The 53,507-nt window shown below is 71.5% G+C and carries 66 protein-coding genes (2 of these 66 running past the window's edge); 17 read left to right on the top strand and 49 right to left on the bottom strand.

The genetic code is table 11. The features are described from left to right. The 6 genes in view from HBO46_RS03350 to HBO46_RS03325 are tightly spaced (at most 41 nt apart) and all read left to right on the top strand, a layout consistent with a single transcriptional unit that may run on beyond the window. Positions 1-789, top strand: partial view of an ABC transporter ATP-binding protein gene (locus HBO46_RS03350; protein WP_191480197.1) — the 3' portion only. It extends 18 nt beyond the left edge of the window; the window shows 789 of its 807 coding nt (coding positions 19-807); its start codon lies off the left edge, out of view; the stop codon is at positions 787-789. Beyond that, complete coding sequence (locus HBO46_RS03345; RefSeq protein ID WP_166136831.1) at positions 786-1,565, top strand: ABC transporter ATP-binding protein; 780 nt, start codon at positions 786-788, stop codon at positions 1,563-1,565. The genes HBO46_RS03350 and HBO46_RS03345 overlap by 4 nt, the downstream gene beginning before the upstream one ends. A 28-nt stretch (positions 1,566-1,593) precedes the next feature. Continuing rightward, on the top strand, positions 1,594-2,472 hold the full coding sequence (locus HBO46_RS03340) for a branched-chain amino acid ABC transporter permease (protein ID WP_166136834.1): 879 nt from the start codon (positions 1,594-1,596) through the stop codon (positions 2,470-2,472). Continuing rightward, positions 2,472-3,548: a branched-chain amino acid ABC transporter permease gene (locus HBO46_RS03335; protein ID WP_166136837.1), complete on the top strand. Its 1,077-nt coding sequence runs from the start codon at positions 2,472-2,474 to the stop codon at positions 3,546-3,548. The genes HBO46_RS03340 and HBO46_RS03335 overlap by 1 nt, the downstream gene beginning before the upstream one ends. Continuing rightward, positions 3,545-4,891: an ABC transporter substrate-binding protein gene (locus tag HBO46_RS03330; RefSeq protein ID WP_166136840.1), complete on the top strand. Its 1,347-nt coding sequence runs from the start codon at positions 3,545-3,547 to the stop codon at positions 4,889-4,891. Before HBO46_RS03335 ends, HBO46_RS03330 begins: the two co-directional genes overlap by 4 nt. A 41-nt stretch (positions 4,892-4,932) precedes the next feature. Then, positions 4,933-5,877, top strand: a complete 945-nt coding sequence (locus HBO46_RS03325; RefSeq protein WP_166136843.1) for a phosphotransferase family protein — start codon at positions 4,933-4,935, stop codon at positions 5,875-5,877. Positions 5,878-5,881: 4 nt separating this feature from the next. Here HBO46_RS03325 and HBO46_RS03320 read toward each other — a convergent pair whose 3' ends face one another. The 3 genes from HBO46_RS03320 to HBO46_RS03310 all read right to left on the bottom strand — a co-directional run bounded on the left by HBO46_RS03320 (position 5,882) and on the right by HBO46_RS03310 (position 8,328). Beyond that, on the bottom strand, positions 5,882-6,487 hold the full coding sequence (locus tag HBO46_RS03320) for a class I SAM-dependent methyltransferase (RefSeq protein WP_166136845.1): 606 nt from the start codon (positions 6,485-6,487) through the stop codon (positions 5,882-5,884). Continuing rightward, a complete protein-coding gene (gene truA / locus HBO46_RS03315; protein ID WP_166136848.1) occupies positions 6,484-7,329 on the bottom strand; it encodes a tRNA pseudouridine(38-40) synthase TruA in 846 nt (281 codons plus the stop codon). The genes HBO46_RS03320 and truA overlap by 4 nt, the downstream gene beginning before the upstream one ends. A 66-nt stretch (positions 7,330-7,395) precedes the next feature. Continuing rightward, on the bottom strand, positions 7,396-8,328 hold the full coding sequence (locus HBO46_RS03310; RefSeq protein ID WP_224769356.1) for a PfkB family carbohydrate kinase: 933 nt from the start codon (positions 8,326-8,328) through the stop codon (positions 7,396-7,398). A gap of 80 nt (positions 8,329-8,408) precedes the next feature. Between HBO46_RS03310 and HBO46_RS03305 the strand changes: the two genes are divergently transcribed. Together HBO46_RS03305 and HBO46_RS03300 are read left to right on the top strand one after the other, a co-directional pair. Further along, positions 8,409-8,792, top strand: coding sequence for a GntR family transcriptional regulator (locus HBO46_RS03305; protein ID WP_166136851.1), 384 nt, complete (start codon positions 8,409-8,411; stop codon positions 8,790-8,792). Beyond that, positions 8,789-9,529: a DUF2786 domain-containing protein gene (locus HBO46_RS03300; protein WP_207949886.1), complete on the top strand. Its 741-nt coding sequence runs from the start codon at positions 8,789-8,791 to the stop codon at positions 9,527-9,529. The genes HBO46_RS03305 and HBO46_RS03300 overlap by 4 nt, the downstream gene beginning before the upstream one ends. 97 nt (positions 9,530-9,626) lie before the next feature. On the opposite strand, the gene rplQ is transcribed toward HBO46_RS03300, so the two are convergent. From rplQ to rpsJ, 32 genes are all read right to left on the bottom strand, one after another. Further along, complete coding sequence (gene rplQ, locus HBO46_RS03295) at positions 9,627-10,148, bottom strand: 50S ribosomal protein L17 (protein ID WP_166136854.1); 522 nt, start codon at positions 10,146-10,148, stop codon at positions 9,627-9,629. Between the two features lie 74 nt (positions 10,149-10,222). Beyond that, positions 10,223-11,239, bottom strand: coding sequence for a DNA-directed RNA polymerase subunit alpha (locus HBO46_RS03290; RefSeq protein ID WP_153322114.1), 1,017 nt, complete (start codon positions 11,237-11,239; stop codon positions 10,223-10,225). 73 nt (positions 11,240-11,312) lie between these two features. Beyond that, positions 11,313-11,921, bottom strand: coding sequence for a 30S ribosomal protein S4 (rpsD, locus tag HBO46_RS03285; protein WP_166136857.1), 609 nt, complete (start codon positions 11,919-11,921; stop codon positions 11,313-11,315). A 46-nt stretch (positions 11,922-11,967) separates the two neighbouring features. Continuing rightward, positions 11,968-12,375, bottom strand: a complete 408-nt coding sequence (gene rpsK, locus HBO46_RS03280) for a 30S ribosomal protein S11 (protein ID WP_166136860.1) — start codon at positions 12,373-12,375, stop codon at positions 11,968-11,970. Between the two features lie 67 nt (positions 12,376-12,442). Then, positions 12,443-12,817: a 30S ribosomal protein S13 gene (gene rpsM, locus HBO46_RS03275; protein WP_153322112.1), complete on the bottom strand. Its 375-nt coding sequence runs from the start codon at positions 12,815-12,817 to the stop codon at positions 12,443-12,445. Between the two features lie 183 nt (positions 12,818-13,000). After that, positions 13,001-13,114, bottom strand: a complete 114-nt coding sequence (rpmJ, locus tag HBO46_RS03270) for a 50S ribosomal protein L36 (protein ID WP_028644817.1) — start codon at positions 13,112-13,114, stop codon at positions 13,001-13,003. 68 nt (positions 13,115-13,182) lie between these two features. Further along, complete coding sequence (gene infA, locus HBO46_RS03265; protein ID WP_011757309.1) at positions 13,183-13,404, bottom strand: translation initiation factor IF-1; 222 nt, start codon at positions 13,402-13,404, stop codon at positions 13,183-13,185. A gap of 288 nt (positions 13,405-13,692) precedes the next feature. Continuing rightward, positions 13,693-14,739: an LLM class flavin-dependent oxidoreductase gene (locus HBO46_RS03260; protein WP_224769355.1), complete on the bottom strand. Its 1,047-nt coding sequence runs from the start codon at positions 14,737-14,739 to the stop codon at positions 13,693-13,695. Positions 14,740-14,784: 45 nt separating this feature from the next. Further along, positions 14,785-15,606 (bottom strand): type I methionyl aminopeptidase, encoded by an 822-nt coding sequence (map, locus tag HBO46_RS03255; protein WP_166136863.1) that lies wholly within the window; start codon positions 15,604-15,606, stop codon positions 14,785-14,787. A gap of 16 nt (positions 15,607-15,622) precedes the next feature. Beyond that, on the bottom strand, positions 15,623-16,198 hold the full coding sequence (locus tag HBO46_RS03250; protein WP_166136866.1) for an adenylate kinase: 576 nt from the start codon (positions 16,196-16,198) through the stop codon (positions 15,623-15,625). A 1-nt stretch (position 16,199) separates the two neighbouring features. Further along, positions 16,200-17,495, bottom strand: a complete 1,296-nt coding sequence (secY, locus tag HBO46_RS03245) for a preprotein translocase subunit SecY (RefSeq protein ID WP_166136869.1) — start codon at positions 17,493-17,495, stop codon at positions 16,200-16,202. A 289-nt stretch (positions 17,496-17,784) separates the two neighbouring features. Then, a complete protein-coding gene (gene rplO / locus HBO46_RS03240; RefSeq protein WP_166136872.1) occupies positions 17,785-18,225 on the bottom strand; it encodes a 50S ribosomal protein L15 in 441 nt (146 codons plus the stop codon). 1 nt (position 18,226) lies between these two features. Then, a complete protein-coding gene (gene rpmD, locus HBO46_RS03235) occupies positions 18,227-18,409 on the bottom strand; it encodes a 50S ribosomal protein L30 (protein ID WP_122818641.1) in 183 nt (60 codons plus the stop codon). Further along, complete coding sequence (rpsE, locus tag HBO46_RS03230) at positions 18,409-19,023, bottom strand: 30S ribosomal protein S5 (RefSeq protein WP_166136874.1); 615 nt, start codon at positions 19,021-19,023, stop codon at positions 18,409-18,411. The genes rpmD and rpsE overlap by 1 nt, the downstream gene beginning before the upstream one ends. A gap of 37 nt (positions 19,024-19,060) precedes the next feature. Then, positions 19,061-19,444: a 50S ribosomal protein L18 gene (gene rplR / locus HBO46_RS03225; RefSeq protein ID WP_166136877.1), complete on the bottom strand. Its 384-nt coding sequence runs from the start codon at positions 19,442-19,444 to the stop codon at positions 19,061-19,063. Further along, positions 19,444-19,983, bottom strand: coding sequence for a 50S ribosomal protein L6 (gene rplF / locus HBO46_RS03220; RefSeq protein ID WP_166136880.1), 540 nt, complete (start codon positions 19,981-19,983; stop codon positions 19,444-19,446). The genes rplR and rplF overlap by 1 nt, the downstream gene beginning before the upstream one ends. Before the next feature lie 28 nt (positions 19,984-20,011). After that, complete coding sequence (rpsH, locus tag HBO46_RS03215; RefSeq protein ID WP_153322104.1) at positions 20,012-20,419, bottom strand: 30S ribosomal protein S8; 408 nt, start codon at positions 20,417-20,419, stop codon at positions 20,012-20,014. An 85-nt stretch (positions 20,420-20,504) separates the two neighbouring features. Continuing rightward, the gene (locus HBO46_RS03210) at positions 20,505-20,690 is read right to left on the bottom strand and encodes a type Z 30S ribosomal protein S14 (protein WP_011757321.1); all 186 of its coding nucleotides are present in this window, start codon (positions 20,688-20,690) and stop codon (positions 20,505-20,507) included. Position 20,691: 1 nt separating this feature from the next. Next, positions 20,692-21,258 (bottom strand): 50S ribosomal protein L5, encoded by a 567-nt coding sequence (gene rplE, locus HBO46_RS03205; RefSeq protein ID WP_166136882.1) that lies wholly within the window; start codon positions 21,256-21,258, stop codon positions 20,692-20,694. Continuing rightward, complete coding sequence (rplX, locus tag HBO46_RS03200) at positions 21,258-21,623, bottom strand: 50S ribosomal protein L24 (RefSeq protein ID WP_166136884.1); 366 nt, start codon at positions 21,621-21,623, stop codon at positions 21,258-21,260. The genes rplE and rplX overlap by 1 nt, the downstream gene beginning before the upstream one ends. Next, a complete protein-coding gene (rplN, locus tag HBO46_RS03195) occupies positions 21,623-21,991 on the bottom strand; it encodes a 50S ribosomal protein L14 (protein WP_090849740.1) in 369 nt (122 codons plus the stop codon). The genes rplX and rplN overlap by 1 nt, the downstream gene beginning before the upstream one ends. A gap of 97 nt (positions 21,992-22,088) precedes the next feature. Next, positions 22,089-22,364: a 30S ribosomal protein S17 gene (gene rpsQ / locus HBO46_RS03190; RefSeq protein WP_153322101.1), complete on the bottom strand. Its 276-nt coding sequence runs from the start codon at positions 22,362-22,364 to the stop codon at positions 22,089-22,091. Beyond that, positions 22,361-22,603 (bottom strand): 50S ribosomal protein L29, encoded by a 243-nt coding sequence (gene rpmC, locus HBO46_RS03185; protein ID WP_153322100.1) that lies wholly within the window; start codon positions 22,601-22,603, stop codon positions 22,361-22,363. Before rpmC ends, rpsQ begins: the two co-directional genes overlap by 4 nt. Further along, positions 22,603-23,022: a 50S ribosomal protein L16 gene (gene rplP, locus HBO46_RS03180; RefSeq protein WP_153322099.1), complete on the bottom strand. Its 420-nt coding sequence runs from the start codon at positions 23,020-23,022 to the stop codon at positions 22,603-22,605. Before rplP ends, rpmC begins: the two co-directional genes overlap by 1 nt. A gap of 3 nt (positions 23,023-23,025) precedes the next feature. Continuing rightward, a complete protein-coding gene (rpsC, locus tag HBO46_RS03175; RefSeq protein WP_166136886.1) occupies positions 23,026-23,871 on the bottom strand; it encodes a 30S ribosomal protein S3 in 846 nt (281 codons plus the stop codon). Then, a complete protein-coding gene (gene rplV, locus HBO46_RS03170; RefSeq protein WP_166136888.1) occupies positions 23,871-24,296 on the bottom strand; it encodes a 50S ribosomal protein L22 in 426 nt (141 codons plus the stop codon). The genes rpsC and rplV overlap by 1 nt, the downstream gene beginning before the upstream one ends. Then, positions 24,293-24,574 (bottom strand): 30S ribosomal protein S19, encoded by a 282-nt coding sequence (rpsS, locus tag HBO46_RS03165; RefSeq protein ID WP_153322097.1) that lies wholly within the window; start codon positions 24,572-24,574, stop codon positions 24,293-24,295. The genes rplV and rpsS overlap by 4 nt, the downstream gene beginning before the upstream one ends. Positions 24,575-24,589: 15 nt before the next feature. Further along, complete coding sequence (gene rplB, locus HBO46_RS03160) at positions 24,590-25,426, bottom strand: 50S ribosomal protein L2 (protein ID WP_166136890.1); 837 nt, start codon at positions 25,424-25,426, stop codon at positions 24,590-24,592. A 29-nt stretch (positions 25,427-25,455) separates the two neighbouring features. Next, positions 25,456-25,752 (bottom strand): 50S ribosomal protein L23, encoded by a 297-nt coding sequence (rplW, locus tag HBO46_RS03155; protein WP_153322095.1) that lies wholly within the window; start codon positions 25,750-25,752, stop codon positions 25,456-25,458. Then, positions 25,749-26,363, bottom strand: coding sequence for a 50S ribosomal protein L4 (gene rplD / locus HBO46_RS03150; RefSeq protein ID WP_166136892.1), 615 nt, complete (start codon positions 26,361-26,363; stop codon positions 25,749-25,751). Before rplD ends, rplW begins: the two co-directional genes overlap by 4 nt. 2 nt (positions 26,364-26,365) lie before the next feature. Next, on the bottom strand, positions 26,366-27,025 hold the full coding sequence (rplC, locus tag HBO46_RS03145) for a 50S ribosomal protein L3 (protein ID WP_153322093.1): 660 nt from the start codon (positions 27,023-27,025) through the stop codon (positions 26,366-26,368). 10 nt (positions 27,026-27,035) lie between these two features. After that, positions 27,036-27,344, bottom strand: coding sequence for a 30S ribosomal protein S10 (gene rpsJ, locus HBO46_RS03140; RefSeq protein ID WP_008360994.1), 309 nt, complete (start codon positions 27,342-27,344; stop codon positions 27,036-27,038). A 490-nt stretch (positions 27,345-27,834) separates the two neighbouring features. Between rpsJ and HBO46_RS03135 the strand changes: the two genes are divergently transcribed. Then, positions 27,835-27,975 (top strand): hypothetical protein, encoded by a 141-nt coding sequence (locus HBO46_RS03135; protein WP_166136894.1) that lies wholly within the window; start codon positions 27,835-27,837, stop codon positions 27,973-27,975. Positions 27,976-27,985: 10 nt separating this feature from the next. Here HBO46_RS03135 and trmB read toward each other — a convergent pair whose 3' ends face one another. The 8 genes from trmB to HBO46_RS03095 form a co-directional block, all read right to left on the bottom strand. Further along, positions 27,986-28,723, bottom strand: coding sequence for a tRNA (guanosine(46)-N7)-methyltransferase TrmB (trmB, locus tag HBO46_RS03130; RefSeq protein WP_224769354.1), 738 nt, complete (start codon positions 28,721-28,723; stop codon positions 27,986-27,988). Positions 28,724-29,084: 361 nt separating this feature from the next. After that, positions 29,085-30,278, bottom strand: a complete 1,194-nt coding sequence (gene tuf, locus HBO46_RS03125; RefSeq protein ID WP_153322086.1) for an elongation factor Tu — start codon at positions 30,276-30,278, stop codon at positions 29,085-29,087. Between the two features lie 83 nt (positions 30,279-30,361). Continuing rightward, a complete protein-coding gene (gene fusA / locus HBO46_RS03120; protein ID WP_166136898.1) occupies positions 30,362-32,473 on the bottom strand; it encodes an elongation factor G in 2,112 nt (703 codons plus the stop codon). A 69-nt stretch (positions 32,474-32,542) separates the two neighbouring features. After that, positions 32,543-33,013 (bottom strand): 30S ribosomal protein S7, encoded by a 471-nt coding sequence (rpsG, locus tag HBO46_RS03115; RefSeq protein ID WP_153322084.1) that lies wholly within the window; start codon positions 33,011-33,013, stop codon positions 32,543-32,545. A 1-nt stretch (position 33,014) separates the two neighbouring features. Then, a complete protein-coding gene (gene rpsL, locus HBO46_RS03110; RefSeq protein WP_101526259.1) occupies positions 33,015-33,389 on the bottom strand; it encodes a 30S ribosomal protein S12 in 375 nt (124 codons plus the stop codon). A 195-nt stretch (positions 33,390-33,584) separates the two neighbouring features. Then, positions 33,585-35,006: an MFS transporter gene (locus tag HBO46_RS03105; protein WP_166136900.1), complete on the bottom strand. Its 1,422-nt coding sequence runs from the start codon at positions 35,004-35,006 to the stop codon at positions 33,585-33,587. A 7-nt stretch (positions 35,007-35,013) separates the two neighbouring features. Continuing rightward, a complete protein-coding gene (locus HBO46_RS03100) occupies positions 35,014-35,466 on the bottom strand; it encodes a MarR family transcriptional regulator (protein WP_224769353.1) in 453 nt (150 codons plus the stop codon). A gap of 102 nt (positions 35,467-35,568) precedes the next feature. After that, positions 35,569-36,996, bottom strand: a complete 1,428-nt coding sequence (locus tag HBO46_RS03095) for an NCS2 family permease (protein WP_153322081.1) — start codon at positions 36,994-36,996, stop codon at positions 35,569-35,571. Between the two features lie 46 nt (positions 36,997-37,042). Between HBO46_RS03095 and HBO46_RS03090 the strand changes: the two genes are divergently transcribed. Next, on the top strand, positions 37,043-37,339 hold the full coding sequence (locus HBO46_RS03090; protein WP_224769352.1) for a DUF2530 domain-containing protein: 297 nt from the start codon (positions 37,043-37,045) through the stop codon (positions 37,337-37,339). A 27-nt stretch (positions 37,340-37,366) separates the two neighbouring features. Here HBO46_RS03090 and HBO46_RS03085 read toward each other — a convergent pair whose 3' ends face one another. Then, entirely contained in the window at positions 37,367-38,149 is a 783-nt protein-coding gene (locus HBO46_RS03085; protein WP_166136904.1) for a DUF3027 domain-containing protein, read from the bottom strand. Between the two features lie 127 nt (positions 38,150-38,276). On the opposite strand from HBO46_RS03085, the gene HBO46_RS03080 reads away from it, so the two are divergent. Then, positions 38,277-39,719 (top strand): MFS transporter, encoded by a 1,443-nt coding sequence (locus tag HBO46_RS03080; RefSeq protein ID WP_166136906.1) that lies wholly within the window; start codon positions 38,277-38,279, stop codon positions 39,717-39,719. A 9-nt stretch (positions 39,720-39,728) separates the two neighbouring features. Here HBO46_RS03080 and HBO46_RS03075 read toward each other — a convergent pair whose 3' ends face one another. Both HBO46_RS03075 and HBO46_RS03070 read right to left on the bottom strand, forming a co-directional pair. Then, a complete protein-coding gene (locus HBO46_RS03075; protein ID WP_191480231.1) occupies positions 39,729-40,124 on the bottom strand; it encodes a cold-shock protein in 396 nt (131 codons plus the stop codon). 65 nt (positions 40,125-40,189) lie between these two features. Next, positions 40,190-40,870, bottom strand: a complete 681-nt coding sequence (locus tag HBO46_RS03070; protein ID WP_166136910.1) for an HAD family hydrolase — start codon at positions 40,868-40,870, stop codon at positions 40,190-40,192. Between the two features lie 208 nt (positions 40,871-41,078). On the opposite strand from HBO46_RS03070, the gene HBO46_RS03065 reads away from it, so the two are divergent. Further along, positions 41,079-43,250: a S8 family serine peptidase gene (locus HBO46_RS03065; RefSeq protein WP_166136913.1), complete on the top strand. Its 2,172-nt coding sequence runs from the start codon at positions 41,079-41,081 to the stop codon at positions 43,248-43,250. A gap of 52 nt (positions 43,251-43,302) precedes the next feature. Here HBO46_RS03065 and HBO46_RS03060 read toward each other — a convergent pair whose 3' ends face one another. Continuing rightward, positions 43,303-44,250 carry an RDD family protein gene (locus tag HBO46_RS03060; protein ID WP_166136916.1) on the bottom strand — a complete coding sequence of 316 codons (948 nt, stop codon included), beginning with the start codon at positions 44,248-44,250 and terminating at the stop codon, positions 43,303-43,305. A gap of 10 nt (positions 44,251-44,260) precedes the next feature. After that, complete coding sequence (locus tag HBO46_RS03055) at positions 44,261-45,526, bottom strand: FHA domain-containing protein (RefSeq protein ID WP_191480196.1); 1,266 nt, start codon at positions 45,524-45,526, stop codon at positions 44,261-44,263. A 192-nt stretch (positions 45,527-45,718) separates the two neighbouring features. Here HBO46_RS03055 and HBO46_RS20730 point away from each other — a divergent pair, with 192 nt between their 5' ends. Both HBO46_RS20730 and HBO46_RS03045 read left to right on the top strand, forming a co-directional pair. Beyond that, a complete protein-coding gene (locus HBO46_RS20730; protein ID WP_166136919.1) occupies positions 45,719-47,995 on the top strand; it encodes a helicase-associated domain-containing protein in 2,277 nt (758 codons plus the stop codon). 43 nt (positions 47,996-48,038) lie between these two features. After that, positions 48,039-49,679, top strand: a complete 1,641-nt coding sequence (locus tag HBO46_RS03045; RefSeq protein ID WP_166136922.1) for a DNA repair helicase XPB — start codon at positions 48,039-48,041, stop codon at positions 49,677-49,679. A gap of 94 nt (positions 49,680-49,773) precedes the next feature. Here HBO46_RS03045 and HBO46_RS03040 read toward each other — a convergent pair whose 3' ends face one another. Further along, the gene (locus tag HBO46_RS03040) at positions 49,774-50,535 is read right to left on the bottom strand and encodes a hypothetical protein (protein WP_166136925.1); all 762 of its coding nucleotides are present in this window, start codon (positions 50,533-50,535) and stop codon (positions 49,774-49,776) included. Positions 50,536-50,767: 232 nt separating this feature from the next. Here HBO46_RS03040 and serA point away from each other — a divergent pair, with 232 nt between their 5' ends. The 3 genes in view from serA to HBO46_RS03025 are tightly spaced (at most 37 nt apart) and all read left to right on the top strand, a layout consistent with a single transcriptional unit that may run on beyond the window. Then, positions 50,768-51,970: a phosphoglycerate dehydrogenase gene (gene serA / locus HBO46_RS03035; protein WP_166136928.1), complete on the top strand. Its 1,203-nt coding sequence runs from the start codon at positions 50,768-50,770 to the stop codon at positions 51,968-51,970. 37 nt (positions 51,971-52,007) lie between these two features. Then, positions 52,008-52,889: an oxygenase MpaB family protein gene (locus HBO46_RS03030; protein ID WP_166136931.1), complete on the top strand. Its 882-nt coding sequence runs from the start codon at positions 52,008-52,010 to the stop codon at positions 52,887-52,889. 35 nt (positions 52,890-52,924) lie between these two features. Beyond that, on the top strand, positions 52,925-53,507 hold the beginning of the coding sequence (locus HBO46_RS03025) for an MSCRAMM family protein (RefSeq protein ID WP_191480195.1). It continues 812 nt past the right edge of the window; the window shows 583 of its 1,395 coding nt (coding positions 1-583); it begins with the start codon at positions 52,925-52,927; its stop codon lies off the right edge, out of view.

Here is a 53,507-nt window from a genome sequence, read left to right as displayed (position 1 = left end):
GCTCCCGCGTCCACGTCCACCCCGACGCCCGTGAGCGTGCTGGAGCTCAGCGACGTGACGGTGACCTTCGGCGGTCTCACGGCGCTCGAGGGGGTCGGGCTGGTGGTGGCCCCGCACCAGGTGCACGGGGTGATCGGCCCGAACGGCGCCGGCAAGACGACGCTGTTCAACGTCGCCTGCGGCTTCGTGCGCCCCGACAGCGGCGCGATCCACCACCACGGTGCGCCGCTCGGGCGGCTGCGGCCCACCGACCTGGCCGGTCTCGGCGTGGCCCGGACCCTCCAGGGGCTCGGTCTCTTCGACCGGGTCACCGTGCTCGAGAACGTCATGGTCGGCGCCGACCGGCACGCCCGCACCGGCTTCCTCGGTGCCCTGCTGGCCCTGCCCCGCGCGCACCGCGAGGAGCGGGCGCTGCGCGAGCGGGCGATGGCCACCCTCGACGCGCTGGGCATCGCCCACGTGGCCTCCCTCTACCCGCCCAGCCTCCCCTACCCGGTCCGCAAACGGGTGTCCCTGGCCCGCGCCCTGGTGGCCGAGCCCGAGCTGCTGCTCCTCGACGAGCCGGCCAGCGGGCTCTCGACGGACGAGATGGACGAGCTGGGCACGCTGGTGCGCGGGCTGACCGACCGGATGTCGGTGCTGCTGGTCGAGCACCACATGGACCTGGTGATGCGCGTCTGCGACCAGATCACCGTGCTCGACTTCGGCCGGGTGATCGCGCACGGGCCGCCCGAGGTGGTCCGCGCGGACCCCGCGGTGCTCGCGGCATACCTCGGGGAGACGGTGTGAGCGCGCCGGCGGCCGCCGCGCCCGCCGACACGATCCCGGCCCTCGCGGTGCACGGGCTGAGCGCCGGCTACGGCCCGATCACCGCGCTGCACGAGGTCTCCTTCACGGCCGCGCGCGGACGCATCACCGCGGTCCTCGGCGCCAACGGCGCCGGCAAGACCACGCTGCTGCGCACGCTCTCGGGCCTGCACCGCGCCCGGGCCGGCCGCGTCGAGCTGCACGGGCGGGAGGTGACCGGCGTACCCGCCGAGTCCATGACCGGGCTCGGGATGGCCCACGTGCCCGAGGGCCGCGGCGTGATCACCGAGCTCAGCGTCGAGGAGAACCTGCGTCTCGGCGCCCTGGGTCGCGGTGGTGGCGGCAGTGATGGCCGCAGGGTCCGGGGCGGCCGGGGCAGGCCCGGCGACCTGGACCGGGCCTACGGGCTGTTCCCGGTGCTCGCCGAGCGCCGCGGTGCCCCCGCGGGCACGCTGTCCGGCGGCGAGCGCCAGATGCTCGTCCTGGGTCGCGCGCTGATGGCGGACCCGGACCTGCTGCTGCTCGACGAGCCCTCGCTCGGGCTGGCCCCGCGGGTCGTCGCCCAGATCTTCGCGCTGGTGCGCGACCTGGTCCGCGACGAGGGGCTGAGCGTGCTGCTCGTGGAGCAGAACGCCCGCAGCGCGCTGTCGGTCGCCGACCGCGGCGTCGTGCTCGACCTCGGCCGCGTCGTGGCCGACGAGGACGCCGACACGCTGGCCGGCGACGACCAGCTGCGCCACGCCTACCTGGGGTTCTAAAGACCACCACCCACGACCGGGAGACCACGTGCAACAGTTCCTCAACACGGCCCTCGTGGGCCTGACGCTCGGGATGGTCTACGCCGCCTTCGCGCTCGCGCTGGTCCTGGTCTGGCGCTCCACCCGGGTGGTCAACTTCGCCCAGGCCCCGATGGCGATGGTGACCACGTTCGTGGCCCTCGTGGTCATCGAGTCGGGCGCCTCCTGGTGGCTCGGCCTCGCCGCCGCCCTGCTCTCCGGGCTGGTCCTCGGCGCGGTCCTCGAGCGCACCGTCGTACGGCCGGTGCAGGGCGGGACCCAGATCAACGCGGTGATCCTGACCCTGGGCCTGTTCATCGTGCTGCACGCGCTCGCCGCGCTGGTCTTCGGCAACCGCTACCGCTCCTTCCCCGCGCCGTTCGGGATCCGCGGGCTGGAGATCGGCGACCGCACCGTGGCGCTGACGCCCACCGGGGTCTTCACGATCCTCGCGGTGCTGGTGACCATGGCCCTGCTGGTGGCCCTGTTCCGGTTCACCGACCTGGGCCTGCGGATGCGCGCGGCGGCGTTCAACAACGAGGTCGCCCGGCTGCTGGGCGTGAAGGTCGGGCGGATGCTCACCCTGGGCTGGGCGCTCGCCTCGCTCGTGGGCTCCCTGGCCGGCGTCCTGATCGCCAGCGGCAGCCTGGTGCACCCCGGGTTCATGGACTCGGTGGTGGTCTTCGGCTTCGTCGCCGCCGTGCTCGGCGGCCTCGACAGCCCCGCCGGCTCCGTGGTCGGCGGCCTGGTGCTCGGCCTCTCGCTCAGCTTCGTGAGCGGGTACGTCGGCTCCCAGCTGGTGCCGCTGGCGGCGCTGCTGATCCTGGTGCTGGTGCTGCTGGTGCGCCCCGGCGGGCTCTTCTCCACGACGACGGCGAGGCAGGTCTGATGCGCGCACCCACCCGGGCCCTTCCGGAGGCCACCCTCGCCCGGCACCTGCTGCTGGCCGTCCTCGGCCTGGTCGTGGTCGTGCTGGTGCTGCAGGGGGCGAGCGACTTCCGTCGCTTCCAGCTCGCCGAGATGGCCTACCTCGGCATCGCCGCGGGCGGGCTGACCGTGCTGACCGGCCTCAACGGCCAGGTCTCGCTGGGCCACGGCGCCCTGATGGCGGTCGGCGCCTACACCGCCGCCCTGCTGCTGCCCGACCGCGACGCCTCGGTGCCGCTCCCGCTGGTGCTGCTCGCGGCCGCTGCCGTCGCGCTGGCGGTCGGCGCGGTCGTCGGGGTCGCCGCGGCGCGGCTGCACGGGCCCTACCTCGCCGGCGCGACGCTGGCGCTCGCGGTGGCGGTCCCGGGCATCGCGCTGTACTTCAAGGACACCCTGGGCGGTGAGCAGGGACTGCCGGTCGTGCTGCCGGAGATCCCCGGATGGGTGCTCGACGCGGCGTACTTCGTGACCGGGCAGGACCTCACCACCAGCGGGTACGTCGCGCTCGTCGGCTGGCTGGTGCTCGTGGTCACCTACGTGCTGCTCGCCAACCTCTCGCGCAGCCGGGTCGGGCGGCGCTGGCGGGCGGTGCGCGACGACGAGGTCTCGGCCCAGCTGGCCGGGATCGACCTCGGCCGCGCCCGGGTCTCGGCGTTCGTGGTGAGCGCCGCCGCGGCCGGGGCCGCGGGGGCGGTGCTCGCGATGAGCGTGCGGCTGGCCGCCCCGAGCAGCTTCACGCTGACGCTGAGCCTCACCCTGCTCGCTGCCGTGGTGCTCGGCGGGCTCGGCAGCCTGAGCGGGGCGCTGCTCGGCGCCGCCCTGCTCACCTTCCTGCCGCAGGTCGCCACCGACCTCGGCACCGACGCCGGCCTGAGCGACATCCAGGCCGCTGAGCTGGCCCCGCTGGTCTACGGGCTGGTGATGGTCGCGGTGGTGCTCGTGGCACCCGCCGGCCTCGCCGGCAGCCTGCGCCTGCTCGCCGTACGCCGCCGCACGCGCGGGGCGCTCTCCACCACCTCGAAGGGAACAGCCAGATGACACGCAGGACAGGGATCCCGATCCCCCGCAGCGCGCCGGCGGCCGTCGCCGGCCTCCTCTCCGCAGCGCTCCTCCTCGCCGGGTGCGGCGCGGGCGGGCGCGACGACGACGGTGAGGACGGCGCCAGCGCCTCCGACACCGGCGTCACCGCCGACACCATCACGATCGGCGCGCACTTCCCGCTCACCGGCGTCGCCGCCCCGGGCTACAGCGAGATCCCGACCGGCGTGCAGGCCTACTTCGACTACGTCAACGCCAACGGCGGCGTCCACGGCCGCCAGATCGAGTACCTCGTCAAGGACGACGGCTACAACCCCACCAACACCAGCAAGGTCACCAACGAGCTGGTGCTCCAGGACGAGATCTTCGCGATGGTCGGCGGGCTCGGCACCCCCACCCACAGCGCGGTGGTCGACTTCCTCAACGGCGAGGGCGTGCCCGACCTGTTCGTCTCCTCGGGCTCGCTGATGTGGGGCGACGACGTCGAGGCCCGGCCGATGACGTTCGGCTGGCAGCCCGACTACGAGATCGAGGGCAAGATCATCGGCCAGTACGTCGCGGAGAACATGCCCGACGCCCGGGTCGGGCTGTTCCTCCAGGACGACGACTTCGGCGAGGACGCCGAGCAGGGCGTGCGCCGCTACCTCGACGACCAGATCGTCGAGGTGCAGCGCTACACCTCCGGCAGCACCGACGTGGGCCCGCAGATCGCCGGTCTCCAGGCGGCGAAGGCCGACCTGGTGCTGTCGTTCAACACCCCGTCGTACACCGCGCTGAGCCAGCTGGTCGCGCTGAAGCTCGGCTACGACCCGAAGTGGTTCTACTCCAACGTCGGCTCCGACCCGGGCCTGGTCGGGGCGCTGCTCTCGCAGATCTCCGAGGGCGCGGTCAAGGGCGGCGCGGCGGCGCTGGACGGAGTGCTCACCACCGAGTACATCCCCGGCGTGGACGCCCCCGACAACCCGTGGGTGCAGCTGTGGCAGAAGGTGTGGGACGAGCACGGCGACAAGGGCGAGCTCACCAACTACCGCGTCTACGGCATGTCCCACGCCTACGCGTTCGTCCAGGCACTGCAGGAGGCGGGCGTGGACCTGACCCGCGAGGGGCTGGTCGAGGCCCTGGAGAGCGGCTCCCAGGAGCTCGAGGGCCCGCAGCTGGCGCCGTTCCGCTTCACCGAGGACAGCCACATGGGCATCTCCGGCATGCAGGTCGTCGAGCTCAAGGGCGGCGTGGGCGATCCCCTCACCCCCGTCCTGGTCAGCGACATCGGCGACGCGGAGATCACCGAGGACACCTCCGGCCAGGCCGACGACGCTCCCCCGGAGAGCGGCATCCCCGAGTAGTCCCCCGACTCGGCGAGGGTCGGGCGGGGCAGGATGGCCCGATGAGCGAGGGCGCGGTCGAGAGGTGGCGCGACGCCGGGTGGCTGGCGGGGGTGCGGGCCTGGGTGGAGGAGCGCCTCGGGGAGCTCGGGCTCGCGCCCACTGGACCCGCCGAGCAGCCGCACGTCGTCCCGTGGTCGACGGTGCTGCGCTTCCCCACCGACGCGGGCCCGGTCTGGTTCAAGGCCAACGACGGCACGCTGCGCCACGAGGCCGGCCTGGTCGCGCTGCTGGCCGCCCGCTTCCCCGGGCGGGTGCCGCCGCTGCTGGCGGCCGACCCGGCCCGCGGCTGGATGCTGATGGCCGATGCCGGCCCTCGGCTGCGCGAGGTGATCGCCGCCGAACGCAGCCTCACCCGCTGGTACGACGTGCTGGACGCCGTCGCCCGGATCCAGGTCGGCACCCTCGACGCGGTCGAGGAGATGCTCGCCCTCGGCGTACCGGACCTGCGCCTGTCCCGCCTCGTGGAGCGGTACGACGACCTGGTGCACCGCCTCGACGTACCCGCCCGCTTCCGCTCCGCCACACCGTACGTCGCGGAGCTGGTCGCCACCCTGGAACGCCACGGGGTGCCCGCGGGGCTCGACCACGACGACCTCCACGACGGCCAGGTCTTCCTCGGCGACGGCCGCCGGCACCTGGTGCTGGACTGGGGTGACGCGTGCATCACCCACCCGTTCTTCGTGCTCTCGGTGGTCCTGGAGGGCCAGATCGCCTGGGGCGTGGACGCCGTCGAGGGCTCCGTGGACCTCACGCCGTTCCGCGACGCCTACCTCGCCCCCTGGGCCGAGGCGCTGCCGGGGACCGACCTGGTCGCGGCGAGCGACGCGGCGCTGCGCCTGGGCTGGGCGGCCCGTGCGGTCAACGGCCTGGCCGGCGATCCCGGCGGCACCGCGCAGACCCTCGCCCGCCTGCAGATGTTCCTCGACGGCCGGGTGGCCGACTGAGGCGTCAGGCGCGCCGCGACTCCAGCACCCGGAACCCCTTGGCGCTGGCCAGCCGGGTCGTCGGGTAGCCCTGCTCCCCCAGCCAGCGCTGCAACGAGTCGCCGCCGAGGTTCTTGCCGACCACCATCACCGCGCGCCCGCCCGGCGCGAGCCGCGGGAACCAGGTCAGCAGCAGCGCGTGCAGCGCCTCCTTGCCGATCCGGATGGGCGGGTTGGACCAGATCTCGTCGTAGGTCTCGTCGGGGTCGACCGCGTCCGGGGTCAGCGCCCGGTAGCGGTCGGCGACCTCGAGGGCGGCGGCGTTCTCGTTGGCCAGCAGCACCGCGCGCTCGTTGACGTCGACGGCCGTGACCACCGCGTCCGGGACCACCGCGGCGACGGCGAGGCCGATCACGCCGTAGCCGCAGCCGAGGTCGAGGACCCGGCCGGGCGCGGGCGGCTCGGTCTCGCGGAACAGCACCGCGGTGCCGACGTCGAGACGGCCCTGGGCGAAGACGCCGCTGCCGCTGGTCAGCCGCAGCTCGCGGCCCCACACCTCGGCCACCACCGGCTTGCGGGTGAAGGCGACCGTCGGGTCGGCGCTGAAGTAGTGCTCGTCGTCGGTGCTCATGCGTCGACCGCCTCCCGTCGGGCGCGGGTCATCTCGGCGCGCGCCGCCAGCTCGTCGTCGACCGGGTAGCCGACCTCCTCCAGGGTCAGGCCGTGGGCGTGCGCGACCGTCACCGCCGGATGGCGCCGGCGCGCGGCCAGCACCTCCGTGGCCCACGCCGCCGGGCGCCGGCCCTCGCCGACGGCCAGCACGCAGCCCACCATCGCGCGCACCTGGCTGTGGCAGAACGCGTCGGCGCGCACCGTCGCCTCCAGCACGCCGTCGTCGCGGCGCTCCCAGTCGAAGTGCTCGAGCACCCGCACGGTCGTCGCGCCCTCGCGCTGGCGGCAGAATGATGCGAAGTCGTGGTGGCCGACCAGCAACGCGGAGGCCTCGCGCATCACCTCGACGTCGAGGGGCCGCGACCAGGCGACGACGTGGTGGCGCGTGAGCGGGTCGAGCGACTCGACCCGGTCGGCGACGCGGTAGACGTAGCGGCGCCACAGCGCCGAGAACCGCGCGTCGAACGCCGCGGAGACCTCGCGCACGCGTCGGACCCGGATGTCGGGCGGCAGGATGCCGTTGAGGCGGCGCACCAGCGCCAGCGGCGCGGGGTCCTTCGAGCGCCCGACCGAGGCGGCCAGCACGTCGTCGGGCACGTCGAGGTGGGCGACCTGGCCACGGGCGTGCACACCGGTGTCGGTGCGCCCGGCGCACACCACGCGGACCTGGTCCAGGCGCAGCGACGTCTCCAGGGCCGTGGTCAGCTCACCCTGCACCGTGCGCAGCCCCGGCTGGGTCGCCCAGCCGTGGAAGTCGGTGCCGTCGTAGGCGAGGTCGATCCGGATCCGCACGACGCTCATCCTCTCAGGCTGCACCGAGCACCCGCACGCTCAGGTCGCCCCCTCCCGGAGCCGCACCGCCGCGCGTCAGCCGGCGCTGCCCACCTCGGCGCGGTACGGCGGGTCCGCACCCGGCCGCGTGGTCGCGAGCGCCCCGGCGCGCACGGCGTGGGTGAGCAGCTTGGCGCGGGTGCGCCGCGGCAGCGCGGCGATCCGCTCGGCGGCGCCGGGACCCACCAGCCCGCGCGCCCACAGCGCGTCGAGCAGCGCCGCGGAGAAGGTGTCGCCCGCCGCGATCGTGTCGGCCACCTGCACGCTCGGCGCCGCGACCGAGGCCGGGCGCCCGCGCCCCGCGGCGTACCACGTCGCGCCGTCGGCGCCCCGGGTCACCACGAGCGCCACCGGGCCGAGACCGAGCAGCCGCTCGACCGCCTGCTCCTCGTCGAGGTCCGGGTAGACGGCGGCCAGGTCCTCGTCGCTGGCCTTGACCAGGTCGGCCTCGGCGGCCACCCGCTCCACCGCGGCGGCCAGGTCCGGGCCGGTCCCGGTGAACGCGGGGCGCGCGTTGACGTCATAGCTGGTCAGCGCCGCGCCGCGGAACCGGCGCAGTGTCGCGAGGACCTCCTCGGCCCCCGGCGCGACCACGGCGCCCAGCGAGCAGGCGTGCACCGCCAGCGGGACCGGCGCGGCCGGCACCGGGGACAGCACCCACTCGAGGTCGAACTCGTAGCGCGCGGCCCCGTCCGCGCCGAGCACCGCCCGTGCGCTCGCGGTGCGCTCGATGGTCTCGGGATCGGCCGCGAGCGACACCCGGTCGCGGCCGAGGTACGTCGCCACGATCGCGCCGTTGCGGTCATCGGCCAACGCCGTCGCCAAGCGCACCGGGCGGTCCAGGCGCGCCAGGGCCACCGCGACGTTGGCCGCGCTCCCCCCGGCGTGCTCGCGGCGGGCGCCGTCGGCACCCTCCACCACGTCGACCAGGGACTCACCCACGACCAGCAGGTCACCGTCCGGTTCCATGACTCCTGCCTACCATGCCGTCTCCACAGGCCCGCCGCCCTCCTCACCTCACCGGGGGCGCGGCCGACTAGCGTGCCCCCATGTCGCCCAGCCAGCCGACCAACGCCGTGGTCCACCCGCTCGACCCCGACTCCCCCGACGCTCCGTACGAGCAGCTGCGCGCCCAGCTGGCCACCCGCGCCGCGTCCGGCGACCTGCCCGCCGGCACCCGGCTCCCGACCGTCCGTGCGCTGGCCACCGAGCTCGGGATCGCCGCGAACACCGTCGCGCGGGCCTACCGCGAGCTCGAGACCGACGGCGTCGTGGTCACCGAGGGCCGCCGCGGCACCTTCGTGGCGTCCGGTGCCGCCGCCGGGTCGGGCGCCGCGCACCGGGCCGCCGCCGACTACGTCGCGCAGGCCCGCCGGCTCGGCCTGACCCGCGCCGAGGCCGTGCGCCTGGTCGAGGACGGCTGGGGCGCGTGAGCGAGGAGCACCCGATCCTCGCCAAGGTCCGCAAGCTGCTGGCCAAGGCCGAGGACCCGGCCGCCACCGAGCACGAGGCCGAGATCTACACCGCGAAGGCCGCTGCGCTGGTCGCGGCGTACGGCGTGGACGCCGCGCTGCTCGCGCGCGGCGAGCCCGGCTCCGACCCGGTCGGGGACCTGGTCGTCGGCGTCGAGGCGCCGTACGCCGCCGACAAGGCCGACCTGCTGGCCACGGTGGCGACCGCGCTGCGCTGCCGGGTGGTGATGCGCACCCGCCGCACCGCCGGGGGCAAGGACATCTCCCTGCACGTCTTCGGCCACCGCAGCGACCTCGAGCGCGCCGAGATCATCTGGACCAGCCTGCTGCTGCAGTCCGCGACCGGGCTGCTGCGCACCCCGGTGCCGCCCGGCGAGCACGCCGCGGCGTTCCGGCGCTCGTGGCTGGCCGGCTTCCGTCTCGCCGTCGGCCGACGCCTGGAGGAGGCCGAGGACCGCGCGCGCCAGGAGGCCGACGCCCACGACCACCGCGCGGCGGGAGGCGGCGGGGCGACCCTGGTGCTCGCCGACCGCAGCGAGCTGGTCCGCGGTGCGGTGGAGACGGCCTATCCGCAGGCCAGGCCGGCCCGGGCCCGCTCGCTCTCCGGCTCGGGCGAGGCCGACGGCTGGGCGGCCGGTCAGCGCGCCGACCTGGGCGCCCGGCGGATGCCCCGCGCGCCGCGCCCCCTCCCCCGCTAGTCCCCGGCCGACGCCGGCCCCGGGAACTGGCCCCGGGAACTGACACCGGCCCGCCACCCCCGAAGGGGCAGCGGGCCGGTGCGGCGTGAGCGGGTGCTCAGGCCTTGTTCTCGTCCTCGGCAGCCGGAGCGTCCTCGGTGACCTCGGCGGGGGTCTCCTCCGCAGCAGCGGGGGTCTCCTCGACGGTGGTCTCCTCGACCGGCGTCTCCTCGGCGACCGGGGCGGCCGGAGCAGCCTTGGTCCGGGGAGCGGCCGGGGCGTACGCCTCGGTCACGAGCTCGATGACCGCCATGGGGGCGTTGTCGCCCTTGCGGGGGTTGAGCTTCGTGATCCGGGTGTAGCCACCCGGACGCTCGGCGAAGGTCGGCGCGATCTCGGTGAAGAGGTGGTGCACGACACCCTTGTCGCGGATGGTCTTGAGGACCTCGCGACGGTTGTGGATGTCACCCTTCTTCGCCTTGGTGATCAGCTTCTCCGCGTGCGGACGCAGCGCACGCGCCCGCGACTCGGTCGTGGTGATCCGGCCGTGCTCGAAGAGCTGGGTGGCCAGGTTCGCCAGGATCAGGCGCTGGTGCGCCGGGCTGCCGCCGAGGCGGGCGCCCTTGGTGGGCTTCGGCATGTCTCTCTCGTTCCTCCCCGGCCGTACGAGGTACCGGGGTAGTAGGCCGGCGGCAGGCGCCGCCGGTCAGTGGGTCAGTACTGCTCGTCCTCGACGAAGGTGTCGTCGTCGTCGTCGCCGTACGCCGCCAGGGCGGCGTGCGGGTCGAAGCCGGGCGCGCTGTCCTTGAGGGACAGGCCCATCTCGACCAGCTTGGCCTTGACCTCGTCGATCGACTTCGCACCGAAGTTGCGGATGTCGAGCAGGTCCTGCTCCGAGCGGCTGATGAGCTCACCCACGGTGTGGATGCCCTCGCGCTTGAGGCAGTTGTAGGAGCGGACGGTCAGCTGGAGGTCCTCGACCGGGAGGGCGAGGTCCGCGGCCAGCTGCTCGTCGACCGGCGAGGGGCCGATGTCGATGCCCTCGGCCTCGACGTTCAGCTCACGCGCCAGGCCGAAGAGCTCGACCAGGGTCTTGCCCGCCGAGGCGATCGCGTCGCGGGGACGGATCGACGGCTTGGTCTCCACGTCGATGACGAGCTTGTCGAAGTCGGTGCGCTGCTCGACACGCGTGGCCTCGACCTTGTAGGTCACCTTCAGCACGGGGCTGTAGATCGAGTCGACCGGGATCCGGCCGATCTCGTTGTCGGCACCCTTGTTCTGGACGGCGGAGACGTAGCCGCGACCACGCTCGACGACCAGCTCCATCTCCAGCTTGCCCTTGTCGGACAGCGTGGCGATCTTGAGGTCGGGGTTGTGGACCTCGACACCGGCCGGCGGGGTGATGTCCGCCGCGGTGACGTCGCCGGAGCCCGACTTGCGCAGGTACATGGTGACCGGCTCGTCGTGCTCGGAGGAGACGACCAGGGCCTTGAGGTTGAGGATGATCTCGGTGAGATCCTCCTTGACGCCCTCGACGGTGGAGAACTCGTGCAGCACCCCGTCGACCTTGATGCTCGTGACCGAGGCACCAGGGATCGACGACAGCAGGGTACGGCGCAGCGAGTTGCCGAGGGTGTAGCCGAAGCCAGGCTCCAGCGGCTCGATCACGAACCGCGAACGGAACTCGTCGACGGTCTCTTCCGACAGGGTGGGGCGCTGTGCGATAAGCACTGGTGGTGTCCTTTCCGGGCCCACCCGCTATTTGACGGGCCCGAACGTGCTGAGTGACGGAAGGGTGGAGGAGTTACTTCTTCGAGTAGAACTCGACGATGAGCTGCTCCTGCACCGGGAGGTCGATCTGCGCCCGGACGGGGAGCTGGTGGACCAGCACCCGCATGCGAGACGGAATCGCCTCGAGCCACGCGGGAACCACGCGCTCGCCGTGGGTCTCACGAGCCACGATGAACGGGGTCATCTCGAGGGACTTCTCGCGCACGTCGATCACGTCGTACTGCGACACCTGGTACGACGGGATGTCGACCTTCTTGCCGTTGACCAGGAAGTGGCCGTGCACGACGAGCTGACGGGCGTGGCGACGCGTGCGGGCGAACCCGGCACGGTAGACCACGTTGTCGAGGCGGCACTCCAGCAGCTGGAGCAGGTTGTCGCCGGTCTTGCCCGAACGACGCGATGCCTCGACGTAGTAGTTGTGGAACTGCTTCTCAAGGACGCCGTAGGTGAAGCGGGCCTTCTGCTTCTCCTGCAGCTGCGAGCGGTACTCGCTCTCCTTGACGCGGGCACGGCCGTGCTGGCCGGGCGCGTAGGGACGACGCTCGAACGCCTGGTCGCCACCAACGAGGTCGACACCGAGACGGCGCGACTTCTTGGTCATGGGGCCGGTGTAACGGGCCATAACTCAATGACTCCTTAAGTCTCTGCTGGTCGTGTGGTGTCGGGGCTCAGACGCGACGGCGCTTGGGCGGCCGGCATCCGTTGTGGGGCGTGGGGGTGACGTCCTGGATGGTGCCGACCTCGAGGCCGATGGCACCCAGCGAACGGATCGCCGTCTCGCGACCCGAGCCCGGGCCCTTCACGAAGACGTCGATCTTCTTCATCCCGTGCTCCATCGCCCGGCGACCAGCAGCCTCGGCTGCCATCTGCGCGGCGAACGGGGTGGACTTGCGCGAGCCCTTGAAGCCGACGGTGCCGGCAGAGGCCCACGAGATGACCGCACCGGTGGGGTCGGTGATGGTCACGATGGTGTTGTTGAACGTGCTCTTGATGTGGGCTTCGCCCTGAGCGACGTTCTTCTTCTCCTTGCGGCGCACCTTCTTGGCGCCAGCCGCGTTGCGGCTCTTGGGAGGCATTCAGAATCTCCTGGAAGTAGCTGGTCTGGGTGTGCTGAAGATCAGTGGTTCGCCGTGAGGCGGAACGTCACTTGGCCTTCTTCTTGCCGGCAACCGTGCGCTTCGGGCCCTTGCGGGTACGAGCGTTGGTCTTGGTGCGCTGGCCACGGACGGGAAGACCCATGCGGTGGCGGCGGCCCTGGTAGCTGCCGATCTCGATCTTGCGACGGATGTCGGCCTGGACCTCGCGACGGAGGTCACCCTCGATCTTGTGGTTGGCTTCGATGGCGTCGCGGAGCTTGACCAGCTCTTCGTCGCCCAGCTCGTGGACGCGGAGGTTCGGGTTGACACCCGTCTCGGCCAGGAGGTTCTGAGCAGAGGTACGGCCGATGCCGTAGATGTAGGTGAGTGCGATCTCGATGCGCTTGTCACGCGGGAGGTCCACACCAACGAGGCGTGCCATGTCTGGCGTTGTCCCTTCGGTTGTTCGCAGAGGTTTCTGGTCGTGCCGCGCCCCCGCCCTCGTCGACGGGGCTCCGGCCCACTGCTCCGGAGGTGGCTGACGGCTGACCTGAGGATCCGGTCGGGCCGCGTAGCGGTCACGTAGTGATGTTCAGTTGTGAGGTGGTGCGAGAGGGACGAACCCTCAGCCCTGCCGCTGCTTGTGACGCGGGTTCTCGCAGATCACCATGACTCGGCCGTGGCGACGGATCACCTTGCACTTGTCACAGATGGCCTTGACGCTGGGCTTGACCTTCATGTGAGGTCCTTTCCGGTATCGGCTGCGCTGGTTCGCACAGCGAGCCCGCCACGATCAGTGGACGAGGCTCACTTGTACCGGTAGACGATGCGACCTCGAGTGAGGTCGTACGGGGAGAGCTCCACCACCACGCGGTCCTCGGGGAGGATCCGGATGTAGTGCTGACGCATCTTCCCGCTGATGTGGGCGAGAACCTTGTGGCCATTGCTCAGCTCGACGCGGAACATGGCATTCGGCAGGGCCTCCACGACGGTGCCCTCGATCTCGATCACGCCTTCTTTCTTCGGCATGTCCTCCACAATCTGTAGTGCTGGTGTCTACCGCTCTGTGCACCGGTGACGGTCATGGGACCGCCTCCGGGTGGCCCGGGAACCTCCCACGACGGGTGTCGCGGGTGGACCTCGTGTGGCCGCTCCCTGGTCCTCTAGCCGGACAGGCCGCACCGTTCACGAGGAACGATGTGACACCGCACGGGCAGCCACGAGGCACCAGACAGCAGACCCACGTTGGGCCGACACGCCAGTCTAGTCAAAGCGCCGGACGAAAGACGAATCCGTGCCGACGACGCTCACCGAGGCTCAGCCGGCGAGCAGACGCAGCGTGGTCTCGCGGGCCGGGGCGGCGGCCGGGTCCGTGCCCTCGTGGGCGGCCGCGACCGGGTTCACCATCACCTCGTCGACGCCGTGCTCCTCGGCGAGCTCGGCCAGGCGGCGCCGGGCCGTCTCGGGCTCGCCGATCACCCAGCGCGCGGCCATCGCGTCGAGCAGCTGCTGGTGGGACTCCGGCAGCACGACCTTCTCGGCCTCCTCCACGCTCACCTGGGCCGAGAGCGGCTGGCCGGTGCGCAGCGCGAGCATCATCTGCAGCTGCGGCAGCGCGAGCCGGTGGGCCTCCTCCGCGTTCTCGGCGACCGAGGCGTTCACGGTGAGGAACGTGCGCGGCGCGTCGAGCTCGGGCGAGGGACGGAAGCCGGTGCGGTACAGCTCGAGGGCCTGCGCGGTACCCGTGCCGGCGAAGTGGTGGGCGAAGACGTAGGGCAGGCCCTTCTCGGCCGCCAGCCGGGCGGAGTAGTCCGAGGACCCGAGCAGCCAGATCGTCGGCACCGAGGTGGCCGCTGGCGTCGCGTGCAGCACGTGGGTCCGGCCCTGCACCGAGAGCCCGACGCCGGAGGTGTCCATCATCGCGAGCACGTTGTCGACGTACTCGGGGAAGCGGGAGACCGCCTCGTCGCTCACTCCCCCGGCGCCGTGGCGCAGCGCCCACGAGGTGACCGGGTCGGTGCCCGGGGCCCGGCCGATTCCCAGGTCGATGCGCCCGGGGTACGCCGCCTCGAGCAGCGCGAACTGCTCGGCGATGACCAGCGGGGCGTGGTTGGGGAGCATCACGCCGCCGGAGCCGACGCGGATGCGCCGGGTCGCACCGGCGATCACGCCGATGAGCACCGGCGGGTTGGTCGCGGCGACTGCCGGCATGTTGTGGTGCTCGGCGACCCAGTACCTCTCGTAGCCGAGGTCGTCGGCGGTGCGCGCGAGCGCGATGCTCGCGGCCACCGCGTCGGCGGAGGACTGGTCTCCACGGACGGGCACCAGGTCGAGCACGGACAGGGTCAGACGGGGAGCACTCACCCCCGGACAACCCGCCGCAGCAGCGCGCTATTCCGCGAGCTGGCTCTAGTCGCGTCCGCCGTACGGCACGCCGAGCTCGGCGAGCGCGGCGCGGCCGCCGTCGAGGGCGGTGAGCACCCACGCCCCCTCCGAGGTCAGGGTGAAGGTGTGCTCGAAGTGCGCCGCCCAGGCGCCGTCGGTGGTGACGACCGTCCACTCGTCCTCGAGCACGTCGGTGTCCTTGGTGCCGAGGGTGATCATCGGCTCGACCGCCAGCGCGAGCCCGCGCACGAGCTTGGGCCCGCGGCCGGCGCGGCCGAAGTTGGGCACGTTCGGCGGCAGGTGCATCTGCGAGCCGATGCCGTGGCCCACGTAGTCCTCGAGGATGCCGTAGCTGCCCTGGCTGCGCACATGGGTCTCGATGGCGTGGGAGATGTCGGTGACCCGACCCCCGAGGCGGGCGGCGCCGATGCCGCGCCACATGGCCTCCTCGGTCACCCGCATCAGCTCGGTGACCTCGGCGGGCACCTCCCCCACCGCGACGGTGATCGCGGCGTCGCCGTGCCAGCCGTCCACGATCGCGCCGCAGTCGATGGAGATGACGTCGCCCTCGGCGAGCACTCGGGACCCGGGGATCCCGTGCACGACCTCGTCGTTGACGGAGGCGCAGATCGAGGCCGGGAACCCGTGGTAGCCCAGGAACGACGGCGTCGCACCGGCGCTGCGGATCGAGTCCTCCGCGACGGCGTCGAGCTCGGCGGTGGTCACGCCGGCCCGGACCGAGGAGCGGAGGAGCTCCAGGGTCCGGCCGACGACCAGGCCGGCTCGACGCATCACGTCGATCTGCTCAGGGGTCTTGATCTCCAGACCACGGTCGAGGAAGCCCATCAGCAGCCGGTTCCGCTCAGCTCTGCTGGATCTCGTCGAGCGCGGCGAACAGACGACGGGTCACCTCGGCGACCTCGCCCATGCCGTCGACCTCACGCAGGATGCCGCGGGCGCGGTAGACCTCGATCAGCGGCTCGGTCTGCTCGGCGTACACCTCCTGGCGACGCCGGATGACGTCTTCGGTGTCGTCGGCGCGACCCTCGACCTGCGCGCGCTGCAGCAGGCGGCTGACGATCTCGTCCTGGTCGACGGTGAGTACGGCGACCGCGTCGAGCTGGTGCCCGGTGTGCAGGATCATCCCGTCGAGCTCCTCGACCTGGGCGAGCGTGCGCGGGTAGCCGTCGAGCAGGAAGCCCGGCTGGGCGTCGTCCTCGTCGATGCGGTTGCGGACCATGAGGTTGGTGACCTCGTCCGGAACGTACTCGCCGGCGTCCATGTAGCGCTTGGCCTCGATGCCGAGGGGGGTGCCCGCCGAGACGTTGCGCCGGAAGATGTCCCCGGTCGAGATCGCGGGGATGCCGAAGTGCTCGGCGATGTAGGTGGCCTGAGTGCCCTTACCGGCTCCGGGCGGGCCCATGATGATCAGTCGCATTTCAGCGCAGGAATCCTTCGTAGTTGCGCTGCTGGAGCTGGCTCTCGATCTGCTTCACCGTGTCGAGGGCGACGCCGACCATGATGAGGATGGACGTGCCTCCGAAGGGGAAGTTCTGGTTCGCGTCGATGAGAACCAGCGCGATCAACGGGATCAGGGAGATGATTCCGAGATAGAGCGCGCCCGGCAGGGTGATGCGGGACAGGACGTAGGACAGGTAGTCCTCGGTCGGCTTCCCCGCCCGGATCCCGGGGATGAAGCCGCCGTACTTCTTCATGTTGTCGGCCACCTCGTGCGGGTTGAAGGTGATCGACACGTAGAAGTAGGTGAAGAAGACGATGAGGAGGAAGAAGGTCGCCATGTAGAGCGGGTGGCCGCCGTCGACGAAGTAGTCGCCGAGGAAGCTGACCCAGCCCGCGCTGCTGTTCTGGTTGAACTGCACCGCCATCGCCGGCAGGTACAGCAGCGAGGAGGCGAAGATGACCGGGATGATGCCGGCCTGGTTGACCTTCAGCGGGATGTAGGTGGAGCTGCCGCCGAACATCTTGCGGCCCACCATCCGCCGGGCGTACTGCACCGGGATGCGGCGCTGCGCCTGTTCGATGAAGATGACCGCGGCCACGATCACGAGTCCGACCGCGAGCACGACGCCGAAGACCCACCAGCCCTGCGCCTTGCCGACCTGCCAGAGCGCGGCCGGGAAGGTCGCGACGACCTGGCAGAAGATCAGGATCGACATGCCGTTGCCGATGCCGCGGTCGGTGATCAGCTCGCCGAGCCACATGATCACGGCGGTGCCGGCGGTCATGGTGATGACCAGGACCAGGAACGCGGTGGTGGAGTCGCTGTGCAGCAGCGGCAGCGTGCAGCCCTGCAACAGGTTCTTGGACCGGGCGAGCGCCACGATTCCGGTCGCCTGGAGGACCGCGAGGCCGAGGGTGAGGTAGCGGGTGTACTGCGTGATCTTCGTCTGGCCCGCCTGGCCCTCCTTCTTCAGCGCCTCGAGCCGCGGGATGACCACGACGAGCAGCTGCAGGATGATGCTGGCGGTGATGTAGGGCATGATGCCCAGCGCGAAGATGGTCAGCTGGAGCAGTGCTCCGCCGGAGAAGAGGTTGATCAGGCTGTAGAGGCTGCTGTCCTCGACCTGGCTGATGCACGTCTGCACATTGGCGACGTGGACACCCGGTGCGGGGATCTGGGAGCCGGCCCGGAAGATCACGACGACTCCCAGGACGAACAGCAGCTTGCGCCGCAGGTCCGGTGTCCGGAAAGCGTTGGCGAACGCGCCTAGCACGAGACGATCCTCTTTCCTCTGCAAAAGATCAGGGCCCCTGCACTACCGGCGGGAAGCCCCGCGAAGCCTAACAGGGGACGTACATGGAGATGCGGTCGGCGGCGCTCTTCTCGGAGGTTCTCCGCGATGTGGACGCTCTGACGGTGGTGCGGGTGGATCTGGTCTACCTGTGCTCCGCCTCGCCTAGGCCCCCACCAGGCGCGGGGCCCGGGGCGAGGCAGGAGGAACGCACAGGGCGCGGCCCGGCTGCTGAGAGCAGCCCGACCGCGCCCTGGTGTGCGACAACGTGTCAGACGAGCGAGGTGGTTCCGCCGGCCGACTCGATCTTGGTCTTGGCCGAAGCCGAGAACGCCTGGGCGCTCACGTCGACCTTCACCGAGATCTCGCCCTGGCCGAGCACCTTGACAGGCTGGCCCTTGCGGACCGCGCCACGCGCGACGAGGTCCTCGACGGTGACGGTGCCACCCTCGGGGAAGAGCTCGTTGAGCTTGTCGAGGTTGACGACCTGGAACTCCACCTTGAAGGGGTTCTTGAACCCCTTCAGCTTGGGGAGCCGCATGTGGATCGGCATCTGGCCACCCTCGAAGGCGACCGGAACCTGGTAGCGAGCCTTGGTGCCCTTGGTACCGCGGCCCGAGGTCTTGCCCTTGGAGGCCTCACCACGACCCACGCGGGTCTTGGCGGTCTTGGCTCCGGGGGCCGGACGCAGGTGGTGCAGCTTGAGCGTCATGTCAGTCGACCTCCTCGACCGTCACCAGGTGACGGACCGTGTTGACCATGCCGCGGATCTCCGGCCGGTCTTCCTTGACGACCACGTCGCCGATGCGCTTGAGACCGAGCGTGCGCAGGGTCTCCCGCTGGTTCTTCTTCAGACCGACGAGGCCACGGTTCTGCTGGACCTTCAGCTGGGCCATCAGGAGACACCCCCAGCCGCCGCGATGCCCTCGGCGCGAGCCTTGAGCAGTGCGGCCGGGGCGACGGACTCGACCGGAAGACCACGACGGGCCGCAACGGCCTCGGGCTCCTCCAGCATCCGCAGCGCCTCGACGGTCGCGTGGACGATGTTGATCTGGTTAGACGACCCGAGCGACTTGCTCAGGATGTCGTGGATGCCGGCGCACTCCAGCACCGCACGCACCGGGCCACCGGCGATGACACCGGTACCAGGGGCGGCAGGACGCAGCATGACGACGCCAGCCGCCTTCTCGCCCTGCACCGGGTGCGGGATGGTGCCCTGGACGCGAGGGACGCGGAAGAAGTTCTTCTTCGCCTCCTCGACGCCCTTGGCGATCGCTGCCGGGACTTCCTTGGCCTTGCCGTAGCCGACGCCGACCAGACCGTCGCCGTCACCGACGACCACGAGGGCGGTGAAGCTGAAGCGACGACCACCCTTCACGACCTTGGCGACACGGTTGATCGCAACGACGCGCTCGATGTAGGCGGTCTTGTCAGCAGCCTGGCCGCCGCGACGGTCGTCGCGATTGCCTCGGCGCTCGCCACCGCGCTGTCCGCGCTGGGCTCCGCTCATGAGACTGTTCCTCTTCTCTCTCTTGCAGCTCTTGCGATCAGAAGGTCAGGCCGCCCTCGCGGGCGCCGTCGGCCAGGGCCGCGATGCGGCCGTGGTACTTGTTGCCGGCGCGGTCGAAGACCACGCCGTCGACTCCGGCCGCCTTGGCGCGCTCAGCAACGAGCTCGCCGACCTTCTTCGCCTTCGCGGTCTTGTCGCCGTCGAAGGCCCGCAGGTCCGCCTCGAGCGTGGACGCCGAGACGAGGGTCTTGCCGACGAGGTCGTCGACAACCTGAGCGGACATGTGCTTGGCCGAGCGGGTGACGACCAGGCGGGGACGCTCGGCAGTGCCCTGGATCTTCTTGCGACCCCGGACCTGCCGACGCAGACGCGACTTGACGCGCGACGCCGTGTGCTTGTTGTTCGAAAGCGAGATCGCCATCACTTACCAGCCTTTCCGACCTTGCGGCGGACGTTCTCGCCGGCGTACCGGACACCCTTGCCCTTGTACGGCTCGGGCTTGCGGAGCTTGCGGATGTTGGCGGCGACCTCACCGACGAGCTGCTTGTCGATGCCCTGGACGCCGAACTTCGTGGGGCCGTCGACGGCGAAGGTGATGCCCTCCGGCGCGTCGAAGATGATCGGGTGGGAGTACCCGAGCTGGAACTCGACCTGGGTCGGCGTCTTGGGGAGGACGCGGTAACCCACGCCCACGATCTCGAGACGCTTCTCGTAGCCGTCGGTGACACCGACGACCATGTTGTTGACGAGCGTGCGGGTCAGGCCGTGGAGGGCCTTGCTCGTCCGCTCGTCGTCGGGGCGCTTGACGTCCAGGACGCCATCACCCTTCTCGACGGTGATCGGGGCTGCCACCGTGTGGGTCAGGGTCCCCTTGGGGCCCTTGACCGTCACGAGCGCACCCTCGACCGAAACATCCACACCGGACGGGACCGGGACGGGGAGCTTGCCAATGCGCGACATGCTGTCTTCTCTCCTTACGGTCTCGTCGTCACCAGACGTAGGCGAGGACTTCCCCACCCACGCCCTTCTGGTTGGCCTGTCGGTCAGTCAGCAGGCCCTGGCTGGTCGAGATGATCGCGACCCCCAGGCCGCCGAGCACCTTCGGGAGACCCGTGTGCTTGGCGTAGACCCGCAGACCGGGCTTGCTGATGCGGCGCACACCGGCGATCGAACGCTCGCGGCTGCGGCCGTACTTCAGGGTGATGGTCAGCGTCTTGCCGACCTCGCCCTCGGGAGCGTCCACGACGTCGTAGGAGGTGATGTAGCCCTCCTGCTTGAGGATGTCCGCAACGCCCTGCTTGAGCTTGCTGTAGGGCATGGACACCGAGTCGTGGTACGCCTGGTTGGCATTGCGCAGACGCGTAAGCATGTCTGCGATCGGGTCAGTCATCGTCATGGCCGTGAGGCCCTTTCTCCACCGTGGTTTCGCACCTGCACCTCAGATGCGACCTGCAGCGACTTGTGTGTTGAGTGAGGAATGGTCACCAGGAGGACTTGGTCACGCCGGGCAGCTCGCCCCGGTGCGCCATTTCCCGCAGGCAGATGCGGCAGAGCCCGAACTTGCGGTAGACGGCCTTGGGCCGGCCGCAACGCTGGCAGCGGGTGTAGCCACGCACCGCGAACTTGGGCTTGCGGGCGGCCTTGACCTTGAGAGCGGTCTTCGCCATGTCAGTTCTCCTTGAACGGGAAGCCGAGCTTCTTCAGCAGGGCGCGACCCTCGTCGTCGTTGGTGGCCGTGGTGACGATGGTGATGTCCATGCCACGCGAGCGGTCGATCTTGTCCTGGTTGATCTCGTGGAACATGACCTGCTCGGTGAGACCGAAGGTGTAGTTGCCGCGACCGTCGAACTGCTTCGGGGAAAGACCGCGGAAGTCGCGGATCCGGGGCAGCGCGAGGGACAGCAGGCGGTCCAGGAACTCCCACATGCGGTCGCCACGCAGCGTGGTGTGGGCGCCGATCGGCATCCCCTCACGCAGCTTGAACTGGGCGATCGACTTGCGGGCCTTGGTCACCAGCGGCTTCTGGCCGGTGATCGCGGTGAGGTCCTTGACCGCACCCTCGATCAGCTTCGAGTCGCGAGCAGCCTCGCCGACACCCATGTTGACCACGATCTTGACGAGGCCGGGCACCTGCATGACGTTCTTGATCTCGAACTCCGACTGAAGGGCCGGGAGGATCTCCTCGCGGTACTTCGTCTTCAGACGCGGCATCGCGTTCGTCTGGATCTCGGTCATCAGATTTCCTTGCCGGTCTTGCGCGAGATGCGGACGCTGCGCTGAGCGGTGTACGTCGAGCCGTCCGGGCGGCGCTTGGTGACCTCGTCGCGGCGGAAGCCGATGCGGGTCACGCCGTCGCCCTCGACGAGCATGACGTTCGAGACGTGGATCGGGGCCTCGGCGGTGATGATGCCACCGGTGTTGCCGGCGCGACCGCCCTGGTTCACGACCTTGGTGTGCTTCTTGACGCGGTTGACGCCCTCGACGATCACCCGCTGCTCCTCACGGAGCACCTGGATGACCTTGCCCTCGGCACCCTTGTCCTTGCCGGCGATCACCTTGACGGTGTCGCCCTTCTTGATGTTGACCGACGCCTTGGCCATCACAGCACCTCCGGGGCGAGCGAGATGATCTTCATGAACTTCTTCTCGCGCAGCTCACGGCCCACGGGGCCGAAGATGCGGGTGCCGCGGGGCTCGCCGTCGTTCTTCAGAATGACGGCCGCGTTCTCGTCGAAGCGGATGTACGAACCGTCGGCACGGCGGCGCTCCTTGACGGTGCGCACGATGACGGCCTTGACGACGTCACCCTTCTTCACATTGCCACCGGGGATCGCGTCCTTGACGGTCGCGACGATGACGTCGCCGATGCCGGCGTAGCGCCGACCCGAGCCACCGAGAACACGGATGCAGAGGATTTCCTTTGCACCGGTGTTGTCGGCGACCTTGAGTCGCGACTCCTGCTGGATCATTGTTTCTCCTGGTTGTCGAGCTGGTTCTCGCGGTCTCGACGGACCGCGAGCCTGGCCGAACTAGTGGGTGGGTCCTCGCCTGCGAAGGCGAAGTGACTTACTTGGCCTTCTCGAGGATCTCGATGACGCGCCAGCGCTTCGTGGCCGACAGCGGACGCGTCTCCATCAGGAGGACCCGGTCGCCGATGCCGCACGCGTTGGCCTCGTCGTGCGCCTTCAGCTTGCTGGTCTTGCGGAGCACCTTGCCGTACAGCGCGTGCTTGACGCGGTCCTCGACGGACACGACCACGGTCTTGTCCATCTTGTCGCTGACGACCAGGCCCTCGCGGACCTTGCGGGCCTTGCGGTCCGCGGTCGGGGTCTGCTCGCTCATGCGGCACCATCCTCGTTCGACTCGTTGCTGCCCGCGGCGGAGCGGATGCCGAGCTCGCGCTCGCGCACCACGGTGTAGATCCGGGCAATGTCCTTCTTGACCGCACGCAGGCGGCCGTGGCTCTCCAGCTGACCGGTCGCGGCCTGGAAGCGGAGGTTGAACAGCTCCTCCTTGGCCTCGCGGAGCTTGGCCTCCAGGTCGACGTCGTTCAGCTCGTCGAGCTCGTGAGCGTTAGCCATCAGAAGTCGCCCGCCTCTCGGGAGATGAACCGGCACTTCATCGGGAGCTTGTGCATCGCACGGCGCATGGCCTCGCGGGCGACGTCCTCGGTGACACCGGAGAGTTCGAACATGACGCGACCGGGCTTGACGTTCGCGACCCACCACTCGGGCGAACCCTTACCGGAACCCATGCGGGTCTCGGCAGGCTTCTTGGTCAGCGGGCGGTCCGGGTAGATGTTGATCCACACCTTGCCACCACGCTTGATGTGGCGGGTCATCGCGATACGCGCCGACTCGATCTGGCGGTTGGTCACGTAGTGGCCCTCGACCGCCTGGATGCCGAAGTCGCCGAAGGCGAGCTTCGTGCCACCCTTCGCCGCACCGGTCCGCTTCGGGTGGTGCTGCTTGCGGTGCTTGACACGACGGGGCATCAGCATGGGTCAGCCCTCCTTGGGGGTCTCGGCCGAGGTGGTCGCCTGGGCGGTGTCGCCACCGGCCGGCGCCTCGGTCACAGCAGGGGCACCCTCGCCACCGCGGTCCGCACGCGTCGGACGCTCGCCGCGCGAGCCACGGCTCGGGCGCTCGCCGCCGCGCTGCGGACGGCCACCGCGACCGGGGACACCGGCGCGGGCGGCTGCCTGGGCCTGGCGCTCGGCACGGGTGCCGGCGACCTCGCCCTTGTAGATCCAGACCTTCACGCCGATGCGGCCGAAGGTCGTCTTGGCCTCGTAGAAGCCGTAGTCGATGTCCGCACGCAGGGTGTGCAGCGGCACGCGACCCTCGCGGTAGAACTCGGTACGCGACATCTCGGCGCCGTTGAGTCGACCGGAGCACTGGATCCGGATGCCCTTGGCACCCGAGCGCATCGTGGTCTGCATGGCCTTGCGCATGGCGCGGCGGAACTGCACGCGACCGGCGAGCTGCTCGGCCACACCCTGGGCGACCAGCTGGGCGTCCATCTCGGGGCTCTTGACCTCGAGGATGTTCAGCTGGACCTGCTTGCCCGTGAGCTTCTCGAGCTCACCGCGGATGCGGTCGGCCTCGGCGCCGCGGCGACCGATGACGATGCCCGGGCGCGCCGTGTGGATGTCCACGCGGACGCGGTCACGGGTGCGCTCGATCTCGACCTTGGCGATACCGGCCCGCTCCATGCCCTTGGACAGGAGCTTGCGGATGGCGACGTCCTCGCCGACGTACGACTTGTACAGCTTGTCGGCGTACCAGCGGGACTTGTGGTCCGTGGAGATGCCGAGGCGGAAGCCGTTCGGGTTGATCTTCTGGCCCATCAGGCCTTCCGTCCCTTCTTCTCAGCGACCACGGCGGCCGGCTGGACCGCCAGCGTGATGTGGCTGGTGCGCTTGTTGATACGCGTCGCGCGCCCCTGGGCACGCGGACGCCAGCGCTTCATGGTCGGGCCCTCGTCGACCCGGGCGACCGAGATGACCAGGTCGCCACGGTCGAGACCCTCAGTGGTCTCGGCGTTGGCGATGGCGCTCTCGAGCACCTTGTACACGGTCTCCGAGGCGGACTGCGGCGCGAACTGCAGCAGCGCCAGGGCCTCGTCGACGGGAAGGCCACGGACCATGTCGACGACGCGGCGGGCCTTCATCGGGGTGATCCGCACGAAGCGGGCACTCGCGAAGGCACCCTGCTCGTCACCGAGCAGCGAGTCGCGACGGGCGCTCGTGCGCTGACGCTCAGTGGTGCTCATCGACGACGTCCCTTCCGGTCTTCCTTGACGTGTCCGCGGTACGTGCGGGTCGGGGCGAACTCGCCCAGCTTGTGGCCGACCATCGAGTCGGTCACGAAGACCGGGACGTGCTTGCGGCCGTCGTGGACCGCGATGGTGTGGCCGATCATCGAGGGGATGATCATCGACCGGCGCGACCACGTCTTGATGACGTTGTGGCTCCCCTTGTCGTTCTCGGCGTCCACCTTCTTGAGGAGGTGGCCGTCGACAAAGGGGCCCTTCTTCAGGCTGCGAGGCATCTGTCTACTTCCCTATCAGCGCTTGTTCTTGCCGGTCTTGCGACGGCGGATGATCTGGGAGTCGCTGGCCTTGCGCTTGCGCGTGCGGCCCTCGGGCTTGCCCCAGGGGGAGACGGGGTGGCGACCACCGGACGTCTTGCCCTCACCACCACCGTGCGGGTGGTCGACCGGGTTCATCACGACACCGCGGACCGTCGGGCGCTTGCCCTTCCAGCGCATACGGCCGGCCTTGCCCCAGTTGATGTTCGACTGCTCGGCATTGCCGACCTCGCCGATGGTGGCGCGGCAGCGGACGTCCACGAAGCGCATCTCGCCCGAGGGCATGCGCAGCGTGGCGCGGGAGCCCTCACGGGCGACCAGCTGGGCGCTGTTGCCCGCGGAGCGGGCGATCTTCGCGCCGCCGCCGGGACGAAGCTCCACGTTGTGGATCGTCGTACCGACCGGGATGTTGCGCAGCGGGAGGTTGTTGCCGGGCTTGATGTCGGCAGTGGGGCCCGACTCGACCGCGGTGCCCTGGGTGAGGCCCTTCGGCGCGATGATGTAGCGCTTCTCGCCGTCCGCGTAGTGCAGCAGCGCGATGCGGGCGGTGCGGTTCGGGTCGTACTCGATGTGAGCGACCTTGGCCGGCACGCCGTCCTTGTCGTAGCGGCGGAAGTCGATGATGCGGTAGGCGCGCTTGTGACCGCCACCCTGGTGCCGGGTGGTGATCCGGCCCTGGTTGTTGCGGCCGCCCTTCTTGGGCAGCGGACGCGTCAGCGACTTCTCCGGAGTGGTCCGGGTGATCTCGACGAAGTCGGCCACCGAGGAGCCACGACGGCCCGGGGTGGTCGGCTTGTACTTGCGGATAGCCATGTGTCTTAGTCCTCGTGATCCGGTGGCTCTCAGGCCCCGAAGATGTCGATGCGGTGGCCCTCAGCGAGCGAGACGATCGCGCGCTTGGTGTCCTTGCGCTTGCCGAGACCGGTACGGGTACGACGGGTCTTGCCGGGACGGTTGAGCGTGTTGACCGACGTGACCTTGACGTTGAACACCTTCTCGACCGCGATCTTGATCTCGGTCTTGTTCGCGTCCGGACGGACGAGGAAGGTGTACTTGTTGGCGTCGAGGAGGCTGTAGCTCTTCTCGGACACGACCGGCGCGATCAGGATGTCGCGGTGGTCCTTGTGCAGGGTGCTCACTTGGAGGCCTCCTTCGCGGTGCCGCTCACGAACGCGTCGTAGGCGCCCTTGGTGAAGACCACGTCGTCGGACGCGAGCACGTCGTAGGTGTTCAGCTGGTCAACCGCCACGATGTGCACCTTGGGGACGTTGCGCAGCGACAGCCAGGTGACGGTGTCGGCACGCTCGAGGACCACGAGGAAGCGGTTGCGCTCGGAGAGCGCGGTCAGCGCGGCGAGCGCGACCTTCGTCGACGGCTTGTCGGCGGAGATCAGGGCGTCCACGACGTGGATGCGCTCGTTGCGGGCCCGGTCGGAGAGGGCACCGCGCAGGGCGGCGGCCTTCATCTTCTTGGGGGTGCGCTGGTCGTAGTCGCGCGGCTTGGGGCCGTGCACGACGCCACCGCCGACGAACTGCGGCGCGCGGGTCGAGCCCTGGCGGGCGCGGCCGGTGCCCTTCTGCTTGTAGGGCTTGCGGCCACCACCGCGGACTTCACCGCGGCGCTTGGTGGAGTGCGTGCCCTGACGCGCAGCGGCCTGCTGGGCCACGACGACCTGGTGGATCAGGGGGATGTTGGTCTCCACACCGAAGATCTCGGAGGGGAGGTCGACCTTCACGGTCTTGGTAGCCATGCTCAGGCCTCCTGCGTCTGCTTGGCAGCCGAGCGGAGCACCACGAGACCACCCTTGGGGCCGGGAACGGCACCCTTGAGGAGGATCAGGCCCTTCTCGACGTCGACGGCGTGCACGGTGACGTTCTGGGTCGTGACGGTGTCGTGACCCATCCGGCCGGCCATGCGGACGCCCTTGAACACGCGGCCGGGCGTGGCGCAGGCGCCGATCGAGCCCGGCTTGCGGTGGTTGCGGTGAGCACCGTGCGAGGCGGAGACGCCGGCGAAGCCGTGACGCTTCATGACGCCGGCGAAGCCCTTGCCCTTGCTGGTGCCGGTCACGTCGATCTCCTCGCCAGCGGCGAAGGTGTCGACGGGCAGCTCCTGGCCCACGGTGTACTCGGAGGCCGCAGTGGTCCGGATCTCGACGATGTGGCGACGGGGGGTGACCCCGGCCTTGTCGAAGTGGCCCGCCTGCGGCTTGGTGACCTTGCGGCCCTCGATCTCGCCGAACCCGATCTGGACGGCGTTGTAGCCGTCGATCTCGGGCGTGCGGACCTGGGTGACCACGTTGGTGTTCGCGGCGATAACGGTCACGGGGACGACGCGGTTGTTCTCGTCCCAGACCTGGGTCATGCCGAGCTTCGCGCCCAGCAGTCCCTTGGCATTGCGTTCGAAAGTCATGTCCGGAACCTCAGAGCTTGATCTCGATGTCGACGCCGGCAGGCAGGTCGAGGCGCATGAGCGAGTCGACGGTCTTCGGCGTGGGGTCGATGATGTCGATGAGGCGCTTGTGAGTGCGCATCTCGAAGTGCTCGCGAGAGTCCTTGTACTTGTGGGGCGAGCGGATGACGCAGTACACGTTCTTCTCGGTCGGCAGCGGCACCGGGCCGGCGACCTTGGCACCCGTGCGGGTGACCGTGTCCACGATCTTGCGTGCCGAGGTGTCGATCACCTCGTGGTCATAGGCCTTGAGCCTGATGCGGATCTTCTGTCCCGCCATAGGTCTCTCTCGTCCTTCTACTCATCTGCCGCGTGCATGTCCGGAACGTCCCCCGGTTTGGGTCTGTCCCGCCCTGGTGCTCACCACCTGGTCCGACCCCCGCGGTCGGGCGTGTCGCCCAGTGGAGGCGCAACACGAGACCGGGGTCTCACTTATTCATAGTGGTGCCCGACGGTTTGTCAGGCTGATCGGGTCTCCTCGGATGCGGACACATGCCGACCACCGAGCTCACACTCCTTGCGAAGCGGGGAGACGCGATTCAGTAGTCAAGCTTGTGACGCGCTCCGTCGTGACCCGTCGGAGCAACCGGATCATCTTGACAGACTTCAGGCACGGGACCAAATCGACCAGCGAGCGTGCGCGGGCGGCTCGCCGGCGGACGGTCGGGGCCGCCCTGCTGGTCGATATCATCGGCAAGGACCCCCACCATCTCGAGGCTGTCGCGCGCCCACCGCGACCTCGGCGCCACCCCCCGGAGGAACAGACCCCGATGGACGCACTCATGCTCATGGCCGACGGAAGCACCTCGCCGACCGCGAACCCCGGCCTGCACACCCTGATCCTGGGGCTGATCATGGTGGTGGGCACGGTCGTGGCCATCTGGCTCTTCTCCCGCATGGGCGGGCGCTGAGCCCTGCCCCTCAGTCGCTGACGCGGCGGTAGGCCAGGTCGGTGATCGCGCGCCCGGCCGCGATCCCCTTGCGCTCGAACTTCGTCACCGGCCGCTCGCTCCAGCGCTCGACGACGCCTCCCTGGAGTGACGGCTCGGCGCCGAGCACCTCGATCATCTGCGCGGCGTAGTCGGCCCAGTCGGTGGCCAGCCGCCAGATGCCACCCGGCACCAGCCGGGAGGCCGCGAGCCGGGCGAACTCGGCGTCGACCAGGCGACGCTTCTGATGCCTCTTCTTGTGCCACGGGTCAGGGAAGAAGGTCCACAGCTCGTCGAGACTGTCGGGCGCGATGAGGTGCTCCATCGTCCACACGGCGTCCACGCTGCACAGGCGGACGTTGTCCGCACCCGCCTCGGCCACCCGCCACAGCGTGTCCGCGACGCCGGGGCGCCAGACCTCCAGGGCCAGCACGTTGTGCTCGGGGCGGGCCGCGGCGAGGACGGCCGTGGCCTCCCCCACGCCGGACCCGATCTCCACGATCATCGGGGCCTCGCGTCCGAACCAGGACGACCAGGAGAACCCGGGGCGGTCCACCGCCTCGTCCGGCACCACCCAGTCGGCCTGGTGGGCGGCCCAGGCGGCGGCCTGGTTGGGGGTGAAGCGGTTGCCGCGGCGCGAGTAGCTCAGCACCTCGCGCATCCGACGCCCGTCCTCGGTCAGCTTGTGGTGCGGGCGTGCGGGACGGACGGGCTCGACTGCTTCGTTCACGGCTCCATTGTCCCCGTCCCCGCCTAGGACCGCGTGGGTGGCCCCCTCCCCGCGCCGGGTGCCCGGCGACGCGCTGGTGCACCTGCGCCGCGCCCGCGACCACCTGGACCGACACTTGGCCAGCGACCTGGTGCTCGACGACGTGGCGCAGGTGGCGTGCATGAGCAAGTTCCACTTCGCTGATGCGCGACAACTCGGGCAACTGGATGGTGCTGGTGGAGCCGCGCGAGTACACCCCCGAGGACTTCGAGGGCGTCGACATGTCCTGAGCGACCCGAGGCTCCCCTGGGAGATGCAGCACGGCCCCGGACCGAGGTCCGGGGCCGTGCTGGTGGATCAACCGGTCAGAGACCGGCGGTGATCACTTGGTGATCTTGGTGACGCGACCCGCGCCGACCGTCCGGCCACCCTCACGGATGGCGAACTTCAGGCCCTCGTCCATCGCGATGGGCTGGATGAGCTCGACCGACATCTCGGTGTTGTCACCCGGCATGACCATCTCGGTGCCCTCGGGAAGGGTCACAACGCCCGTCACGTCCGTGGTACGGAAGTAGAACTGCGGGCGGTAGTTGTTGAAGAACGGCGTGTGGCGGCCGCCCTCCTCCTTCGAGAGGATGTAGACCGAGGCCTCGAAGTTGGTGTGCGGGGTGGTCGTGCCCGGCTTGATCACGACCATGCCGCGCTCGACGTCCTCGCGCTTGGTGCCACGGAGGAGCAGACCGACGTTCTCGCCCGCCTGGCCCTCGTCGAGGAGCTTGCGGAACATCTCGACACCGGTGACGGTGCTCTTCATCGAGCCCTCGCGGATGCCGACGATCTCGACCTCCTCGTTGACCTTCACGATGCCGCGCTCGATACGGCCGGTGATGACCGTGCCGCGACCGGTGATGGTGAAGACGTCCTCGACGGGCATGAGGAACGGCTTGTCCGTCTCACGGGCCGGGGTCGGGATGTACTCGTCGATCGCGTCCATGAGCTCGACGATGGAGTTCGCCCACTTCTCGTCGCCCATGAGGGCGGGGTGAGCAGCGATGCGAACCACCGGGACGTCGTCGCCGGGGAACTCGTACTCCGAGAGGAGCTCGCGCACCTCCATCTCGACGAGCTCGATGAGCTCCTCGTCGTCGACCATGTCGCACTTGTTGAGCGCGACCACCAGGGCGGGAACGCCGACCTGGCGGGCGAGCAGCACGTGCTCACGGGTCTGCGGCATCGGGCCGTCGGTCGCGGCAACCACCAGGATCGCGCCGTCCATCTGCGCGGCACCGGTGATCATGTTCTTGATGTAGTCCGCGTGACCGGGGCAGTCGACGTGCGCGTAGTGGCGCGACTCGGTCTGGTACTCGACGTGCGCGATCGAGATCGTGATGCCGCGCTGACGCTCCTCGGGAGCCTTGTCGATCTCGTCGAACGCCGAGGCAGCGTTGAGGTCCGGGTGCTTGTCGTGCAGCACCTTCGTGATCGCCGCGGTAAGAGTGGTCTTACCGTGGTCGATGTGACCAATGGTGCCGATGTTGACGTGCGGCTTGGTCCGCTCGAACTTCGCCTTAGCCACTGGGGGCTCCTCCTGGTGTGGTTGTTACTTGACTCGTACTTGCTGGGTGGTGGTGCCGAGGGTCCGCGTGGGTAGCCGGTTGGCTACTCGCCGCGCACCTTCTTGATGATCTCGTCGGCGATGTTCGTGGGAACCTCGGCGTACGAGTCGAACTCCATCGAGTACGACGCCTGACCGGAGGTCTTGGACCTCAGGTCGCCAACGTACCCGAACATCTCGGACAGCGGCACGAGGGCGTTGATGACCATGTCACCGTGCCGCTCCTCCTGCGCCTGGATCTGACCGCGCCGGCTGTTGATGTCGCCGATGACCGTGCCGAGGAAGGTCTCCGGCGTGGTCACCTCCACGGCGAACATCGGCTCGAGCAGGACCGGCTTCGCCTGGCGGGCGGCCTCCTTGAAGGCCTGGTTGCCGGCGATCTTGAACGCCAGCTCGGAGGAGTCGACGTCGTGGTAGGCGCCGTCCTCGAGCGTGAACTTCACGTCGACCATCGGGAACCCGGCGAGCACGCCGAACTCCATGGCGTCCTGGCCGCCCTGGTCGACCGACGGGATGTACTCGCGGGGCACGCGGCCACCGGAGACGTTGTTGACGAACTCGTAGCCCGCGCCGGTACCGGTCTCGGGGTCGATGTTCGGGCCGAGGGAGACGACGACCTTCGCGAACTGACCCGAACCACCGGTCTGCTTCTTGTGGGTGTAGCTGTGGTTCTTGACCTCGCGGCGGACGGTCTCGCGGTAGGCGACCTGCGGCTTGCCGACGGTGGCCTCGACGCGGAACTCGCGACGCATCCGGTCGACGAGGATCTCCAGGTGGAGCTCGCCCATGCCGGCGATGATCGTCTGACCGGTCTCCTCGTCGGACTTGACCGTGAAGGTCGGGTCCTCGTCGGAGAGACGCTGGATCGCGGTGCCCAGCTTCTCCTGGTCACCCTTCGTCTTCGGCTCGATGGCGACCTCGATCACCGGGGCCGGGAAGGTCATCGACTCGAGGACGACCTGGTTCGACGGGTCGCACAGCGTGTGACCGGTCTTGGTGTCCTTGAGGCCCATGACGGCCACGATCTGGCCGGCGCCGACCGACGCGATCTCCTCACGCTTGTTCGCGTGCATCTGGTAGACCTTGCCGATCCGCTCCTTGCGGCCGCTGACCGAGTTGATCACCGACGAGCCGGCCTCGAGCTTGCCCGAGTACACGCGGACGTAGATCAGCTTGCCGAGGTGCGGGTCGCTGGCGATCTTGTAGGCCAGGCCGGAGAAGGGCTCGTCGTCGCTGGGCTTGCGGACGACCTCCTTCTCCTCGTCGCGGGGGTCGTGACCGACGATCGCGTCGATGTCGAGAGGCGAGGGGAGGTACTTGATGACCGCGTCGAGCAGGGGCTGCACGCCCTTGTTCTTGAACGCGGTGCCGAGCAGCACCGGGTTGAGCTTGTCCGCGAGGGTGGCGCGACGGATCGCGGCCTCGATCTCCTCGACGGTGAGGTCCTCGCCCTCGAGGTACTTCTCCATGATGGCGTCGTCGGCCTCGGAGAGGGTCTCGAGGAGCTTCTCGCGCCACTCGGCGGCCTGGTCGGCCAGCTCCGCGGGGATCTCCTCGACGTCGTAGTCCTCACCGATCTTGGTCTCGCCGCGCCAGGTGAGCGCGCGCATGCCGACCAGGTCGATCACACCGAGGAAGTCCTGCTCGGCGCCGATCGGGAGCTGGAGGACCAGCGGGGTGGAGTTGAGGCGCTCGACCATCATGTCCACGCAGCGGAAGAAGTCCGCACCGGTGCGGTCCATCTTGTTGACGAAGCACATGCGGGGCACGGAGTACTTGTTGGCCTGGCGCCACACGGTCATCGTCTGCGGCTCGACACCGGCGACACCGTCGAACACCGCGACCGCGCCGTCGAGGACGCGCAGCGAGCGCTCGACCTCGGCGGTGAAGTCCACGTGACCGGGGGTGTCGATGATGTTGATCTGGTGGTTCTTCCACCAGCAGGTCGTCGCGGCGGACGTGATGGTGATGCCGCGCTCCTGCTCCTGCTCCATCCAGTCCATGGTCGCCGAACCCTCGTGGGTGTCGCCGATCTTGTAGTTGATACCGGTGTAGAACAGGATCCGCTCGGTGGTGGTGGTCTTGCCGGCGTCGATGTGCGCCATGATGCCGATGTTGCGGACGACGTTGAGGTCCGTGGTGATGTCGACGGCCACTGTTGTGCGTTCCTTAGAAAGTAGGACGGGCGGGTGGAGCGGGGCGCCCGAGGGACGCCCCGCCCGTGGTCACCAGCGGTAGTGCGCGAAGGCCTTGTTCGACTCGGCCATCTTGTGGGTGTCCTCACGCTTCTTCACAGCGGCACCGAGGCCGTTGGAGGCGTCGAGGATCTCGTTCATCAGGCGCTCGGCCATCGTCTTCTCACGACGGTCCTGGGCGTACCCGACCAGCCAGCGCAGCGCGAGCGTGGTGCCACGCGTGCCCTTGACCTCGATCGGGACCTGGTAGGTGGCGCCACCGACACGGCGGGACTTGACCTCGAGAGCCGGCTTCACGTTGTCCAGGGCACGCTTCAGCGTGACCACCGGGTCGGTGCCGGTCTTCTCGCGGCAGCCCTCGAGCGCGGAGTAGACGATGCGCTGAGCAACCTGCTTCTTGCCGTCCTGAAGCACCTTGCTGACGAGCTGGGTGACCAGCTGCGACCCGTAGACCGGGTCGACGTCGATCGGGCGCTTGGGAGCGGGACCCTTGCGCGGCATATCAGCTCTTCTCCTTCTTGGCGCCGTAACGGCTGCGGGCCTGCTTGCGGTTCTTCACGCCCTGGGTGTCGAGCGTGCCGCGAATGATCTTGTAGCGGACACCGGGGAGGTCCTTCACCCGGCCGCCGCGCACGAGCACGATGGAGTGCTCCTGAAGGTTGTGACCCACGCCCGGGATGTACGCCGTGACCTCGACGCCGCTCGACAGGCGCACGCGGGCGACCTTGCGGAGGGCGGAGTTCGGCTTCTTCGGGGTGGTGGTGTAGACGCGCGTGCAGACGCCTCGGCGCTGCGGCGAGCCCTTGAGGGCAGGCGTCTTGCTCTTCGACACCTTGTCCTGGCGGCCCTTGCGGACCAGCTGCTGAATGGTGGGCACCGGGTGGTTCCCCTTCTTTTTCACTCTCAGTACGCGACACGGTGCCGCGCACGATGGAACTGCCGTGTCCGAGATGGTGCGGCCCAACCTCCGTCGCTCACCCCCGCGGTCGGGCGTGTCGCCCTTCCATGGCTCCTCGGTCCGGGGTGGCCACCCCGGGGAGGTCGTACGGCTTCTGACGTGCGGTCAGAACGGCTACCTTGCTGCCATTCGCTTCCGAGCACGCGCAACGGCCTGGTTGTCCCAGACACGATGACCGAGATTACCTGCCCCCCGAACAGGGGTCAAAACGGTGGCGGACGGCCGTTCGGCCGGCTCCGCCGCAGCCACGGGCACCGGCTCGCGCTCCGGCTCCCCCACCGGGACCGATTCGGGTCGCCGGATCTCGCCGGGGTGGCCGGGGCGCCGGTTCATCCGGGTGAAGACGAGGACGGCGAGCAGGGCGCCGAAGAGGGTCATGACGCCGCCGACGACGAAGGTCCAGCGCGCCCCGAAGGTCTCCCCGATCCAGCCGATGATCGGCGAGCCGATCGGCGTGCCGCCCATGACGATGGTCATGTAGAGCGCCACCGCGCGGCCACGCATCTCGGGCGCGGCCTCGAGCTGGATGGTGGCGTTCGCGGAGTTGAGCAGCGTGAGCGTGCAGAACCCGATCACCGGGGCGAACAGCGCGAAGCTCAGGTAGCTGGGCAGCAGCGCGGCCACGATCGAGGCCACGCCGAACCCGACGGTGGCCAGCACCAGCAACCGCAGCCGGATCTTGACCCGGCGGGCTGCGAGGAGGGCTCCGGTGAGCGAGCCGACCGCGAGCGCCGAGCCGAGGATGCCGTACTCCCCCGCGCCCTTGCCGAAGACGTCGGTGGCCATCAGCGCCGAGGTGATCTGGAAGTTCATGCCGAAGGTGCCGGCGAAGAAGACGAGGATCAGCACCAGCACCATGCGGGGCTGGTTGCGCACGTAGCGCACCCCGGCGCGCAGCGCGCCACGGGTGCGGGCCACCGGCGCCGGGGTGCTCAGCAACCGCACGTCCATGCGCTGCAGCTGCCAGATGACCGCGAGGTAGGACACCGCGTTCAGCAGGATCACCCAGCCGGTCGCCTGCGCTCCCCCGCCCAGCGCGCCGATCATCAGGCCGGCCAGCGCGGGCCCGACGAGGCGCGCGGCGTTGAAGGTCGCGGAGTTCAGGCCGACGGCGTTGGTGATGTCCTCAGGGCCGACCATCTCCGAGACGAACGACTGGCGGGCGGGGCCGTCGAAGGCCGCGCCGATGCCGAAGACGAAGGCGATGACGTAGACGTGCCAGATCTGGGCGTGCCCGGTCAGGGCGATCGCGGCCAGCAGCAGCGAGGCCAGCGCCATCGTCAGCTGGGTCAGCTGGAGCAGTCGGCGCTTGGGGAAGCGGTCGGCGATCACGCCGGCGTACGGCGAGAGCAGCAGGACCGGGAGGAACTGGAGCCCGGTGGTGATGCCGAGCGCGGTGCCGCTGCCACCCGGCAGGCTGAGGACCAGCCAGTCCTGGGCGACCCGTTGCATCCAGGTCCCGGTGTTCGACACCGCACTACCGGCGACGTAGCGCCGGTAGTTCGGATTGGCGAGCGCGCGGAACGTGGGGCTCAAGGTGTGCTCAGTCCTCCTGGGCGAGTCGGTGCAGGATCGGGGTGGCGCGGCGCAGCACGTCGCGCTCCTCCGCGCTCAGGGCGCGCAGGCGGGTGGCCAGCCACTCGTCACGGCGGGCCCGGTCGGCCAGGAGGGTCTCCCGACCTCGGTCGGTCAGACTGATCACCACGGCGCGTCGGTCGCTCTCGTGGGGGCGTCGCGCCACATGGCCGTCGTCGACCAGACAGTTCACGGTACGCGTCATCGTCGGCGCTTTCACGCGCTCGCGGACTGCGAGATCGCCCACAGTGAGGTCGCCGTAGCGGTACAGCCCGGCCAGGACGCCCATCGCGGTGAGGCTCAGGTCGTTGCCCGGGTCGCGCTCGGCGGCGAGCCTGCGCCGCAGCCGCATCACGGCGAGCCGGAGCTCGGGGGCGAGCCCGGAGCCGGCACGTCGGGTCTTGTCCGCGGTGGCAGTCATGTAGTGAGCATAAGTCATTACTGTCGCTAAGTATTCCGACGAGAAGAGGCCCGGTCCCGTGACGGCTGTCACGGGACCGGGCCTCGACGGGGCCGGACCGGATCAGGTGAGCCAGGCGGTGATCGGCTCGATGCCGAAGTAGATGCCGAACAGCGCCGCGATGATCCACAGCAGCGGGCGCACCTGGCGCGCCTTGCCCACCACGACCTTGATCAGGACGTAGGAGAGGAAGCCCGCGCCGATGCCCACGCTGATCGAGTAGGTGAACGGCATCAGGACGACGGTGAGGAACGCCGGGATCGCGATCTCGACGTCGTTCCACTCGATGCCGGTGACCTGCTGCATCATCAGGAAGCCGACGAGGACGAGGGCGGGGACCGCCGCCTCGGCGGGGATCGCCTGCACGACGGGGGTGAAGAACGTCGCCAGCAGGAACAGCAGGCCGGTGACGACCGAGGCCATACCGGTGCGCGCGCCCTCGCCGACGCCCGAGGCGGACTCGACGTAGGAGGTGTTGGAGGAGACGCCGCCGGCACCGCCGGCGATCGCGGCGACCGAGTCCACGATGAGGATCCGCTGGCTGTGCGGCGGAATGCCCTCGGCGTCGTTCAGGCCCGCCTCGGCGCCGATGGCGGTCATCGTGCCCATCGTGTCGAAGAAGTCGGCCAGCAGCAGCGAGAAGACCAGCAGCGCGGCGGCCAGGACGCCGATCGAGCTGAACGCGCCGAACAGCGAGAACTCACCGAACGTGCTGAGGTCCGGGACGCCGAAGAACTTGTCCGGGACCGCCGGGATGCCCACGGCCCAACCGAGGTCGTTCTCGCCCCCGCCGAACACCGCCTCCATGACGAACGCGGCCGCGGTCAGCACCACGATCGCGATCAGGATCGCGCCGCGGACCTTGCGCACCCACAGCGCGATCAGCAGCAGCACACCGAGGCCGAAGAGCAGGACCGGCCAACCGGACAGGGTGCCGCCGTTGCCGAGCTGCACCGGGACGCTGGTCTGCGCGGCGTCCGGGATGCGGGTCACGAAGCCGGCGTCGACGAAGCCGATCAGCGCGATGAACAGACCGATGCCGACCGAGATCGCGACCTTGAGCTCGGCGGGCACGGCGTGGAACACCGCACGCCGGAAGCCGGTCAGCACCAGCAGCAGGATGATGATGCCCTCGAGCACCACCAGGCCCATCGCGTCGGCCCAGGTCGACTGGGTCGCGATCGCGACACCGACGAAGGCGTTGAGACCGAGTCCCGCCGCGAGCGCCAGCGGGAAGTTGGAGACCGCGCCCATCAGCATCGTCAGCACGCCGGCGACCAGCGCCGTACCGGCGGCGATCGCGGGGAGGTTGGGCTCGGACCCGCCGCCCAGGTAGTTGCCCTCCGAGTCCTGGATGTAGCCCAGGATGATCGGGTTCAGGACGAGGATGTAGGACATCGTCAGGAAGGTCACCGCGCCGCCGCGGATTTCCCGGCCGATGCTCGAGCCACGCTCGGAGATCTTGAAGTAGGTGTCGAGGGCTGAAGTCACGAGACCGCAGCATGACAGATCCCGGGGCCGGACTAACGTGGTCACCGTGGAACGGGACGACAAGCAGCCGGAGAGGCACGAGATCGGCTCGAAGGTGTACCTCGTGGCCGACGTGGAGCCGCTCGACGTCGACGGTGTGCGCACCGTGGCGGTGGGAACCGCGCTCTGGCTGGTCGCCTTCGTGGCGATGCTGCCGTTCTACGGCCCGCTGGCCGACCACGGCCGCACCTGGTGGCTGTGGACGTGCTTGACCGGGTTCGGTCTCGGCCTGTGCGGCTATGAGTTCTGCCGGCGCCGCGCCGCCGCCCACGAGGAGCGGGCGGGCGGCGAACGGTCCGCCTGACCCCGGATCAGCCCGGGGTCGAGGAGATCAGAAGGTCTCGAGCTCGCCGGGTGCGATCGTGATGGTGTCGAGCACCGGCTCGGGCATCGGCACCGGCTCGTGCTTCTTGGCCAGGCGCACCTCGGAGTGGGCGCCGCAGCCGTGGTCGAAGGAGACCACCCGGCCGTCGTCGTTGGCGTCGCCGTTGGCGCACACGCCGAACTGCTCGGCGAGCGGCCCGCCCAGGCGCATCAGGAAGCCGCAGGTCGAGCAGGAGTCGGGGGCCGCCTGGGCCAGCGGCGAGGACGGGCCGCCGTCGCCGTCGTACCAGCGCTGGGCGGCGAGGTCGCGGCCCTCCGGGGAGAGCGTGCGGGTGCGGCCGGCGTACAGCTCCTGGGCCACCGCGCGGATCTGCGCCTTGGCGTCGGCGTCCAGCGGGTCGTCGCCGAAGGCGTACGTCGGGACCAGCCGCGGGTCGTCGTCGGGCACCGGCAGCAGGTCGCCGGGCGAGAGGTCACCGGGCTTGATGCGCTCGCGGTAGGGCAGCCAGTCGGGGGCGACGATCGCCTCGTCGCCGGGGATCAGCACGACCTCGTCGATGGTCACGTGCTTCTGGCGCGGCGCGCGGGCGACGGTCACCGACCAGCGCCACCCGACGTACCCGGGGCGCGTGCAGGTGAACAGGTGGGTGACCACCCGCTCCCCCTCGGCGACGGTGCCGAGGTGGTCCCCGACGTCGCCGGGCTCGGTCTCCGCGAGGAGCGCGTCACGAGCGGCGTCGACCGCTGCAACGGCGGTGGCGTCGGGCCTGGGACGAGCGATCGTGGTCACGGCGCGTAATCATGTCTCATCGGAGGCCCCGCTGTCAGGTCGCCCCCGGACTCACCGCGCCGGGACCCGTCTCACGACCGGGTGTCAGTGCCCCCGACGGGGCGGTCCGGCGGGGCAGGATGGGGCCATGACCTCCTCGCAGCCCGGCCCCGGGGACAGCGCGCACCGGGTCGGCCGCGTGCTCGGCAACGGTGCGCGCGGCACCGCGCACGGCGTCGCGGCGGCCGGGCGGGCGACCGCCCGTGCGGGACAGGCCGTCGGCCGGCAGGTCCGTCGCGCCGCCAGCGCGCAGGGTGCCGGCGAGTCGGGGCTGAACCGGCTGATGTACCTGCACTTCTTCAACACCGCCGGGGACGCCGCGGTGGCGATCTCGCTCGCCGGCTCGCTGTTCTTCCAGGTGCCCTCCGGCGAGGCGCGCGGCCAGGTCGCGCTGTTCCTGGCCCTCACGATGCTGCCGTTCGCGATCGTGGCCCCGCTGATCGGCCCGTTCCTGGACCGGTTCAGCTCCGGGCGCCGCTGGGCGATCGGCGCCACGATGGCGGCGCGCGCGTTCTTGTGCTGGGGGCTGGCCGGCGCGGTGCACACCGAGTCGCCGTGGGTGTTCGCGGCCGCGCTCGGCGTGCTCGTCTCCTCCAAGGCGTACGGCGTGACGCGGGCGGCCGCGGTCCCCCGACTGCTCCCCCGGGGCTTCACCCTGGTGCGCGCCAACGGCCGGGTCTCGCTGGCCGGCATCATCGCGAGCGCGATCTCCGCGCCGATCGCCGGGCTCGCCTCGATGGCCGGCTCGCAGTGGTCGCTGCGCTACGCCTTCGTGCTGTTCGCGATCGCCACGATCTGCGCAATCCGGCTGCCCGAGCGCGTCGACTCCAGCGCGGGCGAGGGCACTCTGGTGCTGCGCGGCGAGACGGTGCCCCCGACCGCCCCCCTGGGGCGGCGGCCACGCACCCGGATCCCCCCGGCGGTGGCGTTCGCGCTGCGGACCAACCTCGGTCCACGCTGGCTGACCGGCTTCCTGATCATGTTCATGGCGTTCCTGCTGCGGGAGAACCCGCCGGAGAGCAGCCTGCGCCCGGAGCTGCTGATCGGCCTGGTCGTCGGCGCGGCCGGCGTCGGCAACACCCTCGGCGTCGCCGCCGCCGCCCTGCTGAAGCGCATCAACCCCGCGGTCGCGGTGGTCGTGGCGCTGCTGGCCGACGCCGCCGCGGCGGTGCTCGCCTGGAGCTTCTACGGCGTGCTGACCCTGGCGGTGCTCGGCCTCACCGCAGGGCTGTCGCAGACGCTGGCGAAGTTCTGCCTCGACGCCACCATCCAGCGCGACGTTCCGACCCAGGTGCAGGCCAGCGCCTTCGCGCGCAGCGACACCCTGCTGCAGCTGGCCTGGGTGCTGGGCGGGTTCGTCGGCATCGTGCTGCCGCTGGAGCCGGCCCGGCTCGGCCTGGGGGTCGCCGCGGTCGCCGTCATCGGGTGGGCGGTGTACGTGCTCGGCTCGCGCACCACGCGGGTGCCGATGGGCGTGCGCGCCCAGCCGGCGCCGGCCACCGAGGCTCCGACCGGCCCGGCCTCGGGCTGAGCGGCGGGCTCAGAGCTCCAGCTGGTCGGCGAGCGCGCGCAGCAGCTTGGCCACCGGGGCCGCGGTCTTCGAGTCGGGGTGGCGGCCGTGTCGGTAGGTCTCGCCGATGTCGTCGAGCACCCGGATCAGGTCCTCCACGATCGGGACCATCTCCTCGGGCTTGCGGCGCGCGGCGTTGCGCTGGTTGCGCGACACCGACGCGGGAGCGTCGAGCACCCGCACCTGGAGCGCCTGCTCGCCGCGCCGGCCTTGGGCGATGCCGAACTCCACCCGGGTGCCGGCCTTGAGCGTGGTGACCCCGGGCGGCAGTGCCTCCGCGCGGACGTAGACGTCGTCCCCGTCGTCCTGGGACAGGAACCCGAAGCCCTTGTCGGCGTCGTACCACTTCACCTTGCCAGTGGACACGGTCATGACCTCTTCTGCTCGGCGGGCACCGGCCGGCGGCGGGTGCGGGTCGCACAGCCTATGTGTCACCGGGTGGGCGGCACCACCGGGTGACCCACGCAGCGGGCGGGGCGCACCGTGGCCAGCAGGTGCTCCTCCAGCCAGCCCGGGAACTGCCCCAGGTCGTCGAGGACGACATGGGTTCCGGCCTCGATCAGCTCCTCGCGGGTGCAGCCGCCGCTCAGCACCGACACGCTCACCACCCCCGCCGCCAGCGCGCCCTCCACGTCGTGGACGTGGTCGCCGACGTAGACCGACGCGCCCTCGCGCTGGAGCACCGCGGCCTTGCCGACGCCCCACACCCAGCCCTCGAGCACGTCGACGTCGAGGCCGAGGTGGTCGACGTGCAGGCGCGCGTTCTCGGGGAACTTGCCGGTGACCACGACCGTGCGCCCGCCGTGGCGTCGTACGGCGGCGAGCGCCTCGTGCGCGCCCGGGAGCGCGGGCACCGGGGCGATCGCGTGCGCGGGGTAGATCTCGCGGAACCGGTCCCCGGCGGCCGGGATCGCCTCGGCCGGGAGGTAGGGACCGAGCAGGTGCTCCAGGGGCGGGCCGAGCCGACGGGTCATCTCCTCGGCCGGGAAGTCGACGCCGAGCTCGGCGCCGAGGGCCCGGAGCACCTCCTGGAACCCGGGTGCGGTGTCGATCAGGGTCAGGTCGAGGTCGAAGCCGACGACCAGGGGCGTGGGCTCCGGGATCGCGCTCATGGGGCGGAGTGTAGGGGCCGGGCCAGAACGGGATGGTTGTCAGCGCGGGCGCCGGTCGGACAGGCTAGGGGCGCGAGACCCACAGGTCGCGGGCCTCACGACACTGACGCAACGGACTGGCAGAAGAGTGGCGCAACGGACTGGCACAACGGACTGAGGGATCGCGATGGGCAGCAGGCGGACCCGGGTGACGCACCCGGTGCGACGCATGTCCCGCGCGCTCGCCGCCGCCCTGGCCGCCGGCGTGGGCATGTCCGCGCTCGCGCTGCCCGGAGTGTCGGGGCTGTCCGGGCCGGCAGCGTCGGCGGCTCCGCCGGCTCCACACGCCGGCGAAGCCGGCGACGCGCGCCTGCACCTGGTGACCCTGACCGGGCCGGGCTCGGCCGCCTCCGACCGGGTGTTCCCCAGCGGGCCGACGCGCGAGCTGGCCCGCCAGCAGCGGCTGCTGGACCGTGTCGGGGCCCCGGAGCCCGTCTATCGCTGGACCACCGCGCTGAGCGGGGTCGCCGTCGACCTCACCGACGCGCAGGTCCGCGCGCTGCGCGCCGAGCCCGAGGTCGCCCTGGTCGAGCCGAACACCGTGCGCCCGCTCGCCGCGACCCGCACCCGGGTCGTCCACCCGGCGCCGGGCACGGGGCGCGACACCGGCGGCGCCGGGACCGTGATCGGCCTGGTCGACACCGGGCTGCACCCGGATGGGCCGGTCTTCTCCGGCTCGCCCGGCCTGGGCCGCGCGCCGCGGGACTTCCGCGGCTCCTGCGTGAGCGAGCCGGACTGGGACCAGTCCGCGTGCACCGACAAGGTGCTGGCTGCCCAGTGGTACGTCGAGGGGTTCGGCCGCGGCCGGTTGCGGGCGGCGTCCTCGCTGTCCCCGCGCGACGACCACGGTCACGGCACCCGCACCGCCTCGATCGCCGCCGGCAACAGCGACATCAGCGTGCGGGTGGGCCGCGAGGACCTCGGCCGGCACTCCGGGGCGGCCCCGCAGGCCCGCCTCGCCGTCTACAAGGCCTGCTGGACGGCGCCGGACCCTGCGGACGACGGCTGCGCGAGCGCCGACCTGGTCACCGCGATCGACCGGGCCACGGCCGACCGGGTGGACGTGCTCAGCCTCGCCGTCGGCGGCACGCCCGCCTCCCCCGGACCCGACAACCCTGACGGCGTCGACACGGTCGAGCGCGCGCTCCTCGGCGCCGCCGAGGCCGACATCGTGGTGGTCGCCGCCGCCGGCAACGCCGGCGCCCGGTCCCGGGCCGCCCACCCCTCGCCGTGGGTGACCACCGTCGGGGGCGCCACCGGCGTCCAGCGCCGCGGCCGGGTGGTCCTGGGCGACGGAACCACGCTGCCGGGGGCGATGGCCTCCTCGCTGCGCGTCGGCCCGGCTCCGCTGGTGCTCGCCGCGGACGTCGCCACCCGCGGGGCCGATCGCGACCGGGCCCGCCAGTGCGCCCCGGGGAGCCTCGACGCCGCGCGGGCGCGCGGCCGGGTCGTCGTGTGCGAGCGCGGCCTGGTGAGCCGCGTCGACAAGTCCGCGGCGGTCGGGCTGGCCGACGGAGCCGGGGTGGTGCTGGTCAACACCCGACGCGGGTCGGTCGACGCCGACCTGCACCGCGTGCCGACCGTCCACCTCGGCCGCGACAATGGCGCGCGACTGCGCGACTGGGTGCGGGAGAACCCCGGCGCGCTGGTCACCCTGCGCCCCGAGGGCGCGCGGCGCCCGGCATCGAAGGTCGCCGGGTTCTCCCCCACCGGCGACCCCGCCGCACCCGTGCTCAACCCCGACCTGATCGCCCCGGCGACCGGGCTGCTCAGCGCCGTACCGCCCGGCGCGGAGCGCTGGGCCTTCACGAGCGGCACCTCGGCGGCCGCGGCGTACACCAGCGGGATCGCGGCGCGCCTCCGCGCCCGCCGCGACTGGTCTGCCGCGGCGGTCCGCTCCGCGCTCGCCACCACCAGCGCCGCGGTCCCGGGGTCGGTGCTGCGCACCGGGGCCGGGCGCCTGCGGTCCGACCTCGCCGCGCGCCCCGGGCTGGTGCACGACCTCGATCCGGGCGACTACCGGCGCTGGTTGGAGGGCTCACTCGGGCGGCACCTCAACACGCCCTCGATCATCCTGCGCCGGGACCGCGACGTGGCGCGCCGCACGATCACCAACGTCGGGCGACAGCCGCTCTACTTCTCCTCCGCCGCCTCCGGCTTCGAGCGGTACGACGTGCGGGTCACCCCCGCCGCGGTGCGGCTGGCCCCCGGCGAGTCCGCGACCTACACCGTGCGCGTCAGCGGCCCCGCCTCCGGCGCGCGGCCGGTCGACGACGGCGTGGTCACCTGGCGCGGTGCCACCGGCACCCGCACCCGGGTGCCGGTGCTCATCACCCGCTGAGGTTGGTGGTCGTACGGGCGTGGTGCCCCGGGGCGCGCCAGCGGGCCGGTGCTCACGCCTCGCGGAGCACCTCCATCAGGTGATCGCCGAAGCGGACCCGGTCGTGGGCAAGCAGGGTGGTGGCGCGGCCGGGCACGAGCTCGCGCGGCGCGTCGCCGCGCAGCAGCACCGTGCCCGAAGCGCTGACCATCAGCACGAGGGTGCCGCCGGCCACCACCTGGAGCCGGGCGTGGGTGGGTGACACCGAGGCGTCGCCCAGGGTGACCCGGCGACGCACCGGCTCGCTGCCCGGATCGCTGCCGGGATCGCTGCCGGGATCGCTGCCGACCAGGGTGAGGCCCTCGATGAGGATCGACTCCCCGGTGTCGAAGCTGACCCGCCACCGGGACGCAGCCGGCGACGGCCCCACCTCCCCGGGGAGAGGTCGCGGAGCACCCGGGGCCGGAGCAACCGGGCGCAGCGCCGCAGCCGGGAGTGGGGCGGGCGCGGGCAGCAGGCGCATCGTGGTGAGGTTGACCAGCGACGCGGGCCCGGGCGCGGGATCCGGCTCCGCGGTGTCACCGCCGCGCACGTCGAGGACGACCGTGCAGAAAAGCCGGTCGTGCCACCCCCGCCGCCGTCCGCTCGGGTCGACCAGCGCGGTCCAGCCGAGCACCGCGAGGCCAGCCCCGAGGGTGGCGACGCCCGTGCCCGCGAGCAGGGCCGCGCGCAGCAGCCCCGCCCCGGCCCCGACCGGGACGCCCTCGGCGCCCACCGTCCGGATCCCGAACGTCGCCCGGCCCGGCGAGGAACCGGTCAGCCCGACCGCCGCCGCCTCCAGGACGGCCGCCACCAGCAGCACCCCCGCCCCGACCCCGAGGACCGCGGGCACGGGAGCGCCGAGCCGGTGCGCGGCGTACGCCAGGGCGCTGGCGGGCAGCGCGACGACCAGCAGGTCGAGGACCGCGGCGTGGAAACGGCGCTCCAGCGCCGCCGGCGGACAACGGCTCGGGTCGCGCACGGCGCCGGGGTCAGGGAGTGGTGACCTGGATGGTGACCCCGTCGCCGAGGTCGATCAGCGACCCCGGGACGAGCAGCGCCGAGACGCCCGGTTGGAGCGCCTCCGGGGGCAGGCCCGGGCGGGCCAGCACGCTGCCGTTGGTCGAGCCGAGGTCGGTGACCACCGCGGAGCCGGTGTCGGCCCCGGCGCCGGGGCTGACCTCGAGGTGGGTGGCGGAGATCTCCTGGTGCGGGCTCGGCACCGTCACCAGCCGCGCGTCCTCCCCGGCGACGGCGCGACGGGCCGCGGGCGCACGTCCGATCAGCACCGGGCGGTCCACGTCGACCACCGTTCCGTCGGAGATGACCAGCCGCGCCACCGGGGCGTCGGCCGCGGCACCGGCGGGCTCGGGCTCGGACGGCTCCGGCGGGTCGGCGTGGTCACCGTGGCGCCGGTGGAAGCCGGCCTCGCGGTCGCCGGCGCCCCATCCGACCGGCGCACCGGCGGGCGGGGTTCCGGGGACCGGGGAGGGCCCGCCCATCGGGGGCGGGGGCACCGGCGGGAAGTCGGGGACCGCAGGCAGGTCCAGGGCCGTCGGCGCCTCGGGGTCGGGCAGACCGATCGGGCCGGTGTCCGGACCGCCGAACGGTACGTCGGCCGGCGACGGCGACGGCGACGGAGGCGGCGGAGGCGGGGTCGGCATGGCCGGGGGCTCCGGCCGCGGCGGCGGGGGCGGCGGAGGCGGAGGCGGGGTCGGCGGGGCGGGCGGGGCGGGCGGCGACTCCGGCACGGAGACCGGCGGGGCGGGCGGCGGGGCCGGCGCCTGCGCGACGTACGGCGGGTGGTCGACCCGCGCGGCGCGCACCAGCCCGTCGGTGAGCAGCAGGTCGGGACCGTTCGCCTCGCCGGCGCTCAGCGTCACCCGGCGCACCCGCGGGACCCGGCGGTCCAGGAAGCTCGCGGCCTCGGTGCCGTCCAGGGAGAGGACGCCCTCGTCGCCGTGCAGCTCGGCGTGCACGGGGCCGCGCAGCAGCACCCGGGTGTCCCCGTCCTCGACGACCCCGGCGAGCGCGAAGCCGGGCAGCGAGCGCAGCCCACCGGCCAGCAGGGCGTCCAGGAGCTCCTCGAGGTCGGCGCCCCCGTCGGCCAGCTCCCACAGCCGGGCGGCGCGGGCGCGCTGGTCCGGGGGCAGCAGGAGCAGGGTGTGCGGGCCGACGACGGCGTACCACTCCCCGCTGCGGTAGGACCGCGGTCCGCTGTGCGGCGGCCGGGCGGTGTCCTGCCTCGGGTCGGTCATGGCGGCCTCCCACTCCCTGTCGGGTCGACGCTCTGGGCTGACGACGGTTGTCCTCGATCCCATCACATCGCCGCGAAGGCGGCTCTCCTCGTCGCACAGCCCCACCCCGCCGGCTGCGAAGGACGGCGCCCGGCGATCCGTCCGCCGGACCTCCCCGCGCCGACTCCCGACGGGCCGATAGCGTGGGAAACGATGTCCGGACGACCTGCGTCACCCAGCGGCTTCCGCTCCCTCGCCGACCAGCTGCGCAGCTGGTCCGACGAGCGGCTCGCCCGCCTGCTCGCCGCCCGCCCCGACCTGGCCAGTCCGGTCCCCCACGACTCCAGCCAGCTCGCCTCGCGCGCCGCGGTCCGGTCCTCGCTGCTGCGCGCCCTCGACCAGCTCGACCTGCTCGAGCTCACCGTCCTCGACGCCCTGGTGGTGCTGGGCCACTCCACCCCCGAGCAGCTCGACACGGTGGTCAACGCCGAGCCCACCGACGTCGCCCGCGCGCTGGCCCGGCTCGGTGACCTGGCGCTGGTCTGGGAGAGCCAGGCCGGGCTGCGCCCGCTCACCGGCGTCGCCGACGCCCTGGGGTCGGGACCCGGGACCAGCGGTCTCATGCCGTGCAGCCCAGATTCGCGTCCCCCCGCCGAGATCGAGAAGCGACTGGCCGAGCTATCCGAGCCCGCCCGGACCCTGCTCGAGCACGTGGCCGAGCACGGCGGCGAGGCCACCACCGGCACCTCCCGGCACCTGGTCAGCCCCCACGACGCCCGCACGCCCGCCGAGGAGCTGCTGGCCCGGCGACTGCTGGTGCCCCGCGGTGGCGGAGTCGTCGTGCTCCCCGGCGAGGTCGGCCTGGCGCTGCGCGGCGGCCGCACCACCCGTGAGCCCGTCGGCACCCCGCCCCCGCTGGTCACCAGCGAGCGCGACGCCGCGCTCGTGGACCGCGCCGCCGCGGGCACCGCCTTCGAGGCGGTACGCCGCGTGGAGCTGCTGCTCGACCAGTGGAGCACCCACCCGCCGACGTCGCTGCGCAGCGGCGGCCTCGGGGTGCGCGACCTGCGCGCGACCGCGCTCCTGCTGCACGTGGACGAGCCCACGGCCGCGCTCGTCGTCGAGGTGGCCTACGCCGCCGGACTGCTGGCCACCGCCGCGGACCCCGACGGCAACCCGGCCTGGGTCCCGACCGATGCCTTCGACCTGTGGATCGCCACCACCCCGGCCGAGCGCTGGGTCGCGCTGGTGCGCGCCTGGCTGGACTCCCCCCGCCTGCCCGGCCTGGTCGGCAAGCGCGACAACGCCGGCAAGACCTGGAACGCGCTGGCCCCCGAGCTCACCGGCTCCCACCTCGTCGAGACCCGCCGCACGGCGCTCGGCGAGCTGGCCGCGCTGCCGGACGGGCAGGTCCTGGCCACCGGCACCGGCACGCCGTCGCTGGTGGCCCGGCTGGCCTGGCTGCGGCCGCGCCGGCCGCGCACCCGCGCCGACCTGGTCGCCTGGTCCCTCGAGGAGGCAGCCGCGCTCGGCGTCACCGCCCTCGGCGGCCTGTCCGGCCCCGCCCGGCAGCTGCTCGACGGCGCCGACCCCGTGCCCGCCCTGACCCGGCTGATGCCCGAGCCGGTCGACCACGTGCTGCTCCAGGCCGACCTGACCGCCGTCGCCCCCGGCCCGCTGGAGTCCAGCCTCGCGCGCCGCCTGGCGCTCGTCGCCGACGTGGAGTCACGCGGCGGCGCGACGACGTACCGCTTCACGCCGGGGTCGGTACGCCGAGCCTTGGACACCGGCTGGGGGGCCGCGGAGCTGCACGAGTTCCTGGCCTCGGTCTCGCGCACGCCGGTGCCGCAGCCGCTGACCTACCTCGTCGACGACACCGCCCGCACCTTCGGCACGATCCGGGTCGGGCACGCCGAGGCGTTCCTGCGCGCCGACGACGAGACCGCACTGGCCGAACTGCTGCACCACCCGCGCGCCGCCTCGCTGGGCCTGCGCCGCATCGCGCCGACGGTGCTGATCAGCGACACCCCGATCGACGTGCTGCTCCCCCGGCTGCGCGACCTCGGCGCCGCACCGGTGGTCGAGGCCCCGGACGGCACGGTGCGGGTCTCGCGCCCGGACCTGCTGCGCGCGCGCACGCCCAAGGAGCACCGCCGCAGCGCCGGCGCCAGCGCGGCCCGGGCCACCGCCACCGTGGCCGCGGTGGTCACCGCGATCCGCTCCGGGGACCGCGCCGCCGAGGCCCGTCCGACCGGCGCCGCGGCGGCCCCGCTGACCCCGAGCGGGTCGCTGGCGGCGCTGCGCGAGGCCGTCGAGACCCGCACCAGCGTGCTGATCGGGTACGTCGACAACCACGGCACCTCCACCGAGCGGGTGGTCGACCCGATCTCGGTCGAGGGTGGCCAGCTGACCGCCCACGACCACCGCTCCGACGACGTGCGCACCTTCGCGGTGCACCGCATCTCGGTGGTCCGCCCCGTCGAGGACTGAGTCGAGGCCTGAGCGCCCACCCGCCGCTCCGTAGACTCGCCGGGTGAACGACGGCCCTCTCATCGTCCAGTCGGACAAGACCCTGCTGCTCGAGATCGACCACGAGCGTGCCGCGGACTGCCGCAAGGCGATCGCGCCGTTCGCCGAGCTCGAGCGCAGCCCCGAGCACATCCACACCTACCGCCTCACCCCGCTCGGCCTGTGGAACGCCCGCGCCGCCGGCCACGACGCCGAGCAGATCGTGGACACGCTGCTGGCCTACAGCCGCTACGCCGTACCGCACGCGCTGCTCGTCGACGTCGCCGAGACGATGGCGCGCTACGGCCGGCTGCGCCTGGAGAAGCACCCCACCCACGGGCTGGTGCTCTCCAGCACCGACCGGCCGGTGCTCGAGGAGGTGCTGCGCGCCAAGAAGATCAAGGGCATGCTCGGCGACCGCCTCGACGAGGACACCGTCGTGGTGCACCCCTCCGAGCGCGGCAACCTCAAGCAGGCGCTGCTCAAGCTCGGCTGGCCGGCCGAGGACTTCGCCGGGTACGTCGACGGCGAGGCGCACGCCATCTCCTTGGTCGAGGACGGCTGGACGCTGCGCGACTACCAGCGCGACGCGGCCGAGTCGTTCTGGCACGGCGGGTCGGGGGTCGTCGTACTCCCCTGCGGCGCCGGCAAGACGATCGTCGGGGCGGCCGCGATGGCGCACGCCCAGGCGACCACGCTGATCCTGGTCACCAACACCGTCAGCGCCCGGCAGTGGAAGGACGAGCTGATCAAGCGGACCTCGCTGACCGAGGACGAGATCGGCGAGTACTCCGGCGCCATGAAGGAGATCCGGCCGGTCACGATCGCGACGTACCAGGTGCTGACGCTGCGCCGCAAGGGCGCCTACCCGCACCTGGAGCTGCTCGACGCCCGCGACTGGGGCCTGGTCGTGTACGACGAGGTGCATCTGCTGCCCGCACCGATCTTCCGGATGACCGCCGACCTCCAGGCCCGCCGCCGGATCGGGCTGACCGCGACGCTGGTGCGCGAGGACGGCCGGGAGGGCGACGTGTTCTCCCTGATCGGGCCGAAGCGGTACGACGCGCCGTGGAAGGACATCGAGTCGCAGGGCTGGATCGCGCCCGCCGACTGCGTGGAGGTGCGGGTGACGCTGCCGAGCGCGGAGCGGCTGGTCTACGCCACCGCCGAGCCCGAGGAGCGCTACCGGCTCGCCTCCTGCACCGCGGAGAAGACCCGGGTGGTGCGCGACATCGTGGCCGCCCACCCCGGTCAGCCGACGCTGGTGATCGGGCAGTACATCGACCAGCTCGACGAGCTCGCCGCCGAGCTCGATGCCCCGGTGATCAAGGGCGAGACGACCGTGAAGGAGCGCCAGCGCCTCTTCGACGCCTTCCGCTCCGGGGAGATCGGGCTGCTGGTGGTCAGCAAGGTCGCGAACTTCTCCATCGACCTGCCCTCCGCCGAGGTGGCGATCCAGGTGTCCGGCTCGTTCGGCTCGCGTCAGGAGGAGGCCCAGCGCCTCGGCCGGCTGCTGCGCCCGAAGTCGGAGGGCAAGTCCGCGCACTTCTACACGATCGTCTCGCGCGACACCGTCGATGCGGAGTTCGCCCAGAACCGCCAGCGCTTCCTCGCCGAGCAGGGCTACGCCTACCGGATCGTGGACGCCGAGGACCTCCCCGCCTGACCCCCTCTCCCCGAGTCGGGGCTTGTGGTTGCGCGAGTCGGCCCCAATGGCGGGGCCGTGCAGCGTCGACACCCCCGCGTGACATGGGGAGTGGTCAGCGCGCCGGCGGTGTCGTCCCGGGCCGGTCGAACAGCTCGTCGAGGTCCGTGTCGACCTCGAGGATGTCGTTCTCCAGCCAGGGCGCGTCGTCGGGGCCGCCGACGGGCAGGCAGCGCACGACCACCCCCGTCTGTACGTCGAGGGCGACGTCGTAGTGGTCGGGGTGGTCCCGGCCGCGCCAGCTCGGCGGCAGCTCCTCGTCGTCGTCGAGGTCCGCGCGCATCCCGGCCTCGCTGTCGAGCAGCTCGCAGCAGTTGCCGCCGCAGCGCGGGTCGTACCCGGGCAGCGCCCGCAGGTCGGCTCGCCACGCGGGACGGCCGGCGACGACGTCGGCGCGCAACCGGTCCACCGCCACGTGGTGGCTCAGCTCCACCGGGTCGAGCATCGCGACCCAGCTGTAGTTGGTGTACATCGGGTCGTCGTAGTCGAGGTCGAAGCGCTCGGGGCGCCACTCGACCAGCCCGTCGGCGCGCAACGGCGGGGCGATCTGGTGCGGGAGCACCGAGGTGTGCTCCGGCACCGGGTCCGGGGGCGGGGTCCCCTCCGCGGTGAAGACCATCAGCGTGCCGCGGGTGTAGGGCAGCCCGCTCGCCCGGTGCAGCCGACCCTCGCTGTCGCGCACCAGCAGCTCCCCCGGTCGACGCACCCAGGCCTCGCACTCGCCAGCGAACCCGGAGCGGTGCGCCAGGTGCAGCGTCGTCCAGCGCCAGGGCGAGCTGCGCGCCAGGGCGAGGAAGGAGTCGGGGTCCGGGGGCATGGCCGCGACGCTAGACACCCGGGGTCTCCCCGGGCCACCGGTTTCCCGGGGTGCCGCGGCAGACGACTGACATCGTGCTGTGGACGCTTCCCACGGCGTACACCACGTGTGCAGCGTCGATAACCCCGCGTTACATGGGGAGGGGGGCACCGGTGCGCCGTACCTCACCCCACCCGTCCGAGGACCGGCCCGGTCCGGCCCGCGGAGCGTCGCGGTCCTACAGTGAGTGACCGTGAAGGTCCTGCTGCTGGAGAACATCCATCCCGTCGCCGTCGAGCAGCTCGAGGCCCGTGGCTTCGAGGTCGAGCTGCTGAGCCACTCGCTCTCCGAGGACGAGCTCATCGCCGCCCTGCCGGGCGTGGCCATGCTCGGCATCCGCTCCAACACCACGGTCACCGCCAAGGTGCTGGACGCCGCCCCGGACCTGGTGGCGATCGGCTGCTTCTGCATCGGGACCAACCAGGTCGACCTCGCAGCCGCCTCCGAGCGCGGCGTCGCGGTCTTCAACGCGCCGTACTCCAACACGCGCAGCGTGGTCGAGCTCGTGATCGGCGAGATCATCGCCCTCGCCCGCCGCCTGCCCGAGAAGATCGAGCGGATGCACGCCGGCGTGTGGGACAAGTCCGCGAAGGGCAGCCACGAGGTGCGCGGGCGGATCCTGGGCATCGTCGGCTACGGCAACATCGGCACCCAGCTCTCCACGGTCGCCGAGGCGCTCGGCATGCAGGTCGTCTTCTACGACACCGCCGACCGCCCGGCCCACGGCAACGCGCGACGGATGAACAGCCTCGAGGAGCTGCTCGCGATCTCCGACGTCGTGAGCCTGCACATCGACGGGCGCCTGGGCAACGCGGGCCTGTTCGGCGCCAAGCAGTTCTCCCAGATGAAGCCGCGGGCGATGTTCATCAACGCCTCGCGCGGCATGGTCGTCGACGACCACGCGCTGCGCGACCACCTGAAGTCCGGCCACCTCGCCGGCGCCGCGCTCGACGTCTTCCCGGTCGAGCCGAAGGCGCAGGGCGACCAGTTCGAGTCGGTCCTGCGCGGCCTGGACAACGTGATCCTGACCCCCCACGTCGGCGGCTCCACCCAGGAGGCGCAGGAGGAGATCGGGCGCTTCGTGTCCGGCAAGCTCGTCGCCTTCGCTCTCGAGGGCAGCACCGGGCTGTCGGTCAACATGCCCGCCGTCGCCCCGCCGCCGATGGCCCCGGGCCAGCACCGGCTGGGCTTCCTGCACCGCAACGTGCCGGGCGTGCTCGCCAAGCTCAACGACCTCCTGGCCGAGCAGGGCGACAACGTCACCGGCCAGACCCTGGCCACCTCCGGCGAGCTCGGGTACGTCGTCACCGACGTCGCCGCGCCGCCCTCGACCGGCTCCCTCGAGCGTCTCTGCCGCTCCGACAAGGCGATCTGGGTCCGGACCTGGTCGGCGTGAGCCGCTGATTCGTGCCCGGCTCCGTACGCTGGCCGACATGGGCGTACGGGACCGGCTCGGGCAGGTCATCTTCCAGCGCGTCGCCGGACCGGACGGCGACGCCCAGCGACAGCGCATCCACGGCCGGCCGGGTCCACGCCTGTTCGAGGCGGGCTCACCGATCACCACCGTGCACGGTGACGCCTCGATGTTCGTCGGCGGACTGCGCGCGCTGCTGCTGCAGACCCTCCACCCGGCGGCGATGCGCGGCGTCGCCGAGCACTCCGACTACCGGGTCGACACCTGGGGTCGCCTCGCGCGCACCAGCACCTTCCTCGCCACCACGACCTTCGGCCACGTCGAGGACGCCGAGGCCGCGATCGCCCGGGTGCGCAAGATCCACGAGCGGGTGCGTGGCGTGATGCCCGACGGCACGCCGTACGCCGCCTCCGACCCGCACCTGCTGGGCTGGGTGCACGCGGCCGAGGCGGACAGCTTCCTGCGCGCCCACGACATCTACGGCCGCGAGCCCCTCGACGCCGCCGGGCGCGACACCTACCTCGTCCAGCTCGCCGAGATCGGTCGCCGCCTCGGCGTGATCGACCCGCCGACGACCACCGAGGAGCTGGCCACCACGCTGGCGTCGTACCGACCCGAGCTGCGCGCCACCCCGGAGGCCCGCGAGGCGGTCGCCCACGTGCTCCTGCACCCGCCGCTGCCGCTCGCGGCGCGCCCGCCGTACGCCGTGCTGGGCGCGGCCGCGGTCGCGCTGATGCCCGCGTGGACCCGGCGGCCGCTGCGGCTGCCCCGGCTCCCGGTCACCGAGCGCACCGTGGTCCGGGCCCTGGGGACGCTGGCCACCGGCACCATCCGCTGGGCGATGCGGCCGGCCCCGGTGGACCGCCCGCAGGAAATTGAGGAGAGCCTTCGCAGACCTTGAGGATCGGCGTCGGCGGGCGCCCCTAGGCTCCACCCGTGGAGAACCTCCGGATCCGCCGCGTGTCCGTCCTGCTCGCACTGGCGACGCTCATCGCCGCGCTGCTGCTCACGGTCGCGACCCCGACGCCCCCGGCGACGGGCGCACCGAGCATGGGCACGGTGCGCGGCGAGATCACCGGCCCGCAGGCGGGCGCACCCCGGCTGAAGATGCTGTGGTTCACCAAGGACTGGCGCTACCTCGGTCAGAAGAAGGTGCGCTACGGGATCTACTCGCTCAACCTCGCCCCGGGCACCTACCGCCTGCAGTTCGTCGACCTGCGCCCGGCGTACGACCTCACCAAGTACGCCCCCGGCAACGTCACGGTGACGGTGCGCGCGGGGCGGACCGTGCAGCGCAACGTCCGCCTGACGCGCGGCGCCGGCATCACCGGCGTCGCCCGCGGCGGCGGCAAGGTGCTGCCCGGCGCGAAGGTGGTCGCCGCCAACGCGAGCGAGCAGTCCTTCGAGACCAAGGCCAACGCGAAGGGAGAGTTCGCCATCGGTGGCCTCCCGGCCGGGCGCTACTCGGTCTTCACCTGGGACCGCTCCGGTGTGTGGGTCGGCAAGAGCACCTGGGCCG

Source organism: Nocardioides ochotonae (assembly GCF_011420305.2).
Classification (GTDB): domain Bacteria; phylum Actinomycetota; class Actinomycetes; order Propionibacteriales; family Nocardioidaceae; genus Nocardioides; species Nocardioides ochotonae.
This window is presented reverse-complemented; position numbering and strand designations above follow the sequence as displayed.

What these genes read in the sequence shown, in the direction of transcription:
- HBO46_RS03335 (WP_166136837.1), top strand. Translation starts at nt 2,472, where the DNA reads ATGCGCGCACCCACCCGGGCCCTTCCGGAGGCCACCCTCGCCCGGCAC.
- HBO46_RS03330 (WP_166136840.1), top strand. Translation starts at nt 3,545, where the DNA reads ATGACACGCAGGACAGGGATCCCGATCCCCCGCAGCGCGCCGGCGGCC.
- HBO46_RS03325 (WP_166136843.1), top strand. Translation starts at nt 4,933, where the DNA reads ATGAGCGAGGGCGCGGTCGAGAGGTGGCGCGACGCCGGGTGGCTGGCG.
- HBO46_RS03320 (WP_166136845.1), bottom strand. Translation starts at nt 6,487, where the DNA reads ATGAGCACCGACGACGAGCACTACTTCAGCGCCGACCCGACGGTCGCC.
- truA (WP_166136848.1), bottom strand. Translation starts at nt 7,329, where the DNA reads ATGAGCGTCGTGCGGATCCGGATCGACCTCGCCTACGACGGCACCGAC.
- HBO46_RS03310 (WP_224769356.1), bottom strand. Translation starts at nt 8,328, where the DNA reads ATGGAACCGGACGGTGACCTGCTGGTCGTGGGTGAGTCCCTGGTCGAC.
- HBO46_RS03305 (WP_166136851.1), top strand. Translation starts at nt 8,409, where the DNA reads ATGTCGCCCAGCCAGCCGACCAACGCCGTGGTCCACCCGCTCGACCCC.
- rplQ (WP_166136854.1), bottom strand. Translation starts at nt 10,148, where the DNA reads ATGCCGAAGCCCACCAAGGGCGCCCGCCTCGGCGGCAGCCCGGCGCAC.
- rpsD (WP_166136857.1), bottom strand. Translation starts at nt 11,921, where the DNA reads ATGGCCCGTTACACCGGCCCCATGACCAAGAAGTCGCGCCGTCTCGGT.
- rpsK (WP_166136860.1), bottom strand. Translation starts at nt 12,375, where the DNA reads ATGCCTCCCAAGAGCCGCAACGCGGCTGGCGCCAAGAAGGTGCGCCGC.
- rpsM (WP_153322112.1), bottom strand. Translation starts at nt 12,817, where the DNA reads ATGGCACGCCTCGTTGGTGTGGACCTCCCGCGTGACAAGCGCATCGAG.
- rpmJ (WP_028644817.1), bottom strand. Translation starts at nt 13,114, where the DNA reads ATGAAGGTCAAGCCCAGCGTCAAGGCCATCTGTGACAAGTGCAAGGTG.
- infA (WP_011757309.1), bottom strand. Translation starts at nt 13,404, where the DNA reads ATGCCGAAGAAAGAAGGCGTGATCGAGATCGAGGGCACCGTCGTGGAG.
- map (WP_166136863.1), bottom strand. Translation starts at nt 15,606, where the DNA reads ATGGGCTTCCTCGACCGTGGTCTGGAGATCAAGACCCCTGAGCAGATC.
- HBO46_RS03250 (WP_166136866.1), bottom strand. Translation starts at nt 16,198, where the DNA reads ATGCGACTGATCATCATGGGCCCGCCCGGAGCCGGTAAGGGCACTCAG.
- rplO (WP_166136872.1), bottom strand. Translation starts at nt 18,225, where the DNA reads ATGACGCTCAAGCTGCACCACCTGCGTCCGGCCCCCGGAGCCAAGACC.
- rpmD (WP_122818641.1), bottom strand. Translation starts at nt 18,409, where the DNA reads ATGGCCCAGCTGAAGGTCCAGCAGAACCGTGGCCTCGTCGGTCTGAAG.
- rpsE (WP_166136874.1), bottom strand. Translation starts at nt 19,023, where the DNA reads ATGAGCGGAGCCCAGCGCGGACAGCGCGGTGGCGAGCGCCGAGGCAAT.
- rplR (WP_166136877.1), bottom strand. Translation starts at nt 19,444, where the DNA reads ATGGCGATCTCGCTTTCGAACAACAAGCACACGGCGTCGCGCGTCAAG.
- rplF (WP_166136880.1), bottom strand. Translation starts at nt 19,983, where the DNA reads ATGTCGCGCATTGGCAAGCTCCCCGTCCCGGTCCCGTCCGGTGTGGAT.
- rpsH (WP_153322104.1), bottom strand. Translation starts at nt 20,419, where the DNA reads ATGACGATGACTGACCCGATCGCAGACATGCTTACGCGTCTGCGCAAT.
- HBO46_RS03210 (WP_011757321.1), bottom strand. Translation starts at nt 20,690, where the DNA reads ATGGCGAAGACCGCTCTCAAGGTCAAGGCCGCCCGCAAGCCCAAGTTC.
- rplE (WP_166136882.1), bottom strand. Translation starts at nt 21,258, where the DNA reads ATGACCGAGATCCAGACGAACGCGATGCCGCGTCTGAAGACGAAGTAC.
- rplX (WP_166136884.1), bottom strand. Translation starts at nt 21,623, where the DNA reads ATGGCCAAGGCGTCGGTCAACATCAAGAAGGGCGACACCGTCAAGGTG.
- rplN (WP_090849740.1), bottom strand. Translation starts at nt 21,991, where the DNA reads ATGATCCAGCAGGAGTCGCGACTCAAGGTCGCCGACAACACCGGTGCA.
- rpsQ (WP_153322101.1), bottom strand. Translation starts at nt 22,364, where the DNA reads ATGAGCGAGCAGACCCCGACCGCGGACCGCAAGGCCCGCAAGGTCCGC.
- rpmC (WP_153322100.1), bottom strand. Translation starts at nt 22,603, where the DNA reads ATGGCTAACGCTCACGAGCTCGACGAGCTGAACGACGTCGACCTGGAG.
- rplP (WP_153322099.1), bottom strand. Translation starts at nt 23,022, where the DNA reads ATGCTGATGCCCCGTCGTGTCAAGCACCGCAAGCAGCACCACCCGAAG.
- rpsC (WP_166136886.1), bottom strand. Translation starts at nt 23,871, where the DNA reads ATGGGCCAGAAGATCAACCCGAACGGCTTCCGCCTCGGCATCTCCACG.
- rplV (WP_166136888.1), bottom strand. Translation starts at nt 24,296, where the DNA reads ATGAGCACCACTGAGCGTCAGCGCACGAGCGCCCGTCGCGACTCGCTG.
- rpsS (WP_153322097.1), bottom strand. Translation starts at nt 24,574, where the DNA reads ATGCCTCGCAGCCTGAAGAAGGGCCCCTTTGTCGACGGCCACCTCCTC.
- rplB (WP_166136890.1), bottom strand. Translation starts at nt 25,426, where the DNA reads ATGGCTATCCGCAAGTACAAGCCGACCACCCCGGGCCGTCGTGGCTCC.
- rplD (WP_166136892.1), bottom strand. Translation starts at nt 26,363, where the DNA reads ATGGCTACCAAGACCGTGAAGGTCGACCTCCCCTCCGAGATCTTCGGT.
- rplC (WP_153322093.1), bottom strand. Translation starts at nt 27,025, where the DNA reads ATGACTTTCGAACGCAATGCCAAGGGACTGCTGGGCGCGAAGCTCGGC.
- rpsJ (WP_008360994.1), bottom strand. Translation starts at nt 27,344, where the DNA reads ATGGCGGGACAGAAGATCCGCATCAGGCTCAAGGCCTATGACCACGAG.
- HBO46_RS03135 (WP_166136894.1), top strand. Translation starts at nt 27,835, where the DNA reads ATGGACGCACTCATGCTCATGGCCGACGGAAGCACCTCGCCGACCGCG.
- rpsG (WP_153322084.1), bottom strand. Translation starts at nt 33,013, where the DNA reads ATGCCGCGCAAGGGTCCCGCTCCCAAGCGCCCGATCGACGTCGACCCG.
- HBO46_RS03100 (WP_224769353.1), bottom strand. Translation starts at nt 35,466, where the DNA reads ATGACTGCCACCGCGGACAAGACCCGACGTGCCGGCTCCGGGCTCGCC.
- HBO46_RS03080 (WP_166136906.1), top strand. Translation starts at nt 38,277, where the DNA reads ATGACCTCCTCGCAGCCCGGCCCCGGGGACAGCGCGCACCGGGTCGGC.
- HBO46_RS03070 (WP_166136910.1), bottom strand. Translation starts at nt 40,870, where the DNA reads ATGAGCGCGATCCCGGAGCCCACGCCCCTGGTCGTCGGCTTCGACCTC.
- HBO46_RS03065 (WP_166136913.1), top strand. Translation starts at nt 41,079, where the DNA reads ATGTCCCGCGCGCTCGCCGCCGCCCTGGCCGCCGGCGTGGGCATGTCC.
- HBO46_RS03055 (WP_191480196.1), bottom strand. Translation starts at nt 45,526, where the DNA reads ATGACCGACCCGAGGCAGGACACCGCCCGGCCGCCGCACAGCGGACCG.
- HBO46_RS20730 (WP_166136919.1), top strand. Translation starts at nt 45,719, where the DNA reads ATGTCCGGACGACCTGCGTCACCCAGCGGCTTCCGCTCCCTCGCCGAC.
- HBO46_RS03040 (WP_166136925.1), bottom strand. Translation starts at nt 50,535, where the DNA reads ATGCCCCCGGACCCCGACTCCTTCCTCGCCCTGGCGCGCAGCTCGCCC.
- HBO46_RS03030 (WP_166136931.1), top strand. Translation starts at nt 52,008, where the DNA reads ATGGGCGTACGGGACCGGCTCGGGCAGGTCATCTTCCAGCGCGTCGCC.